The organism is Streptomyces antioxidans (assembly GCF_000968685.2).
GTDB lineage: Bacteria > Actinomycetota > Actinomycetes > Streptomycetales > Streptomycetaceae > Streptomyces > Streptomyces antioxidans.
In genome coordinates, this window is record NZ_LAKD02000040.1 from 115,344 (window position 1) to 170,812 (window position 55,469).

The window sequence follows — 55,469 nt, forward strand, 5'->3', positions numbered from 1 at the left end:
CGCGGGGGAGCCGGTGCCGCCGCCGGAGCCGTCCGCCCCGGGGGCGGACGGGGGGATGGCGGAAAGGCCGGGCGTGGTGCGCGGGGTGGCGCGGAACGGGTCCAGCGGTACGGCGTAGCTCGCGGCGAAGCCGAGCCGCGCGGCCACCTCGCGGTGGCGCGGGTCGAGGTCGGCCTCACCGGCGATATCGGGGTGGGTCACATCGGCGCGCCGCCCGCCCGCCGGCTCGGGCAGCCCGGCGCGCCCCTCGTCGTCCGGCTCGGGCAGCCCGTCCAGGAGGTGTCCCGCGGAGGCGGAGCCGCGCGGGATGGTCTCGATCTGGCCGAGGTCGGCGTGGCCGAGACCGAGCCCCACGGTGATGACCGGGCCGAGCCCGTCTGCCGGTTCGAGCGCCACCAGTCCGCGCCGGGCGCCGACCAGGGACGCGCCGGCGCGCAGCAGTTCGCGCAGCGCCTCGTCGAGGGTGTCGGTCCGGACCAGCCGTTCGGTCAGCTCATGAAGGGTGGTGAGGTCTGAGACCCAGCCCGCGAGCCGGTCCTGGACACCGGAGTTGGGCGCGGCCAGGGGCGGTGTGACGGGGTCGGAAGTGTGCGTGGGCGAGGGGAGGGAAGGATCGATTCCAGCCACTTTCGGCGCGTGGGGCGCGTTCATGGCCCACTGCCTTCACCCGCCGCGTCCGGCTCGCTCAATAGCATCGCAAACCCCCTGTCGTGCTGCGCCGCTACTGTGCCGCTACTGTCTCCAGATGTACACGGAGCGCAGATGCGATGTCCAGCATTGTCCCGGTGGTCTTGTTGGTGTCTGGGGGGAATTGAACTTGGCTGAAAAAAAGTCGTTAGGCTGTCCCTTCGAGGTCGACTGACGTCGTTCGACAGCGCGTCGTCTCCACCGCGGCGGGTACACATCGGAGGAGGGGCAGGGGCAGTTCGGATCGCCCCGGAACCCCGCGGCCGGTCCAGGCGTCATAGACCACAACGGCCGCGCCCATCCCCGTGTGGCGAGGAAGGCACCAACCGGACGGCAAGCGCCATGCGCGCGCCACCCCTCGCCACGTTCCACGCTCGGCCTGCGGCGTGATGCGCTGCCTTGTACGCGCAGTGACTTGTGATCCACCTGCTGTGACGGGCCGAACGATGCCGGACAGCGCCACGTAGTGCTAAGTGAAGTGCCATCTGAAGTGCGATGTAGTGCGACGGACAGCCCTCGGCGTTAACGGAAAGGAACGAGCGCTCATGCGCGAGATCCTCGGAAGGCGACGCAAGTTCTCGCTGCGGCGCGGCGCGCGGTCGCCGCTGCTGCGTGCGGCGCTCATCTGCGCCACCGAGTGGCAGTGGCCCGTGGTCCCTGGTGTCGGGCTCCGGTCCGGCGGCGGACGGCCGCGGGTATGTGGCTGCCCCGACCCGGAATGTGCAGTTCCGGGTGCACACCCGTTCGACCCTGTTCTCCTCGCCGCCACCACGGACGCGCGCATGGTGCGCTGGTGGTGGGGCAACCGGCCCTCCGCGCCCCTCCTGCTCGCCACCGGCGGCCACGCGCCCTGCGCGGTGAGCCTGCCCGCGGTCGCCGGGGCGCGGGCGCTGGCGGTCTTCGACCGGGCGGGTGTGAAGCTCGGCCCGGTGGTCGCCACGCCCACCCGCTGGTCGCTGTTGGTGGAGCCGTACTCCCTCGAAGACCTCGGCGAGCTGCTGAGCCAGCAGGACTGGGTGCCCAGCTCGCTGCGGTTCCACGGCGAGGGCGGCTATGTGGTGCTGCCGCCGTCGCAGACGGGCTCCGGGCGGGTGCGCTGGGAGCGGCCGCCGCCGCGGCGCTCCGGGCGGCCCTGGCTGCCCGAGGTGACCACCGTGGTGAACGCCTTGGTGGAGGCCAGCACCAGCGCTCCCGACGGAGGCAGTCGGCTCGCCTACTGAGGCGGGCCCCGGGTGCGGGGGTTCGGGGGCCGCTGAGCGCGGCGGACCGCTGGGCGTGACGCTCGCGGGTGTGTGAGGGCCCGGAGGCCGGGGAGGCGACTTCCTGGGCTCCGGGCCCGGCGCTTTTCGTGCGCGCGGGGCATTTCTCCGTGGGCACAGGGTTTCTCTGCGGGCACAGGCGCTTTTCGTGGGCGCAGGACGCCGAGGGGCTTCCTGCGCGGGTCAACTCCCCCGCTGCCGGGAGCAGTTGGTCCGTACCTGCCTCGCCGTCCCGCGCCGCTCCACGCCGCCGTCCGGACGCGGACATAGAAGCGCCCGGTCGCTGGCGACGGGGGATGCACCAGCGACCGGGCTTTTAGAACGGTAACAAGAGATCGGCCGATAGCAAATTCGATCGCGGATTTCCGGACGTCGATTTGCAGGGCGTAACGGTGAGTTGTGAGCGGCGTCACGTGTCCCCGCGACGCCCTCCGGCCGTCGGGGGGACGTCAGCTCAGCGTCACCTGACGGTTGGTGAGACCGCCCCGGGCGCGCCGCTGCTCGGGCGTCAGCGGGGCGTCGGACGCAAGCGCCTCCACAAGCCGTTCTGCGAGGTCCACGGCGGGCTTCTCGGTATCCTCGGCGCTCATCCCGCGTGGCAGATCCCACACCGGCACCGTGAGTCCATGGGCCCGGAAGGAACCCACCAGCCGGGTGTCCTCGCCGAGCGAGGAGGCACCCGCGGCGTGCAGCCGGGCGAGGGCGTCCAGCAGCTTCTCCTCGGGGTGGGACATCACCCAGCGCAGGTGGTTCTTCTCCGGCGTCTCGCACCAGTAAGCCGCCTCCACGCCGGTGAGCCGGGCGGTGGGGATCGCGGCCGCGTTGGCCCGTTCCAGGGACGCGGCGACCTCTCCCGTCGCGTTCGCGGCGTCCTCGAGCCAGAACTCGAACCCCTCGTGCAGGGTCGGCGAGAAAGTGCCCTTCGGGTCGAGCAGATCCTGCAGCCGCGGACCGTCGCCCGGAGCCCGTTCGGCGGTCACCGGGGTGCCCGGCTCGGCGGTCAGCGCGCGGCGCAGGGTGTCGGCCAGGTCGCGGCTGATGTCCCCGGAGGGCGTGTCGTTCTGGAGGCCGAGCAGCACGGTGCCGTTGTCGCGGCGCAGCGCGGGCCACGCCATGGGCAGCACGGTCGCCAGGGTGACCGAAGGGACCCCCTCGGGCAGCCCCTCGGCGAGGGTCAGTTCGACGGTCGCGGCGGGCACCAGCTCGCGCAGCGCCACCCAGTCGCATTCGCCGGGCAGTCCCTCGAAGGGGCGCTGCACCAGCTCGGTGACGGCGTGTGCGGCTTCCCTGCCGTGACAGGCTTTGTAGCGACGGCCCGAGCCGCACGGGCAGGGCTCACGGGCGCCCACCACAGGGATTTCGCCGTTGGCGACCCGTGGACCTGTGGCCTTCGTCTGGGGGCGGCGCTTCTTGGCCATGGTGAGGCTGTCTCCCGATCGTGCGGCTCAGGGCTTGCTCGTACGCCCGTGACGGTCTGCGTAAGGCCGCGGCGATGCTCTCCTTACGGCGCGTACGACACGGCGCGTACGACTGGTACGGGCGCGAGCCTAGCCCTTTGGCCGAACCGCGTCGGCTCCCTGCGCCGCGTCGGCTACGCGAGCTCGTCCAGATCGGCGAAGTCCAGCTCGCGATCGAAGTCGGGGTCGATGTTCGCCTCGACATTCGAGCCACGGCCGGGGCTCAAGTCGGCGTCGAGGCCCGAGCCGAGGCCGGGGACGGGGACGGGGACGGGGTCCTGGTCGGCGTCGAGATCCGAGCCGAGGTTCGCGTCGAGACCGGCCTCACGTCGCGTTTCAAGTCGCGCGTCGAGGCCCGGACGCGGCCCGGAGGCCAACTCCGCACCCACCAGGGCGGGACCCAGCTCGGAGCGGCCCAGCTCAGTGGGGCTCAGGTCCGTAGGGCCCAAGTCGGTGGGACCCAGCTCGGAGGGGCCTGGGCCGGCGGGACCCGGCTCGGTGGGGCCCAGGTCAGGAGAGAGAGCCGAGGGAATCGTGACGCGGCGGGCGAATTCATCGTCGGGTGGGAGAAGGGCCCATACGGTGACTTCACCGATGCCGTCCCGCACGCCCCATTCCTCGGCCAGCGATCTGATGATGTTCAGCCCGCGGCCGCCGCGTGCGGTCACTGACGGTTTGGCTGGAAGTGGCCTTGTGGGTCCGCCGCCATCCGTTACCTCGACCGTCAGCCGGTCGTCCTCGTCGATGGTCCATGCAGCCCGGACCGTGCCACCACCATGGTCGGAACGCCAAGGGCGGCCATGTCGCCATGCGTTGCTGAGCAGTTCTGAAAGGATCAATACAGCGTCGTCTATGACCGAATCCGATACCCCAGTCCTGCCCAAATCGACACGCATCCGCTGTCGTGCCACGCGGACGCCCGCAGGACCATGGGGTACGGCCATGGTCGACGACGTCGGCACCTGCCGTGCCACCACCAACGCCACCCCCGAAACCTCCTTAGCCCCACGCCACGGGTTGAATGCCCCGCGGCACTGGAGCGGAAACCGGCCAAGTGGCATCGCGTGACGCACTCGTCACGAATGAATACGTACCGAACGCGCCGGTGTACGCCTTGTAATGCCCATTATGAGCGTCCGAGTTGGGACAGTACCTGTTTGGGGCGATTGGTGATCAGCGCGTCAACCCCCAGGCGGACGCACATGTCGACGTCCTCCGGTTCATCGACGGTCCAGACGTGCACTCGGTGCCCCTCGCGCTGCAGCCGCGCCACATAGCCGGGGTGGTTGCGTACGATCCGGATGCTCGGCCCCGCGATCCCCACCCCGGGCGGCAACTGCCCGTCCCGGTGGCGCGGCAGTATGAACTGCATCAGGTAGACGGTGGGGATGGCCGGGGCCCCGCTGCGGATCCGGTGCAGGGAGCGCGCTGAGAAGCTCATCACACGGATGGGTGAACGTTCGCCGGGCGGCGGCGTCTCCAGGCCGAAGCGGCGCAGCAGCCCGAGCAGCCGGTCCTCCACCTGGCCCGCCCACCGGGTGGGATGCTTGGTCTCGATCGCCAGTTCGATGCGGCGTCCGGCGTCCGCGACGAGCTCCAGGAGCCGTTCCAGGGTGAGGACGGAGATGCTGTCCCGGCTGTCGCGGTCCGGCTCCTCCCTGTCGTTGGCCCGGCCCCGCCAGGAGCCGAAGTCCAGGGCCGCCAGATCGGACAGCTCCAGCGCCGAGACCGCGCCCCGGCCGTTGGAGGTGCGGTCGATGCGGCGGTCGTGCACACAGACGAGATGGCCGTCGGCGGTCAACCGGACATCGCACTCCAGGGCGTCGGCACCGTCCTCGATTGCCTTACGGTAGGCGGCCAGGGTGTGCTCCGGGGCATCCTCGGAGGCCCCTCGGTGAGCGATGACGGAGACGGTGTGCGGCCCGGGGCGGCCGTCCCGGGCGGGGTGCGCATAGGTCACCGCGTTATGGTGCCACCGCCCGGTGTGAGCCGGTGGACGCGGCCTCTCCGTTCGTTCGCACGGAATGGCGAGAGGGCGAATTGTCCGGGATAAAGGGTGGTAGTCCGCGGGGCTGTCGCTCCTTACGGCGGTCTGACGCGCTGTGGGAAAAGCTGACGACGTAAGACGTAACGGTAAGACGTACACGTGGGCCGTCGAGGAAATCTGTCGTGCACCTGAGGAGAGAGCTGTGAGCACCGAGAACGAGGGCTCTGCCGTTCCGCCCGCGCCCGGGCCGCATCCGGCCCCTCCGGGGCCGCACCCGACCCCGGCGGTGCCGCCCGCGCCGGACTACGAGCCCACCGCGGGCGCGCGGCCGGACGGACCCATAGGCACGCCCGACGCCGCGCCGTCGGCCGCGCCCCCCGCCCAGCCCCCGTCGGCGCCCCCGCCCGCGTCACCGGCCGCTCCCCCGGCCGTCTCGGCGTCGGCCGGTGCGGGCGACGGGTCAGGCGGCGGTGCCCACGGCCCCGGGCAGGGCCCCGGCCCGAACGCCGGGCAGTCCAGCGCGTGGTGGCCGGCCGAGGGCGGACAGCCGCACGGCGGCCAAGGCGACGGACAGGGTGGGCAGGGCGGCCCAGGCGGACCGGGCGGGCCGTGGGGGACCGCTCCCGTGCCGTCCTCCGGCCCGTCCGAGCGCAAGCCCCGCGGGCTGGTCGCCGCCGTGCTGGCCGCCGTCCTGGTGGCGGGCGCCATCGGCGGCGGGGTCGGCTTCTGGGCCGCCGACCGGGAGGGCGACGGCGACACCACCACCGTCTCCGCCTACGGCAACCCCAAGACCGAGAGCCGCGCGCCCGGCTCGGTGTCGAGCATCGCCAACAAGACCCTGCCCAGCGTCGTCACCATCGAGGCCCAGGGCGGCAACGGCGAGAGCGGCACCGGCACCGGCTTCGTCTACGACAAGCAGGGCCACATCCTCACCAACAACCACGTCGTCGCCTCGGCCGCCGACAACGGCAAGCTGACCGCCACCTTCTCCAATGGCAAGCGGTACACCGCCCAGGTCGTCGGCCGCGCCCAGGGCTACGACGTCGCCGTGGTCAAGCTCAAGAACGCCGCGGGCGCCAAGCTCGACCCGCTGCCCCTCGGCAACTCCGACCGGGTCGCCGTGGGCGACGCCACCGTCGCCATCGGCGCCCCCTTCGGCCTCTCCGGCACCGTCACCACGGGCATCGTGAGCGCCAAGAACCGCCCGGTCGCCTCCAGTGACGGAGGCGGCGGCAACGCCTCGTACATGAGCGCCCTCCAGACCGACGCCTCCATCAACCCGGGCAACTCCGGCGGCCCGCTGCTCAACGCGGACGGCGGCGTCATCGGCATCAACTCCGCCATCCAGTCCGCCGGCAACGGCAGCGGCCTCGGCGAGTCCCAGCAGTCCGGCAGCATCGGCCTCGGCTTCGCGATCCCGATCAACCAGGCCAAGAACGTCGCCGAACAGCTGATCAAGACGGGCCAGCCCATCTACCCGGTGATCGAGGCCACGGTCAGCACGAAGGACTCCACCAACGGCGCCACCATCGCCTCCAACGGCACCGGCGGCAGCCCCGCCGTCGTCCCCGGCGGCCCGGCCGACAAGGCCGGCCTCAAGTCCGGCGACGTGATCACCAAGCTGGACGACATGGCCATCGACAGCGGCCCCACCCTCATCAGCGAGATCTGGACCCACCAGCCGGGCGACAAGGTCACCCTCACCTACAAGCGCGGCGGCAAGGTATCCACGACGGAGGTCACCTTGGGCAAGCGCAAGGGCGACAGCTAACGCGCTAGGCTGATCCCCGCGCCATCACGAATGGCGCGGGGAGGCTTGCCCGAGCGGCCTAAGGGAACGGTCTTGAAAACCGTCGTGGCAGCGATGTCACCGAGGGTTCAAATCCCTCAGCCTCCGCAAGTGAACGGCCCCTGACCTGGCAAGACGGTCGGGGGCCGTCGCCATGCGCGCTACCCGCCGGAGACCGCCGTTCCCCATGATTCCCCGACCGATCGGGCACGGAAGGGGCACGGCTGGACACCGGCTGAGGGGCCCGCCGACTACCGATCCCGATTGATCGGAATCTCGTACACGATCTCGCAGTGAGCGGCGGGTACGACGATGTCCGCCGTCTCCACGGGCCGCCCCTGGTCGCTGTAGTACGTCCGGCGGATGTGTGTGACGAGGGCGGCCTTCTGGATGCCGAGAAGCGACGCCTCTTCGGCGGTCGCCTGCCGCGGCTCCGGCTGCTCCACGGCATGGCTGACGGTGATTCCGATGACGGCCATGCGATTGACGACGCCCGCCCCGGCGTGCGGCCCTCCCTCGGGGAGGACGACCAGCGTGCCAGCGGTGAGGTCGTACGGTTCCCAACTCGTCGAGAGCTGCACGGGCCTGCCATCGGCCAGGAACTCGTATGACGTCCGGACGCACAACTCGCCCTCGGCGATACCGAGTCGCGCTGCGATGTCCGCCGGGGACGGCACCTTGGCATCGGTCCGGCTCTCCCAGTCGCCGTGCTTGCCGACAGCCCTCATGTCGGCGCGGAACGGCGACCCTTCAGGCTGCTCGCGCGCCGATGACCGGACGACCCGCACCCGTTGCCGGGGTTCGGCAACGTACGTCCCCGAACCGGCTCGCCCCTCCAGCACACCCTGGGAGATCAGCAACTCCTGCGCCCGGCGGACCACGTTCTCGCCCACCCCGCACTCCTGGCCGATCTGGGCGCGGGACGGCAGGCGGTCCCCTGGCTCCCATACGTGCTCCGCGATCCGCCGCCGGAGCTCATCGGCGATGCGGAGATAGGGCGGCTGCTCAGGCATATGGAAAATCTAGTCCACTAGCTCTAATCTAGTTAACTAGCTTCACTGAAAGTGATCGCCAGTTGACGGAGGCTGCCCTGTGCCCGCTTCGGGAGTTAGCGCGGCGGCCATCGCCGCCCGGCTGTCCGCCGTCGGGCTCCCCACGCGCGTGGAGGAGCACGCCCGATTCACATCGGTCGAGGCGGAGGTGCCGGAAGCGCTCTCCGCTGAGTCATGGAAGGAGGTCCTGGCGGCGGTGGCCGAGGCCGATCGGTTCGGGCTCCTCGTCACCTGCCGGAACGGCCGCACTCTCCGGGCGGTCGTAGAAAAACCGGTCCCCACGACGGGCGATGTCAGGGGACCGGGCCATCAGCGATAGGAGCTGATTCAGCGTGCTCAACCGTATCCGCCGCGCCGTCTCCCTCACCAGGGCGCGGCACTTCTCCAAGGGCAGGCACCGCCGCCCCTTAACACCCTCCCGACCGCCGGTCGCTCCCGCCTTCTCCGCGCGCGCTGACGAACCGACGCTCATCCTGGAGCGGGCCGCCGACTGGGCGTGGCACCGCTACTCGCTCGCGGGCGAGGAAACCGCGCTCGTCCGCCCGTACGTGCTGGCCTGGGAAAGGCGCGCACGACAGCACCCAACGGTTGTTGTCGCTCCCCATCTGCCGACCGAGGCCCGGTCAGCTCTCCTGGAGGCCCGCTGATGCCCTCTCAACAGCAGCCCGACAGCCCGGACGCTTCGGTTGCCCCCTATCAATCAACCGCCTGCCGGATCGGCACACACCACGCTTGCGCGGAGTCCTCCCCAGCTCTGGCACCGGTCGACGTGCCGTTGATCTACGAGGCGTGCGACTGCCTGTGTCACCCGGTCTCCGGCGAGACCCGGCCAGCAGACGCGAAGCAATGAGCAACACCCACCGAGAGGCAGACGCAGGGATGACGGCACAGAGCCAACTGAGGCTTCTCCCGTGGACGGGGCCCGAGGGCAAGCCGTGCTTCCTGGACACCGACGACCGGGAGGGCTTCATGTCCCGCTTGGCGGACCACATCGAGGCGGAGCAACTCGGGATGGCATCCGAACTGCTGGGGCAGGCGCTTCCAATACTCGACGACGAGACCGCAGACCTGGAGAAACTGAAACTCATCGCCGCGCAGTTGGCGGGCGCGCTGCGGGACGTGCTGCGCGTGGCGACCAGCCGCGGGCACCGTCTGCCAACGCCTGAGTAGCCCCTCAGGGGAACGCTCGGTCGACATGTCACGGCGGTACTGGCTGGCAGTCATGTGCAGTACAGCTAGGGAGACCTCGGATACGTTCCTAGGTCTCCCTGCTTTTTCCTGATGACGCACGGTCGGCTGAGCGCTCTCACCCTCGCCCGGCTCCCCTGTCCACCTCGACATGCTGGTGTCGCGCCCTCTCTGGACAAGAAGGGGCCCTGAGCTTCGGAATCACGGGGCCTGGCATGCATGACACTCACCCTGACCTGCCGGAACGGACGATCCTGCGTGCCACGCGGGGCCTCTCCGTAGACCCTGATTGACCGTGGTTCACCGCTCAATCGGGCACGCATCGGGCACGGCCTAGCCTGCGGATGGCCCTGGTACGTCCTGTCCCCTGTGAGTCGTGGCTCTTGATGACTGTCCGGCGACACCACGCAGGGATCATCAGCAACCGCTGACTCAGAGCTGCGCGCTTGGTGTGAGTTGGGTATGGCCGTGTGCGACCGTCTCAGAGTCGGTCTGGGAGGGAGCGAGATAACGGAGTTGCACATTCCGTAACCACTCAGTCACGGACCTCTACCACGAACAGATCAAGGTCTGTATGCTCCCCACATGCCAGGGGAGGCTTTGCATCAGCTTGGAGACGATGGCGCGAGGCGGGCTAAGCGGTGGCTTGAGTCCACGACACGCGTCAAAGCGGCATGGCTCAATACGGACCCGCACTCTGCGGGCAGGCTCGAATTTCCTTGGCCGCATAGCGAGTGGAGCTTCTCGTACGATATTGGAGGAATTCTCCACGGCGACGAATTCGCCGGTCAGATGTTCTTGGCCGAGTGTAAGAAGTACTCGTCTGCAGGAGACCAAGGTACTCACTATCAGTCATATCTTGCTAAATGTTACGTGACGCGCAGAGATCACTCTCGGCTTGCCGATCATTTCATGTGGATGACATGGCACCCATTTCTCGTGGGAACGTGGAACCAGCTTTGTGAGGCCGACAAAGTACGCGAGGGCGTATTGTCGGAGCATAAGCGGGTCTTCGGGGTGGATTCCGAGGAAGAAGCCAAGGATCTGATTGATGATGCCATTGTCGAAGAAGTTGCTTCCCGTCTCTGGTTATTGGTTCTTTCAGACAAGCAAGAGAAGCTAGTTATCACGCCCCAGCATAGAGGCTTAATAATTAAGCACGAGATCGAGGCGGGGACTTGGTGATGGGTGCGTCTTATGCGCAATCAGTGCGCAATGCCATTGACCCGATGGATCCGCTCAGGAGCGTCCATGCCCTCAAGCAAACGGTCATCAACGAGTTAAAAGAAACAGATTCTCGTGTTTCCATTAAGTCGACGGACTACTTTAACCACACGTTTGCTCCTGATCTCGTTCTCAGGTGGCCTCATGACAGTAACGTGCGTCGCTTATTCTTACGTACTGACCCTGACCCGATCTACTTGGCCCAAGATATGGGGATCGCTGGGGCCCCAGATTCGATCTTTTTCTCGCTTTCGTCGGGTGAGCGACCAGGGGAAGTTGGCTCCGATGAGTCTCTACACGCTGCGGCTCTTGAGGCAGGGGCCTTATTAACGGATGCGGATGGACTGCAAGAATTTATTGAATCTCGCCGAGAAACGCCCGTTGTTAGCCTTGCCTCTAGCGCGATCCTGCAAGGTGGTCGTGGACTGATTAAGCGTCCTGAAGCTGTAGCAGTTTCCCGGGGCGTATCAGATGGATTCTCGGCTGCTCAGGAACTCGATGTATCGCGGACGCGTTCGGCAACGAGGGTCATCAACGAAGTCTTTGATGGCGTGCGATCTTCTAGGCTTACGCGTTTTTTGCAAGCTGTCTGGGTTGGCTCTGGCGGAGATGCTGCCACCTTTCCGGCTCCCGCTGATGTGGCAGGCCCTCTTGACGATGAGGCACTATCTTTTCTTCTAGATCTCGAAGAGATCACCGATGACAGCTTTTGGCGCAGGATCGGTAGAGGCATTACGTTGGATCGACTGGCAGGTCTAACGATAAACCAACCTTCCCGTAACCTGCAGAGGCTAGTGACAAATAATCTGGACGTTCTGCAGGCGAAGATTTGTCGCATTGCCTTGCTGCAGCCGCAACTGTGGAGAGACGAATCACCTCTACAGTGGGCTGTCGATCGTGAAATGCTTGCTTTGCAGTCTGATAGATTTGCGGCATTCTTGGCCGGCCGACGTGAGGATCTCAATGCCAGGCCGGAGGACTTGGATGGCATCAGTGTCAATGACGTGGTGAAGCGTGCTGTGCGGCATCGAATTGCTGTTTCTGAGTTGGAGCTCTCTACTGTAAGGAGAACTCTCACTTACGGTTCCGATCGAGTCGAAGATGTTACCCGGGACGAGGAGCTAGCGGATTTCGCAGAGGTGCTTGGTCCGTCAGTGAGGGTCAACGCGGCCATTGCGTCCATAGCGCGTGGGAGAAACCTACGATGTGACTTCACGTCACTGACGGGGCAAGGGCGAACCGCTGCAAAGTTTCCGATTTCGGAGCTCCTCTATGCGGCTTTAGGACTCATGATGGAACTCACCGAAGAAGAAGAGAGACAGCTTTCGGTGCTTCTTTCCGGTGGGGCCACGACCGATTCAGATGACGAATATTCTCTCTTCGGACCAGATGACATCCCCTAGCGGGCGTGCATGACTTGTTCAACAGCCTGCTTTGGGCATTGGAATTCGTCGAGAAGCGGCCTGTCCTAGTGAGTTTCCGGCGCCCCCTCTCAGCCTGGACAGAGCGCGCCGCTTTCCAGTCGGCAGCGGTCGGCTTGTTGCTGTACTCCGTTGTTGAGCCCCCGACTCTCCGCTTTTCAGGCCGAGTAAGGCTGCTGCCGGTGGTCGGTTCGCTGACGTCCGCTGCTGGCGTCGGCGTACGCGGCCGTTGGCGTCACGGCTGGCGTCAGATGACCTCTTCGTCCCGAACTGACGGCGAGCGGTTGCTGGGGTCTGCTCGGCTGATCGTCGGTGGTCCAGCAATCGGTGAAGGTTAGTCGTGGTCACGGCGCTGCTGTACCCCCTGCTGTACTCCGCTTGGCCAACCGGACGTGGGCTCAACTGACACGCCGGGAGGCCTTGGCCCAGCTCAGACCCGAGCCACCACTCCAACGAACTCTGCTCCCTTGTGGTTTCCGATGATGAAGGCGAAGCCGTGCCCCTCTCCACAAGTGAGATCGACGCGGACGTACCCACCTCGCGTTCCCAACGGGCTGTCGTAGTCGTCCCTGTCGGGGTGCACGGTTGCCACCTCGTGGTCAGGGGAGAAGTCCTTGTTCTCAACGGAGTCAGTGCCGCAAGCGGGGCACATGAGCTGCCACTGCATGCTCCACTCCTGCGTGTCCTTCTGTACCGGCACCAGGGCTTCCGAATGGGGCACAGGCATATGACTACCTCCTCAACTCGAACCGTTACCTCAATCACACCGCATCTGGAGCTTTCTCGACGGGTGGTTACCCAATCTCGCACTCGCAGACTCAACTGTTCACGGAGCAGTCGTGGTTAAGTGCAGGGCCCGCACGGTGTAGCGGAGGGGGCTGAGAGGCTTTGGGATGGGGCTGCCCCGGTGTGAGATCGGCGCCCCGTGTAGCTGATGTTGCCTCCTCAGGCCTCTACCACGTCAAGCAGAGGGCAGGCCTGACCACCGGAGCGCTACAGGCTACATCTGGCGCAGTCGAGATGATGCGCGGAGGAGAGGCAGGTCGACCGTTGGCTGCCAGGGTCTGTGCGGTCGACGTTGCGACGGATGTTCTCGTGAGCGATCGGAACCAAGACGCTAAGCTAGCTGACACCAGGGTTTTGGAGAATCGAAAATATGTTCGGCGCGATCGGCGGTCCTGAATCCTGTCAATGGGGTATTTGAGAGCCTGATAGTGGACTCAATATGAACGGTCGTCGGGGGATAAATGGCGCGGTGCAAGAATGCGGCAAGAGCGATAGGGCAAAACGACACAAGGAACCTGTACGCAGACGCTGCAGGGCGTTGCCAAAACCCGAGCTGCTTGAACCCTGTCCTGGTGAGGGCAGAGAATAGCGTCCGCGTTAATGTTGGCGAGTTGGCTCACATAATTGCCGCCTCCCCCAAGGGGCCCCGAGGTGACTCCGTAATTGATCCCAGTGCGTTGGCACTCGAACAAAACCTGATACTGCTTTGTTTGGTCTGTCACAAGATTGTGGACTCAGAGGAATCGGCGTATCCCGTCGAGTTGCTCCAGACCTGGAAAAGTTCGCACGAGGCTCGAATTTCCAGTGCCTTCGGTGCGCGTGCATTTGATCGATGCGAAGAGGCCCGATATACGCTTGAGTCTTACCTCCGCTCGAATCGATCCACGTTCGATGCCTTCGGTCCCAACTCAGAATCTTCGTGGAACCCCCTTTCGGATGCTGTCGACATTTGGAGGGTGCGAGTGCGCGAGGTGATCATCCCTAACAATCGAATGATTCTAAGGCTTCTAGACTTCAATACGCATCTCCTGTCATCCGCTGAGCTAACGGTGTTGGAGAAATTTCGGGTCCATGTGGAAGAGTTTGAGCGGAAACATGTTTTCGGCGCTATGTCTTCCTCGGTTCCGCGGTTCCCAGAAGAAATGAATGAGATGCTTTGCCGAGAAGGGGTGTGACATGCCAGATGGCGGTTACTACGCAAAGGTTCCCCGTTCGGAGTCAATTGAGGCTGTAAGGAGGGCCCTGTATCGGCACAGCGCTGTTTCCGACTATAAAGAAATCACTCCTCAGCTGTACGAGATCTCCCGAATTGGAAGGTCGGCTGTGAAGTTGTATGTAACCAACGTGTACACGGTGGGCATGGCTGACGTTCAAGAAATTCTCGAAGAGAATCCTTCTGTTACGTGTATTCTCACTGTCAGTGCTTGGAACAGCTATACGGGGCGAGCTAAGGAGTATGCGAAGTCAATCAACGTCGGGCTCTTCAGATTTTATGAATGGCTGGGGGCGTTAAACTATGACGGAGATAAGCTCCTTGATTACATTGCTCCGTCAGAGCGTGACGATTGAGTGTTTGTGTCCGCCTTGGGATGTCTACTTGTTTGGATCTTCGCTAAGCGGGCTGCGCGTGGGGTCCGATGTTGACCTAGTTCTCGTTTACAAGTGTGGCGATGAAGCGATGGCTCGAAGGTTTCGAGTAATCGCCACTCGAAGGGCTTGGGATATTCTCAACCTGCAACTTGATGTCACCCTCTTGAGTGAAAATGAAGAGGAATCTGTGAGCTTTGTTTCAAGAGAGGGTGCCGCGCGAATTCTGGGCAGTAGTGAGTAGTAGTCGAGGTGACGGACTGGGGGAAACGAGTCGGTGGAGCGGGTTTGGGCGGTGGCCTGCCCGGTTTGGGGTCGGGCATGGTCAGGGGGCCGTACGCTGGTTGGCAACTCGGGCAGGCTTTGGACCTGCCCGGAATTTGAACGAGTGGCCCCCTGGCCTTGCCCGACGCGGGACCCGGACCGGGGAGGTGCCTAAAGCCGTGGAGCCGACCCCCAGCCACGACGGCGCTTTTCTCCCCAGCCAAGGTGCCCGCTGCTGGCGCGCGGCTCGGTGGTCGGGCCGGAGCGGGGCGGAGACAGGAGCGGCGGCCCGCGCCGCCGGGCCGCGCGCCGCGCCGCGCTTGCGCGGCGCCTTGATCGAGTAGGGAAAGTTCTACCGCGCTCTGGTTGATCGTTTGGGTCGGTCGGTGCCTACTCACGTGAGTAGGCACGCGGATACCCTGGTTCTAGTTACGCACGTAACTAGAACCAACGACGGCAGGAGCGTGCTCACCGGATGGGACCGAAGTCGGAGCGGGTCTACCGCACGATTCGCGAGTGGATCGCTACGGGCAAGTACTCGCCAGGTTCCAAGCTCCCGTCCGAGCGGACCCTGTCGGAGGATCTGGAGATCGGTCGTACGGCCCTGCGACAGGTGCTGGCCAGGCTCGTTGCTGAGGGCGTCGTCGAAGTTCATGGCCGTAGCTCCTACCGGGTGCCGGATCGGTCAGTGACTACCGAAGCGCCAGCAGATGTCGAGCCCTGGCAGATCCATGGTGAGCGGGCGCTGTATGACAACCCGTGGGTGAAGCTGAGCCTCGTTGACGTGGAACCGCCCGGCGTGAAGCGCTTCGAGCACCATGTCGTCAAGCTCCACCATGTGGCCATCGCCGCTGTGATCGATGACCAGGACCGAGTGCTCATGATGTGGCGGTACCGCTTCGTCCCCGATGCCTTCGGCTGGGAGCTGCCGGGCGGCATCGTCGATCCGGGGGAGGAACCCCTTCAGACCGCCTTGCGTGAAGTCGAGGAAGAGACCGGCTGGCGGCCGGACGCCTTGCAGCATGTGGTCACGTACCAGCCCATGGTCGGCATGGTCGACTCGCCGCACGAGATCTTCGTCGGTCATGGGGCGAGGCTCGTCGGTGAGCCGACAGATCTGGAAGAGGCCGGTCACATCGCCTGGGTGCCTCTGTCCGACATTCCCGGGCTGATGGCTCGTGGTGAGCTGATGGGGTCCGGCACCTTGGTCGCCCTCCTTCATGTGCTTGCATCGCGGGGTGCCGGCGCGTCGCCTACAAACGCTGCGTGAGCTGCTCTATCCGGCGCCTGTGACGTACTGACCTGGTGCGACTTGCCACCAGCTGGGCTTGCCGCAAGTGCTTCTGCGCCTGGTCGTGCTCGCCGCGGGCCAGGTGGGCTTGGGCCAAGTCGCAGTGGAGCCCCGCCGAGGACCTGATGAACGTGGGGTCGGTCGTCTCCAGCGCGGCGTACAGGCTGTCCACTGCTTCGGCGTCGCCGATCAGGGCGAGGGCGTTCCCGCGCCACCTGGTGAGGTGCCCTTCGTTCAGGAAGATGCTCAGCATGTCCGGATCGCGGGCGTCTTCTCCTGCGGGCAGGTGTCGCATCGCAAGCTCAAGGGCCTGTCGACACTCGTTCTGAAGCCCAGATCGGGCGCAGATTTCCGCCTCGGCTGCGTACAGCCAAGCCCTGAGGCGCGGAGACATGCCCTTTCCACCGAGCCGCTGTGCGTCTCGGACCAGCTGCACCGCCAGCTCAGGACGTCCGGCGTCGCAGAGCACGTATGCCTGTTCGGCGGTGGCGTGCGCGAGGTACATGGGCTCCTCGGCCTCTTGGGCGGCGCGCTTCCCCAGCTCGTAGTGACGCCAGGCTCGGTCCGCGGCTCCGACGTCGAGGGCCTGCCAGGCCGCCAAGGTGGCTGCTCCGGCCAGAGCCAGAGCGACTGGGCGTCGGGTCTCCGGGAGTACCGCGAAGGTGAGGGCGTCCTCCAGCCGCGTCAGGTGGGCGGTCATCTGGTCGACCAGGCTGGCGGCGCCCATCTGCCGGTCAATGGTCCGGAGCAGTTCGGTCTGTTCCATGAACGTCTTGACCATCGTCAGGCTGACGTTCTCGGCCTCATCGATCCGGGCAATCAGCTCGTCGTACCCGTCGGCCGTGGCGAGTGCCAGCGGCGGCTGTGATCCGCCCGCCAGTTCATCGTCGGTGATCCCGAGCAGCGCGCGGAGGATCTTGGCGTAGTGGCTGGAGATCGTCCGTCGGCCGTTCTCCCACTCCGAGACGTACACTCGCAAACTCGCGGTTGAGGCGACGGTGAGCATGTGCTGGCGCGCATGGCGTTCGATCTCCCGCACAAGACGCTCTTGTGACCATGCCCGTGCTGTCCTCGCTGCTTTGAGTCCACTCATCGCGTACTGCCGCTCCGCGTTGGGGTGTTGAGCCGTAACAGCAGCATGCCTTACATCCGCCCAGGTCGGCAGGGGTTAACCGTTTCGCTGTTAACCCCTGTTGGCTACCGGATCGTTGCTCGGCGCGCTTACCTGGAACTGTCGCAGTCAGGCGAGTTGAGATGCCGGGCCAGCGACGGCGCTTGACATCTGGTGCGCACCAGATGCAACCTTCTGGTGCGCACCAGAAGGAAGCGCAAACGCTCCGCAGGTTTGCTGCGGCATTTCATCAACGTTCAGGAGCGGCGACCCACCGCCAAGCAAGTACGCCGCTCCCGCCCCTGAAGGGACCTCCATCATGCGTCAGATTCCCGTCGACACGTCCGCCGCGACCGTGATGGTCGCCAAGCCCGCCCAGCCGAAGATCCGTGACCGCCGTACCGGTGAGATCGCCTTGGACGCGGACGGTGTGAAGCTGATGACCGTGGACGTGATGTTCGCGGCCAACGACGACGTCGAGATCCTGTCCATCGCCGTCCCGGAGACCGGCATTTCCGGTGACCTGGCCATGGGCACCCCGGTCGCGCTCACGGGCCTGATCGCCCGGCCGTGGGAGAACGAGTTCAACGGTCAGAAGCGGCACGGGATCGCTTTCCGAGCCGTCGCGGTCACCTCGCTCGCCGCCTCGGGCGCGAAGGCGGCCTGATCATGACCTGGCTCATGGTCGCTGTGGTGGTCGTCGCTGCTGCGGGTCTCCTGCGGTGGCGGCGCCCCGCCTGGTACTGGCTTTCCCTCGGCGTCACCTTCGCCACCGTGCGGGTCCTGGTCCGCTACGCCTCGGTCATGGACGCCTGCGGGCTGACCGTCCCGCCCGCCCGCTGGCGCCTGGCTCTGGCCCGGATGACTCGCCGGGAGGTGCCGGGCCCCCGCTCGCCGCGCATCTTGCGTCTGCGCCCGACCCGCACCGGCCTGGTGCTGCGGCTCAAGCTCAGGCCCGGACAGGACGCTTTCGACGTCGCCGCCACCACCGACCGGCTCCGCCACTCCTTCGGCCTGTACGGGGTCACCTCCTGTGAGATCCGCTCGGGTGTGGTGGAGGTGCGGATGACTGGCTACGACGTGCTCAAGCGGGTACAGATGCCCGCCCGGCTCGACACCCGGCCGATGCGCATCCCGGTCGCCCTGCGCGAGGACGGCTCGGTGCACTACCGCGACTACCGCGCCGTCCCGCACGGGCTGACCCTCGGCGCCACGGAGTCCGGCAAGTCCGTCTACCAGCGCAACCTGGTCGCCGGGCTCGCTCCGCATCATGTCGCTCTGGTCGGCATCGACTGCAAGCAGGGCGTGGAGCTGTTCCCGCTGGCCCGCCGGTTCTCCGCGCTCGCCGACAACCCCGACACCGCCCTGGAGCTGCTGGAAGCGCTGGTGACGCACATGGAGGAGGTGTACCAGCTCATCCGAGCCGAGCAACGGATCAGCGTCGCCGTGCCGGATGCGGAGATCGCCGCCGACGTCTGGGACCTGCCCGAGGACATCCGGCCGGTACCGGTCGTGGTCCTGGTCGATGAGGTCGCCGAACTCGCCCTGTACGCCACCAAGGATGAGGAGAAGCGCCGGGACCGGATCATCACCGCTCTCGTCCGCCTCGCTCAGCTCGGCCGCGCGGCCGGCATCTACCTGGAGATCTGCGGGCAGCGCTTCGGCTCCGAACTCGGCAAGGGCATCACCATGCTCCGTGCCCAGCTCACCGGCCGCACCGCCCACCGCGTCAACGACGAGACGTCCGCCAACATGGCCTTCGGCGACATCGCCCCCGACGCAGTGCTGGCCGCGATTCAGATCCCGGCCGAGACCCGCGGCCTGGCCATCGCGGGCGATTCGACCGGCGGCTGGCACCGCATCCGCGCCCCGCACACCTCGCTGCGCGAGGCTGTGAACATCTGCAACAAGCACGCCCACCTCACCCCTGACCTGCCTGCCTTGGCGGCGTTCCGCCCCGCCACCGCAGCGGTGTCCTCGGCCCGGGACCGGCTGTCCAAGACAGCCCCCGCCACCGCCTGACCCTCACCCTCTCTTCCGGTCGGCGTGACGTCTTCGCGCCAGGTCCCTACCCCTCCCATGCCTGACGACAGGAAGGAATCCGTGATGGCCCGCCCGCGTGTCGACGCCGTTCTGGTCCAGGCCGTCATTGCCGGGGCGCTGTCCTTCGCCCACCTGCACGATCTGGCCGCCGCTGCCGGACAGGACGGCTGGAAAGCCTGGGCCTACCCGATCAGCGTCGACCTGCTCCTGGTCGCCGCCTGGCGTCGACTGCGCACCGGCGGACCTACCCGGCTGGCCTGGTGCTGGTTCCTCATCGCCCTGGCCGCCTCCCTCGGTGCCAACGTCGCCACCGCCGGACTCCTCGACATGCGCCATGTCCCGGCCTGGCTGCGCATCCTCGTCGCCGCCTGGCCCGCGCTGGCCTTCATGGGCGGGACCCTCCTCGCCCACACCATCGCCCACCCGGAGCGGCAACCGTCGGCGCACCCCGACCCGACACCCCAGCCCCCGGCCGTCGAGGACGAGCAACAGCCCGAATCCGCACTCGCGCCGGTGGCTGACGTCGACGAGCGCGCCGCGCCTCTCGCCGCCGAGCCTCAGCCCGCCCCGGCCCCGCCCGTTGCTCCCGCTGTGCCGGTCCCGGCCGCGTTGGTCGACCACGCCCGCAAGGTCGCCGACGACCACCACGCCCGCACTGGGGCCCCGATCGACACCGACACCCTCCGCGCCCGCCTCGGCGTCCCGCCCCAGCTCGCCGACGCCATCGCCGCCCAGCTCGCCTGACCCCGGAAGGAAGCGACGTCCCATGACCCGTGATCCGGCTGACCTGACCGCTGTCGACTACCTCGACGGCGCCCGCGAGATGGCCGCCGCCGACCGGCCCTTCCTCGCCCACCTGCTCGCAGAGGAAGCCGCTCAGCGCACCACCGACCTGGCCACTGCCGCCGGTATCCGCGCCAGTTTCCCCGACCCGACGACCACACGAACGGAGACCGACTGAGATGCCCGCCCGTGACCACTTCCACTCCGTGATGCGGATCGGCCCGGTGCAGATCGGCACCCACCGTGGCCGGAACGGTCGCACCGTGCACGCCGCCGTGTGCACCGTCGACCGGTGCGGCTGGTCCGCCGACTACTCCAGCCGGTCCGCCGCCCAGCTCGCCGCCCGCACCCATCGCTGCCGCATCAACTGACCGGAGGTTCCGCCATGGACGTCCCGCTCTGGCTCGCCCTGATCGTCGTCGGCTGGCTCGGCATCAAGCTCATCCGTCCGCCCTGGTGGCTCATCGCCGTACTCCTCTTCGGCGGCTACCTCCTCGCCGAGAGCGGCTTGGCCTCCGTCGTCGACACCACCGTCAAGTAACCCAAGAAGGGGAATCACCCATGCTCCGGCCCAAATACCCGACCATGCCCCAGCCGACCGGCCTGGTCACCCCGACCCCGCAGACGCCGACCGTCATCCAGCCGACCACCGTCACCCCCGGCACTCCAACCCCGCCGCCGACACCCAACGCCCCGGCCTCTACCCGGCCGGTCGTGCAGCTCACGCCCGGCACCGCGATAGCCCTCGTTGGCGGCGGCACGGCTGTGGTCCTGGTCGTCGGCGCCGTGCTGGTCTCCATGCTTCTGGCCGTTGCCATCACTGGCGTTTCGGTCGCCGTCTGCGCCGTCGTCCTGCGCTCCCTTCTCGCCTCCACCACCAAGCGCCGCTGAACCGGCCCCCGGGCGGCTCCGATACCGCCAAGCATCCGCCGCCCGGGCGCCGTCCCTGTCCGATCCACTGAACCGGAAGGAAGTCCCAGCATGACGCAGCGCACCAGCCCGCTGCCCCGCAATTGCCCGAACTGCGACGGCTTCGCCTCCGCCGCCGTCACCACCGGCGGACGTGACCAGAGCGGCCACCTCCACACCATCACCGCCGACTGCCCGGCCTGCCACGGCACCGGCGCCCGCACCACCCGCCGCAACCGGGAGGGCGCCCGTGTCTGACCTGCTCGACCCGACCACCCTCGGCGACCTGCTGAGGGTGGCTTCGGCCACCGACTACACCCGCTGGGAAGACCAGATACGCCGCACCGGCGGCTGCGCCGACCCCATCCACCTACGCGGCTGGGTGATCCAAAAGGACAAGACCACCGGCGCCACGCTGCACCACTACACCACCGCTGACGAGCCGGGCGGACGGCTCCGCGTCGCCTGCGGCAACCGCCGTGCCTCCCGCTGCCCGGCCTGCGCCTGGACCTACGCGGGCGACACCTACCACCTCATCCGCGCTGGCCTGGCTGGGGACGACCTCCGAGACATCCGCGCCACCGTGCGCGACCACCCCCGCGTCTTCGCCACCCTCACCGCCCCCTCCTTCGGCCCGGTCCACAACCGCCCGGACCATGGCGCCTGCAGCTGCGGCACCCACCACGCTCCAGACGCACCGGAGCTGGGCACCGCCCTCGACCCCGCCACCTACGACTACGCGGGCGCCGTGCTCTTCAACAACCACGCCGGACAGCTCTGGCAGCGCTTCACCAACCGCCTCCGCCGCGAGATCGCCGCCCGTGCCGGCATCACCCAGCGAGAGCTGAAGGAGCGCGCCCGCCTCTCGTACGGCAAGGTCGCCGAGTTCCAGAAGCGCGGTGCCATCCACTTCCACGCCGTCATCCGGCTCGACGGCCCCGATGGACCCAACACCCCGCCGCCGTCCTGGGCCAGCGTGCAGCTCCTCACCGATGCCATCCACGCCGCCGCCATACACACGTACACGTCTGTCTCAGTTCCGGCCGCCGAGGACCAGCCCGCCCGTACCTTCCGCTGGGGCAACCAGCTCGACGTACGGCCCGTGAAGGCGTTCGGAGACGGCTCGGACATCACCGAACAGGCCGTCGCCTCCTACGTCGCCAAGTACGCCACCAAAGCCGCCGAGACCACCGGCACCCTCGACCGCCGCATCGGCGAACTCTCCGAACTCGACCGCCACCACGTCCCCGACCACACCTGTCGCCTGATCGAAGCCTGCAAGCGGCTCGATCCGCTCTACCCCGACCGGCGCCTGTGGGCCTGGGCGCACATGCTCGGTTTCCGGGGCCATTTCTCCTCCAAGTCCCGCCGCTACTCCACCACCCTGGGCGCCCTGCGCCAGGCACGCGCCGACTACCGGGCCGCCCAGGAGACCGCCGCCCTCGGCCTGGAGGACGTTGAGCCGGACACCGTTCTCGTCCTGGTCGACTGGCAGTACGCCGGACACGGCCACACCCCCGGCGAATCGGCCCTCGCCGCCACCATCCGCCGCGGCCTGCAACTCAACCGCGAGACAGCCCGTGACGCACTGGCGAACGAGGGGGAGTGGTGACCATGGACCGACTCCTCACCGTGTACGAGGTCGCGGAACGGCTTGGTACGGGCGTCCGTTTCCCCCGCCGACTCATCGAGGAACGCCGCATCACCTTCGTCAAGGTCGGTCGGCACGTCCGCATCCCGGAGAGTGCCGTAGAAGCGTTTGTCGGCGCCAACACCGTGGAGCCGATCGCCCTTCGGCCTACCGGGCTCAGGAGGGCTGCCTGATGGCTGGCAAGCGCAAGTCCCGCCGGGACTTTGGCCGCGTCCGCAAGCTGCCCTCCGGCCGGTTCCAGGCTCGATATCCGGGACCTGACGGTGTCCTGCGTCCGGCGGATCGAACCTTCGCGACATCGACGGACGCTGATCGCTGGCTGATACGGAAGCGCATTGAGATCGAAGAGGGGCGCTGGCTCGATCCGGTCGAGGGGCAGACGACCGTACGCGACTGGGCTGCACGCTGGCTCGATGCCGTTTCGCCACAGCTCAAGCACAAGACCCAAGCGTCGTACCGGTCGTTGATCAACTCGCTGATCAATCCGGCGCTCGGCGACCGCGAGCTGTCGACTCTCCGGCCGATCACGATCGCTGAGTGGGTCGGCGCGATGAAGACCAAGGGGCTCAGCGCTTCACGTATCCGGCAGGCGTACCGGGTCCTGTCGCAGATCATGCGGGCGGCCGTCGACAACGACATGATCCCGCAGACGCCGTGCCGGGGCGTGAAGCTGCCTCGGATGCCGCAGACCGAGCCGCATATCCTCACGCCGCTCGAAGCCTCGCGGATCGTACGGAGTGCCGCCAAGCCGCATAACTTGTTGATCGCGCTCCTCGCGTATGCGGGACTGCGCGTCGGCGAGGCATTCGCCCTTCGTCGCGTGGACATCGATGTGCCCGGCGGCTTTGTCCTGGTCGATGAGAACCTGGCGGAGGCCAACGGCACCTTGGTCTTCGACACACCGAAGTCCCACCAGAAGCGGCTCCTGCGAGTCGGCCCGTCGCTCGCGAAGCGGCTCGGTCGGTACCTGGAGGCCCTGCCCGGCGGAGATGACGCGCTCCTGTTCACGACACCCGGCGGCAAGCCGCTCCGCTACAACCAGTGGCGTAAGGCGTACTTCGACCCTGCCGTGTCGGCGGCCGGGCTGACCGATGTGACACCACACGATCTGCGCGCCTCACACGGAACGTGGGTCGCCGATCAGTACGGCGTGATGACCGCCGCGCACCGGCTCGGCCACTCGAACGCGAGCGTCACCACCCGGCACTACGCCCGGCCGGTCGCCGGTCGTGATGACCAGGTTGCCGAAGCGGCGGACTCCTGGCTCAGCGGGCACGACCACGTCCCTGGGGCACGTAGCGGGCACGACGACGATGACGACGGCTCCGCTGGGACGCCTGCACCCCTCTGACCTGCGGCAGAGCGATCAGCCTGCATGATCGCCGAGAGATCTTGAAAACCGTCGTGGCAGCGATGTCACCGAGGGTTCAAATCCCTCAGCCTCCGCAGAGGTCAGCGAACTAGCTGGTCAGAAGGGGTGCCCCCGGTTTGGGGGCACCCCTTCTGCGTGTACCGTGTCTCACCCTGTCTCGCCTGTGTCCCAGCCTTGACCAGTACGTGTGGGCCAGGAGTGGGCCGGATCGCCCGGGGTCTGGCTGGTTTGGACCGGCCGGGTGCCGCAAGTCCCGTCCATGGGCAAAGAAGACCGATCAGCACTCTCGGAGTGTCCGGCTGAAGTACTTCGTGCTCTGGTCAACAGGCCCGCTCGTATTCGATCTGGTTGAGGGGATTGCCGTCGCCGTAGTCGTAGGCGCGGGCGGCGCCGGACTCGGTGAAGCCGCACTTGGTGTAGAAGCGGCGGGGCTGTGGGGTGTCGCGCAACGTCCAGAGGTGTACCCGAGTGAACCCGTCGTCGAGCAGGTGGGACAGCGTCTCGGTCATCAGCGCGGCGGCGACGCCGCTGCCCCAGCCGTCGGGGTGGCAGTAGAAGCTGAAGATCTCTGCGAGACCCGGCCGAGTCGGGGACGGGAGTAGGAAGGACAGCGCCGTGGGGCGGCCGTCCAGCTTGGCGAGGAGGATTGTCCCCGTCCCTTCTGTGATCCGCTCGTGCCACCTTGTACGCCTGCTCCGGACGGCATCCGCCGCGAACTCCGGCCGGAAGAAGGGGGCATGGGACGCTTCCCAGGCTGCGGCGTGTATCTCGCCGAGCGCGTCGCCGTCCTCCGGGCGGGCACAACGAACCTCGATCATGCGATCACCCTTGGAGCGTGTCCGCCAGAAGGGCACGCCCCGGACACGGGTGCCTCGGAGGAGGCCGCGCCGACGCAGAACTCGTTGCCCTCTGGGTCAGCCATCAGAATGTGGTGCCTGTCGAACTCCTCCAGGACCTTCCCTCCCGCTCGCATCAGCCGCTCGGACTCTGCTCTTATCCGCGCCCACCGTTCGTCAGGGCTGCCGTGTCCTGGCACCCGGATGTCGAGGTGAAGCCGGTTCTTCGCCGTCTTGCGTTCGGGGACCTTGAGGATGGAGAGCCTGGGGCCGACGCCGTCGGGATCGCAGAGCCACGCGCCGTCGTCCGCGGAATCGTCCTCCGGGGGATCGAACTGTGCGAGCCACTCCTCGCGGGTTCTAAAGGGAGCGGGTGGCGGCTCGTCGATATACCCCAGGGCCGTCTTCCAGAACTCGGCGAGGAGCCTCGCGTCCGTGCAATCAAAGGTCAGATCGATTCTGGCTGCCATGTCCGGACCGTACTGCGCGCCACTGACACCGAGGGTTCAGATCCCTCAGCCTCCGCCGAGGTCAACGGCGTAGCCGGTCAGGGAGGGGCCCTGGTTCTGGGCGCCCCTTTCGCGTGTTGGACTCCGGGCGTCAAGAGAGGGAGGGCGCTGGTGCCGAACTCGAAGACGGACTTCAGGTCTGGGCTGGCTTTTCGTCGGGCCTGTTCCTGCTCTGGTGTGGCACGACGACGATCTGGTACTCGTCCTCGTAGACGATCCTCCCCGGGTTGGACGAACGGACCATCCGGCACTCGATGCCGTGAGCGGCAAGGATCTCCAGGTAGCCGTCCACCCGCCTGATCAGTTCCCGGGACGTGGATTTGAACCAGGCCGCCGCGCCGGGGTGGAGCTCGTGGTCGTAGACCGTCGGATCCACGGTCGAGGGGTCTGGATAGGCCGCGTTGTACCAGTCGTTGGTGGTCCGTCGGAAGCGTTCCTGGTCCGCGCTTAGCTTCCCGCTTCGGGCCAGGCCGTTGACCAGGCCGAACACACCGGAGAAGTGGCCGCGCTCGTTTCGGGTCGGGCTCTGGAAGCGGACGTAGGGGGTTTCGTCGACGGGTTCGCTCGCTTCGCCGGTTGTCACGGTGTGGATGTTACGGACGGGGGCGAGGGGTGTCGTTCGCTTGGTGGGGGTGGTTGGTGGGTGGATCTGGCTGAAAAGGTATGGGTGGAGTGTTCGTGCAGGTCAGGGGCGCGGGGTCGGGTGGTTGGAGGGTTGGTGGGGGGTGGGAAGGCGGGAAGTGGGCTTTTAGTTGTAGCTAAAGGTGGGAAGCTTCTAATGAGGGCGTTCGAAGCCCGAGGTCGGCACCATGCGCTGGGAGGTTGATGAAGCGTGCCGTGGAAGAGCAAGGGCGCGAGGACGGAGGCCGCCGACCACTCGGGGGCACGGTTGGCGCGTCAGGCCACTGTGGAGGTCGCCGGGTTGCTGGGCAAGCGTGGCATGAGCCGCACTGACCTCGCCCGGCTCATGGACGTCAGCCCGGGGCGAGTGAGCCAAATCCTCTCCGGGGACGAGAATCTGACGCTGCGCAGCCTCGCTGCCGTGGCCGATGCGCTGGAGCTGGACATCAAGATCAGTTTTGTGCAGCCCAAGGACGACGGGGCTCAGCGGCCGCATGGGCTGGGCGATGGGTCCGATGCCTTTGTCTACGCTCCGTGAAGGCATCTGGGTGTGCGGGGTGCGTCCCTGACGGGCGTCGTGGTGGGTGGTGTGCCGCGCCACGTCAGGGGTGCGAGGTGCCCGTCGTGGCGAGGGGGCGTACCGCCAGCGCCTCGTCCCGCAGCCGCATGAGCTCGCGGTCGCCGCTCCGCTTCCCGGTGCGGTAGCCGAACTCCAGCATGCGTACGCAGGCGTCCATGGCCATCGCCAGGGTCTGGCGGCGGTCCTCCGCCTCCTCCCGGGTCGGGGCGTGCAGCTCCGGCGGGAACTCCTGGACCTCTCGCTGTCGGCACTTCGCCTCGATGTCGGCCTCGACCTTGGCCGCGTCGTCCAGGAGCTGGTCCACCTCCTCGTACAGGGTGTTGATCGTCGTCCTGTCCTTGGCCGCGGGGGCGCAGCCACGCAGGTGGAGGCGGGCCTCGAAGGCGAACATGCGCAATTGGGCCACGTTCTCGAAGTCCCTGACCAGGCGGTGGCAGTGGAGGTACATGTCATGGACCAGCCGCCGTTCCAGCTCGCTCAGCAGCACCGCGATGCCCAGCGTGATCACGGCCACAAAGGGCGGCGTGGACTGCTGGTTCTGCTGCTGACGGACGCGAGGTGCCAGGGCCCCGCCCGCCGCCGCAGCGGCCACGGCGGGAGGCACATCGGCGGCGTGCGGCAGCAGCAGGGCGATGGTGAGCAGCGCCGCCGCGCAGGTGCAGACGATGATTCCGCAGCACAGTGACGCCGACCTTACGGTTCCCAGCAGGCGCCCCTTGTCGGCGAAACGGTGGACCAGCGAGATCCAGGTGACCAGGGCGCAGACCCCTATGGGTAACGCGATGTCCGCGAACCACCCCTGTGCATAGAGCTCGTGCAATGCTCCCCCCTGGTCGCGCCTTGGTGCCGGTGCGCCGGAGGCGGTCGGCCGGTCACCGGGCCCTGGTTACGGGGGTCCGGTCACACCCGGTACCGGGCCGCGGCCATGGAGCACCCGGTTACGGAGCACTGGTCACGGGCACCGACCGCGGGGAGGCGGGTATCCCTTCACTGTCGGCCCCGTGGGCGGGAGCACCGGCGCGTGGGCGCGTGGTTCCCGCGCCGTTCGGTCGGTCCCCGCGCCGCCTGGTCCCTACGCGTTTCGGTCCCCGCGCCTTCGGGTTGCCGTGTCTTCCGCTTGCCGTGCCTTCCGGCTGCCGTGTCTTCCGGTTCCTGTACGGAGCGCCTCGTCGCGTGGTCACGATAGTGCTCCTCGTTCCCCTAGCGCACGGCCCCCCGTCCGCGTACCGCTGGATCGCGCCGCCTCTGGCACTCCCGCGATACGTCTGTCGCCGCCGCTCCGTTCATCCGGCCCGGGGGTCCCGCCTGGCGTCAGGCCGGGCGTCAGGCACACGCGTCCGGGGGCTGGAGGTGGCGGGCGGCGCTGCGGGCCGCGGAGGCCACCGTGGCGCGGGCCTCGCGCGCGGGCAGGCCGGTGTCCAGCGCGGCCTCGATCAGCGCGGGGGCCAACTCCGGCCCCGCGCCCGTCTCGTAGGCGCGGCAGGCGGCCCAGAACAGCCGGTCGTTGCGCTGGCCCTCCCGTGAGGCGCGGACGAACCGTACGAGCCCTTCCAGGGCCGCGGGATGCGGCTCGGGGAACGACGGGCCGGGGCGGTACGAGCGGTCCTGCGCCGGGCGCGACGGCGTGAGCAGGCGCAACAGGGCGGACGGGACCGGGGCCGGGGCCCACGCGGGGGAGCCGGGCGCGAGGCGATAGCTGCCGTGCGAGGCGTACGAGCCCGGGCCGACGAGATAGCCGCCCAGCCCACGGATGTCGATGCCGGGGGCCAGCCGTCCGGCGGAGTTGGGGACGGCGAGGCCCGGTGGGCCGCACAGCCACAGATGGCGCCCGCCGCTCGGGGTGAGCACGGTGACCGTACGGGGGATGGCGAAGCCATGCTCGCGGGCCAGCCCGGCGAGGGCGGCCAGACCGTCCGTGTGGTCCTTACGGTTGGCATCGGGACTCCCGGCCGTCCTGCCCGGCTTGGCCGTTCCGTCTGCCTTGGCTGTCCTGACTGCCTTGGCCGTTCCGGCCCGCTCGGTCACCCCGACCGCCCGGGCCGCCCCGGCCCTCTCGGGCCCCTCGACCCCGGCGTCCTTGTCGCTCGTTCCCCCGGATCCCTGGGGACTGCCGGGCGCTCCCGGCATACCGGGCCGCACTCTCCTGAGATCGAGGTCGAGGCCGATGAGGTGGTACGGAGCGCATCCGCAGGCGATGCCATAGCCGGTGGCCCAGGGGGCGGCCGCGAACAGGGCGCGGATCCCGTCCGGGTCTGCCGAGGCGTCATGGACTCCGTGGCCCAGGCGGCCGCATTCGCCACGGCATGGCAACGGCGCCGGGTCGTGGTGGTGAGGGGAGCGCACGGCGGGCAGCTTCGCGCGGGTCAGCGGGATCACGCGGAAACCGTGGGCCGCGGCGGTCAGGGCGTGGGCGAGGGCATGGGCGAGTGCGGGATTCGCCATGTCACCCATTTTCGGACAAGTGTTCGGTAATGGGAAGAGGGCTCGGCAAGTCGCCGAGGATGGCCGAAATGATGTGGAACGGAGCCTCTCGTGAGGCTCGCCCCACGGCCGGGTGAGGCGGTGCGCCGGGCGCACCGGCGCGATGCGGGGAGTGGGGGTGCATGGGGTGTTTAAAACAGGTTCATCATGCTTGCGTGGTAATTCCAGTGGTCCGCACGCATCGTCCGGGAATCGGTGGGCAACTCTGCTTCCGCGACCTTCCGCGACCCTCCGCGCTCCTTCGGGGCCTCGGGGAGGTCATCGCGGGAGTCGGAGGATCGGAGGAATCGAGATGGCGGGCATCCGCACGGGCCCCGGCCGCACCTTCGCCGTGCCACCGTTCGCCGCGTCCAGGGCGGGGCGCGGTTCCCGGTATCCGTCCCGCTCGCACGGCGGTCCCCGGAATCTGCCCCGCTCGCATGGGGGCAGGTCGCCACCATCGCGAGCGCGCGTAAGGGAAACGCCGAAGCGGTGCGATGTCCGATCGATCTGAGTGAGCCGTGGTGATTCATTGAGCGAAACGGGACGGGTGAGGTCGTACGGTCGCGCGATGGCGTAGCAACGCCATCGCGCGACCGTGCGTGGTGCCCCCGTGCTTCGGCGTACGTTCTTGACAGCGTCGATTTATCTGACGGATAGTCAGATTGCTTTCTACGGCAGACATGCGGCAGGGGAAGCGATGACACGTGATGACCTGGACGTTGATCCGGACGAGCTGTACGGACGGCTGAAGGCGTACGAGGGGCGGACGGCCGCGAGCGGCGGCACGGGCAGGGACCCCGTCAACGAGCCCATGATCAGGCACTGGTGCGAGGCGATGGGCGACACCAACCCCGCCTATCCGGCCGTCGCGCCGCCCACGATGCTCCAGGCGTGGACGATGGGCGGGCTGGCCGGGCACCCCGGCGGTTCGGCCCGCTCTGAGGCGTACGACGAGCTGCTGGCGCTGCTCGACGACGTGGGCTGCACCTCGGTGGTGGCCACCGACTGCGAGCAGGAGTACCCGCGACCGCTGCGCCCCGGCGACCGGGTCACCTTCGACGCGGTCATCGAGTCGGTGTCACCGCGCAAGACCACCAGGCTGGGCACCGGGTACTTCGTCACCACCCGCATGAACGTCCGCGCCGGGGACGGGGAGCTGGTCGGCACCCACCGCTTCCGCATCCTCAAGTACGCACCCGCCCGACCCAAGAACGCGCCAAAGCCGGAACCGGCGCCAAAGCCGGGGCTTACGGCTGACCCTGCCCGCCGCCCCCGCCCCGTCATCAACCGCGACAACGCCGGTTTCTGGGAAGGCGTCGCCCGGCACCAGCTGCTCATCCAGCGCTGCCTGGACTGCGCCACTCCGCGTTTCCCCTGGCTGCCGGGGTGCGGCGCGTGCGGCTCCCTGCGGTGGGAGGCGTTCGAGGCGTCCGGCACCGGCACGGTGTTCAGCTATGTGGTCATGCACCATCCGCCCTTCCCCGCCTTCGACCCGCCCTACGCGGTCGCCCTGATCGAGCTCGCGGAGGGCGTGCGGATGGTCAGCGGCATCACCGGGGTGCCGTACGACAAGGTGCGCATCGGCATGCCCGTCGAGCTGGAGTTCCTGCGTGTGGACGAGGAGCTGGAGCTGCCGGTGTTCCGGGGTGCGGAGGCGTGACCGATGACGCGAGGAGGCGGTCGTATGACGGCGCGTACGGGCGATGAGCTGCCCCCGTTGCGCATCCCGATCACCCGGACCCTGATCGTCGCGGGCGCCCTCGCGTCCCGGGACTACCAGGATGTGCACCACGACGCCGAGGCGGCCAGGGAGAAGGGCTCCCCGGACATCTTCATGAACATCCTCACCACCAATGGGCTGGTCGGCCGGTACATCACCGATCACTTCGGGCCGCGGGCCCGGCTCCGTAAGGTCGCCATCCGGCTCGGAGCGCCCAACTACCCGGGCGATGAGATGGTGCTGACCGGCCAGATCACCTCGGTCGCGGAGGGCACGGCGGAGGTCGCCGTCATCGGTAAGAACGGCATCGGCCACCATGTGACCGGCACGGTCACGGTGCAGCTCCCCAGCGACGCCCCGGGAACCACCGACGCCTCACGGACCGACGCCCCGGGAGCCATCGACGCCCCACGGACCGACGCCCCAAGGACCGCCACCACCCCGGACACCCCCCGATGAGCGCCCGCAAGCCGGACACCCTGGGCGGCCGGGCCGCCATCGTCGGCATCGGCGCCACCGAGTTCTCCAAGGACTCGGGCCGCAGCGAGCTGAAGCTGGCCGTCGAGGCCGTCCAGGCGGCCCTGGACGACGCCGGACTCGCCCCGGCCGACGTGGACGGCCTGGTCACCTTCACCATGGACACCAGCCCCGAGATCACCGTGGCGCAGGCATGTGGCATCGGCGATCTCACCTTCTTCTCGCGCGTCCACTACGGCGGCGGCGCGGCCTGCGCCACCGTGCAGCAGGCAGCGCTCGCCGTCGCGACCGGCGTCGCCGAGGTCGTCGTCTGCTACCGCGCGTTCAACGAGCGCTCCGGGCGCCGCTTCGGCTCCGGCGTAGAGCACCGCGAGCCGTCCGCCGAGGGCGCCGCGCTCGGCTGGTCGCTGCCGTTCGGGCTGCTGACCCCGGCCTCGTGGGTCGCCATGGCCGCCCAGCGCTATCTGTATGCCTATGGGCTGAAACCCGAGGTTTTCGGCCATGTCGCCGTCACCGACCGCCGCCACGCCGCCACCAACCCGGCCGCGTACTTCCACGGCAAGCCGATCACCCTCGCCGAGCACGCCGCCTCCCGCTGGATCGTCGAGCCGCTGCGGCTGCTCGACTGCTGTCAGGAGACGGACGGCGGCCAGGCGATCGTGGTGACCAGCGTGGAGCGCGCGCGTGACCTGCCGCGCCCGCCCGCGGTGATCACGGCGGCGGCGCAGGGCGCGGGCCGTGGCCAGGAGCAGATGACGAGCTTCTACCGCGACGATCTGACCGGACTCCCCGAGATGGGGGTGGTCGCCGGTCAGCTGTGGCGCGCCAGCGGGCTGACCCCGGCCGACATCGACGTGGCCATCCTCTACGACCACTTCACGCCATTCGTACTGATGCAGCTGGAGGAGTTCGGCTTCTGCGGGCGCGGTGAGGCGGCCGGATTCGTGGCCGGGGACGCGCTGCCGCTCAATACCCACGGCGGTCAGCTCGGTGAGGCCTATCTGCACGGGATGAACGGGATCGCCGAGGCCGTCCGCCAGATCCGCGGCAGCTCCGTCAACCAGGTGCCGGGGGCCGCCCGCGCCCTGGTCACCGCGGGCACCGGGGTACCGACATCCGGGCTTCTCCTCGGCGCAGACGGCTGCCACGCGCGCGTGTCGGCGGTATCGGGCCGCCGAGGTGCACCTTCACTTGTCATATGACCCGACGTAAGTACGGCAGAGGTAGCAGAGATAGGCGTCAGCACAGCGGAGGCGGCTGGCAGGTCACGCGCTGGGCCGCCGGACTGGCCGCGGCCCTGGCCACCGCGGTCGCCGGTGCCACCCCCGCCACCTCGGCGGAGGCCCTGCCCGACCCCCGCCCCCTGGGCGCCAAGGTCTTCAAGGGCTGGGCCCTCGACACCTGCCATGCGCCGTCCCTCGCCACCCTGCGCGCGTGGAACAGCTCCCGATACCGCGCCGTCGGCGTCTACTACGCGGGCCGCGGCCGGGCCTGCGCCAGCCAGCCCAACCTCACCGTCTCCTGGATGCGCGGCGTCAAGAAGATGAAGTGGCACGTGCTGCCCATCTTCGTCGGATCCCAGTCGCCCTGCGTCCGCAGCGCCAACAAGAAGCACGTGCCCATCGGCGGCAAGCCGTTCGCCCAGGGGCAGACGGAGGGCAAGGACGCGGTGGCGCGCGCCAAGGCGCTGTCCCTGAAGAAGCGCAGCGCGCTCTACCTCGACATGGAGGCGTACGACCTGAAGCGCACGAGCTGCGCCGCCAAGACGCTCTCGTTCATCCGTGGCTGGAACCGCGAGGTCCGCTCGCGCGGCTTCTTCCCCGGCTTCTACAGCAGCGCCGAGTCCGGGGTGCGCCATATGGAGCAGGTCCGCCGGGCCGGGGTCCATGACCTGCCCTCCGTGATGTGGTTCGCGCGCTGGAGCGGGAAGCCGTCGCTGTCCGGGGAGAAGCGGCTGGCCAAGAGCGCGTGGAATCCGCACCGCCGCATCCACCAGTACCGGGGCAACGTCGATGTGACCCACGGCGGCCGGACGCTGCGCATCGACCGCAACAAGGTGGACGCGCCGGTCGCGATCATCAACTGAGCACCGGCGGATCGCCCTCGGGAAGCCCGTAGGCCGCCCTCGGGAAGCCCGTGGGACGCCCTCGGGAAGAACCCTGACCCGCTGACCGCCCCCTCCCCCCGCAGGAGGTGGTGCCAGCACCACCCGTACAACCTGAGGCTGATTGCCCTTCGGCACTTATGGCCGATCCGCTCCGACCTGCTCGCTCCTAGCGTTGAGCCATGACCACGACCGTGTGCACAGGCGTATCCGCCGCCGCGTTCCCGTCGTTCACTTCGTACGTACGGGCGCGGGGGCCCGTGCTGCTGCGCACCGCCCGCTCGCTGACCTCCAACGCGTGCGACGCCGAGGATCTGCTGCAGACCGCGCTGGCCAAGACCTATCTGGCGTGGGAGCGCATCGAGGACCACAACGCGCTGGACGGCTATGTGCGGCGCGCCCTGGTCAACACCAGGACCTCGCAGTGGCGCAAGCGCAAGATCGACGAATTCGTCTGCGAGGAGCTGCCCGAGCGCGAGACGGTGCCCGCGCCGGACCCCGCAGAACGGCAGGTGCTCCGCGACGCGCTGTGGCGGGCCGTACTGCGGCTGCCTGACCGTCAGCGGGCGATGGTCGTCCTCAGGTATTACGAGGACCTGAGCGAGGCGCAGACGGCGGAGGTGCTCGGGGTGTCCGTCGGCACCGTCAAGAGCGCGGTCTCGCGCGCCCTCGGCAAGCTCCGCGAGGATCCGGAGCTCGGCCACGCGGCATGATCGCCCGACCGGCACGCGATGGCGGCCTATGGCGGCCGACCGGCGAAGCGCCAGGGGAACCGAGGGAGACCGAGGGGGACCGACAGGAACCGACAGGGACCGACGGGGTCCGGGGGTAGTGACATACCAGCTGGTCGGCTGCAGAATCGGCGGCACCTCAAACCCGCGCGTAACCGGAACCTGGAGGCGCCCCGGTGCTCAGCACGATGCAGGACGTACCGCTGACCGTGACCCGCATCCTCGTCCACGGCACCCTCGTGCACGGCCGCACGGCCCAGGTGACCACCTGGACCGGAGAGGGCGAGCCCCAGCGGCGCAGCTTCCACGAGGTGGGGGTGCGGTCGACCCAGTTGGCGAACGCGCTGCGCGACGAGCTCGGGGTCGAGCCGGGGCAGGCCGTGGCCACCCTGATGTGGAACAACTGCGAGCACCTTGAGGCGTATCTCGCGGTGCCCTCCATGGGCGCCGTACTGCACACCCTCAACCTCCGGCTGCCATCCGATCAGCTCGGCTGGATCGTGAACCACGCCGCCGACCGCGTGATCATCGTCAACGGCTCCGTGCTGCCGCTGCTCGCCCCGCTCCTCCCCGCCCTGACCACCGTGAAGCACATCGTGGTCGCGGGCCCCGGCGACCGCTCCGTCCTGGACGGCTGCGCCGCCCGGGTCCATGAGTACGAGGAGCTGATCGAGGGGCGCCCGCAGCGCTACGCCTGGCCGGAGATCGACGAGCGCCAGGCCGCGGCCCTCTGCTACACCTCGGGGACGACCGGGCACCCCAAGGGCGTCGCCTACAGCCACCGCTCCATCTATCTGCACTCGATGCAGGTCAACACCGCCGAGTCATTCGGCATGGCCGGGGGCGACATCCTGCTGCCGGTGGTGCCCATGTTCCACGCCAACGCGTGGGGCACCCCGCACGCCGCCTTCATGGCGGGCGCCTCGATACTCATGCCCGACCGCTTCCTCCAGCCCGAGCCGCTCGCCGAGATGATCGAACGCGAGCGTCCCACCCTCGCCGCCGCCGTCCCCACCGTCTGGCAGGGGCTGCTCGCCGAACTCGACGCGAGGCCGCGTGAGGTGAGCTGTCTGCGGAACGTCTTCATCGGCGGCGCGGCCTGCCCGCCCTCCCTGATGAAGGCGTACGGGGAGCGCCACGGCATCCACGTCGTCCTTGCCTGGGGCATGACCGAGACCTCGCCGCTCGGCTCCGTGGCCCATCCGCCGGGCGGTCTCCCGGCGGAGGACGCCTGGCCGTACCGGCTGTCGCAGGGCCGCTTCCCGTCGTCCGTCGAGTGCCGGTTGATCTCGGCGGACGGCGAACTCGTGCCGTGGGACGGGAAGACGCCGGGTGAGCTGGAGGTGCGCGGTCCGTGGATCGCGGGCGCGTACTACGGAGGGGCGGACGGCGAGCCGTTCCGCCCCGAGGACAAGTTCACCGAGGACGGCTGGCTGAAGACCGGCGACATCGGCACCATCAGCCCCGACTGCTATCTGACGCTGACGGACCGCGCCAAGGACGTCATCAAGTCCGGCGGCGAGTGGATCTCCTCGGTCGAGCTGGAGAACCAGCTGATGGGCCATCCGGAGGTCGCCGAGGCGGCGGTGGTGGCCGTGCCGGACGAGAAGTGGGGCGAGCGACCGCTGGCCACGGTGGTCCTGACGGACGGTGCCACGGTCGGCTACGAGGAACTGCGGGCCTATCTCGCCGAACGGGTCGCGCGCTGGCAGCTGCCCGAGCACTGGGCGCTGATTCCGGCGGTGCCGAAGACGAGCGTGGGGAAGTTCGACAAGAAGGTCATCCGGAAGCAGTACGCGGACGGGGACCTGGATGTGACCACGCTGGGCTGAGGAATGGCGGGGGCGTCCGGGGGCGCGTGGGCAACGCGGCGGGGCGTGTTGGCAACGCCGCGGGGGCGTGTTGGCAAACGCGGCCGGGCGCTTCGGCAACGCGGCCACCGTAAGGAGGCGGGTGTGTCCTTACGGCTGCCGCGGTCTCCTTACGACGGCCGTGGTTTCCGTACGGCGGCTACGGTCTCCGTACGGCGGCCCCGTGGTTTCCGTACGGCGGCTGCGGTCTCCGTACGCGCGGCGAGCGTCCCCTTAAGGGCCACAGGCGCCTTTACGGGCCGCAGGCGTCAGTTCGTGCCGATCTTGGCCAGCAGGTCCACGATGCGCGCCTGCACCTCCGCGCTCGTCGAGCGCTCCGCGAGGAACAGCACCGTCTCGCCCGAGGCCAGCCGGGACAGGTTCGCCGGGTCGATGTCCGCGGAGGTGTAGACGACCAGTGGGGTGCGGTTGAGCAGTCCGTTGCCGCGCAGCCAGTCGACGATCCCGGCCCGGCGGCGGCGTACCTGCATCAGGTCCATCACCACCAGGTTCGGCCGCATCTGGGCCGCCAGTGAGACCGCGTCCGCGTCCGTCGCCGCGCGGGCGACCTGCATCCCGCGCCGCTCGAGCGTCGCCGTCAGCGCCATGGCGATCGGCTCGTGCTCCTCGATCAGCAGCACGCGCGACGGATGCTGCTCGCTGTCGCGCGGCGCGAGCGCCTTGAGCAGGACGGCCGGGTCGGCGCCGTACGCCGCCTCGCGCGTCGCCTGGCCGAGCCCAGCGGTCACCAGGACCGGCACCTCGGCGGCGACCGCCGCCGTACGCAGCGACTGCAGCGCGGTCCGGGTGATCGGCCCGGTCAGCGGGTCGACGAACAGCGCCGCCGGGTACGCGGCGATCTGCGCGTCCACCTCCTCACGGGAGTTCACGATCACCGGCCGGTAGCCGCGGTCGCTCAGCGCCTGCTGGGTGGACATGTCCGGCGCGGGCCACACCAGGAGGCGGCGCGGGTTGTCCAGCGGCTCAGGCGGCAGCTCGTCGTCGGGCGGTGGGGTGCGGTCGTCGACGATCTCGACGGCGCCGTTCGGCCCGTCCAGCGGCTCAGGCCCCTCGGCGCCCTCGTCCGGCGCGCCGATGGCGAACGTACGGCCGGAGCCCTGCGACGGACCCACCGCACGCTGCGGCTGCGCCCCCGGCATGGGCTGGGGGCGGGGCTGCGCGCCGGTCTGCGGACCGGGCCGCGGCTGCTGCGGTCCGGTGTGCGGATGCGCCCGGTTGCCCGCCGGTTGGAGTTCGGCCGGGGCGCCCTGGTCCGTCATCTCGGGCCGGGCGGCCAGCTTGCGCCGCCTGCCGCCCCCTGTGCTGGTGCCTCCGGAGGGCGTCTGCTGCTGACCCTGCGGCGGGCGTCCTTGCGGCTGGCCTTGAGCGGGCTGGCCCTGGGGCTGCTCCCCCACCTGCTGGGCGAACGGCACCCCTTGGCCCAGGGTGCGCACGCTGATCGCGCGCCCCTGGGTGGTGTCGGCGCTCGGCGGGGCCTCGGCGGGCAGCGGCTGCGGGCGGGGCTGCGCGGGGGCGTCGGGCCACTGTGACGGTTGCTGCGCCAGTTGCTGGGCGGGTGGGTGCCCACTGGTCTCCGCGGGCCGCGGACCGGCCTGGGCTTGGGCCTGGTCGGGTGTTGGCTGTTCCGGGGCCTCGCCCAGTGCGCGGCGGGCGCGGCGGCGTCCGGTGGGTGGGGCTTCTTGTGGTTGGTCGCCGTTGGGGTCCTGGCCCCAGTTGGGCTGTTGCTCGGGGGTGCGCGCGGGGGGCAGCGCGGGCATGCCCGAAGCGGCGGGCTGGGGGCCCTGGGCCTGTGGCTGGGGCCGACGCGGGTCCTGGGCCTGCCCCTGACCAGGGTCGGACGGCCAGCCGCCGGGCGCCGCGCCGTTGGGCGGTACGGGCTCGCCCCGTACGGCCAGGCCCCCGCCCTGCTGCTGGGGCGCGGCGCCCCGCGCGTCGCGGGGGCCGTGCTGCGCGGGGACGAGCCCGGCCGGGCCGAGCTCGGGCGGCAGGGCGCCGGGCTGCGCCCGGTCGGCGGCGGCCGGGGGCAGCGCGAAGGGGGAGCGTACGAGGCCGGGATCCCCCGCGGGCTGCGGTTGGGGCTGTTGAGGCTGCGGTTGCGGCTGGCCGGGGGCCTGGGCTTGGGCCTGGTCGGGTGTTGGCTGTTCTGGGGCCTCGCCCAGTGCGCGGCGGGCGCGGCGGCGTCCGGTGGGTGGGGCTTCTTGTGGTTGGTCGCCGTTGGGGTCCTGGCCCCAGTTGGGCTGTTGCTCGGGGGTGCGCGCGGCGGGCAGCGCGGGCATGCCCGAAGCGCCCGGCTGGGCGGGCTGCTGCGGCGAGTCGGAGGGGGCGGCGGGCAGGGCGAGGGCAGGTCGGCCGCCCGCGCCCTGCGCGGGGGCGGGGGCGCCGGCGGCCTGGGGGCCGCCCTGCTCCTGCGCCGGGGCGCCGCGCCGGGCGCGGCGGCCCTGGGGCTGCTGCTGGGCCGGAATGCCCTGAGGCGGCACAACGCCCATGGCGGCGGGGCCCGTCGGCTGCGGACCGGCCGTCGGTTGCGGACCGGCCGCTTCCGGTGCGCCGCCGCGGGCGTGGCGATGGCTGCCGGTCGCGGCTCCCTCGGCGTTCTGGCCGGGGTTCGCGGCGGCAGCCGCCGGGTCCTCGTCCGGGTGGGGGCGCGCCCTGCGCCGCCCGGTGGGGCGCGGCGGGTTCGCGGGCCCGGCCGCGTTCTGCTGCTGGGCCGCGGCGTTCTCGCCGATGACCGCGGGCAGCGCGGCGGGCGCGGGGGCGCCGGGTACCGTCCCTGGGGCGCCCGGCTGAGCGGCGGTGCGCGGGTCGACCGTACGGGGATCAGCCGTACGCGGGTCGGCGGTATGCGGGTCGGCCTTACGGAGGTCGGGCGGAGGCGCACCGCCCTGTGTGCCGCCGCCCTGAGCGCCGTTGCCGTGGGTGCCGTTGCCCTGTGTGCCGCCGCCGCTGGTGTCGCCCGGCGCATCGCTGGGGGCCGCCCCGTGCCGGGCGCGGCGTCCGGTCGGGGTCTGCTGGCCGGAGGCGTCGCCGCCCGCCGTGCCCGTCCCCGCACCGGCACCCGTACCCGTACCCGCGCCAGTACCCGCACCCGAGGTGCCCTGCCCCCGCGTACCGCCGCCCTGTCCGGCGGCGGCGCCGTTCATGCGCTCCTGCTCGGCGGCCGCCGCCGCCGAGATCGGCACCTCCAGGACGTACGCGTGCCCGCCCATGCCCGGCATCTCGTGGGTCTGGAGCACGCCCCCGTGCAGGCGCACGATCCCGCGCACGATCGGCTCGTGCACCGGGTCGCCGCCCGCGTACGGCCCGCGGACCTCGATCCGTACGACATCGCCGCGCTGCGCCGCCGCGACCACGATCGTCGAGTCGCCCGCGGCGGCGCCCGAGGCGGCGTTGCCGGTGGAGTCGACCCCGGCGACGTCTGCGATCAGATGGGCGAGCGCCTGGGCGAGCCGTTCCGCGTCCACTTCGGCGTCGATCGGCGGGGCGTGCACGGCGAACTGCGCGCGCCCCGGCCCGATCAGCTCGACCGCGCCCTCGACACCGGCCGATACGACCTCGTCCATGGAGACCGTACGGCGGGCCAGTTCCTCGCCGCTGGAGTCGAGCCGCTGATAGCTCAGGACGTTGTCGACGAGCGTGGTCATCCGGGTGTAACCGGCGGCGAGGTGGTGCAGGATCTGGTTGGCCTCGGGCCACAGCTGCCCGGCCGGGTCGTCGGCGAGCACGCCGAGCTCACTGCGCAGCTGTAGCAGCGGTCCGCGCAGCGACTGGTCCAGCACGGCGAGCAGCTGGCCGTTCCGGGCGGTGACGGACTCCAGTTGTGCCGCGTACCGCGCGCGCTCCTCGGTGAGCCGCGTCCGCAGCTCCTCCAGCGCCTTCGTGTGCTGGGTGGTCAGCCCCTCCAGCTCCTCGGTGCGCTGGGCGGTGAGCCTCTCGACCTCCTCCGTGTGCTGGGTGGTGAGCCTCTCGACCTCCTCGGCGTGCCGGTTGGTGAGGCTCTCGACCTCCTCGGCGTGCTTGGCCGCCATGGTCTTCTCGGTGCGCCGGTCGGTGAAGGTCAGCACGGCGCCCACGAATTGGTCGCCGTCGCGGACGGGCGCGGTGGTCAGATCGACCGGGACCTGGCTTCCGTCCTTCGCCCACAGCACCTGGCCGCGCACCCGGTGCTTGCGGCCGGAACGCAGGGTGTCGGCGAGCGGTGATTCCTCGTACGGGAAGGGGGAACCGTCCGGGCGCGAGTGGTGTACAAGAGAGTGAAGCTCCTGACCGCCCATGTCGCTGGCCCGGTAGCCGAGGATCTGCGCGGCGGACGGGTTGACGAGGACCACCTTGCCCTCGGTGTCCACGCCGACCACGCCCTCCGCCGCCGCGCGCAGGATCATCTCGGTCTGGCGCTGCTGACGGGCGAGTTCGGCCTCGGTGTCGAGCGTCCCGGTCAGGTCGCGCACGATGAGCATCAGCAGCTCATCGCCGGTGTAGCTGTACTGATCGGCGTAAGGAGTCCGCCCGTCCTCCAGATTCGCGCTGGTCACCTCGACGGGGAACTGCGTCCCGTCGGTGCGCCGGGCCATCATCCGGGTCGGCTTGCTGCCGTCCCCCTGTGCCGCGTCGGGGCGTCGCATCGACCCGGGAATGCGATTGGGATCGAAGGAGGGGAGCAGATCGAGCAGACCACGGCCGACCAGGGCGGTGCCCGGAGTCTCGAAGGACTCCAGCGCGTGGTGGTTGGCGTTGACGATCGTGCCGTTGCAGTTGACCAGCAACAGCGCGTCCGGGAGGGCGTCGAGTATCGCCGCGAGGCGAGCAGCGCCTCGGGATGGCCTGCTGCTCACGACGACGCTTCCTCCCTGACTACCGCACCTTGCTGACACCCGCGGTCATTTTGCCGTCCCATCTGCGGAGTGTCTCTAGGGGAGTCTACGGGCACCAGCGCCGGACGCGACGGCGGATGAGAGGGAGGTCGCAGCGCGACGTACGCGTCTCGACGCACGCCCGGACAAACTTCACCGGCCCGTCTCCTCCCACTCCCTGCCAATCCCCAGGTCAGCTCCCAGGCGTGCGCAAAACGACGGAGAACCGATTCCACCGGGCGATTTCACACCCGTCGGTGCGGTTGAACCGGGCGTTGACGGGACGCCCCGCCCAGTGCCCGGTCACCCGAGCCGTGGCCGGCCCGCCGTACTGCCTGGTGCACATCGCGTCGGGCGCCACCGGCGCGAACGGATCCCGGCCCCACGCGGTCTGCGAGTCCAGCTGCGCACACGCGGCCCGCGCCCGGGGATGCGTGCCGCCGGTCGGGTGGCAGCTCAGCAGAAAGGTCGCGGCGTCGTTGGCCTCACCGGTCTCACTCACGGTGATCATCAGCCGGTCGGCGCTCTCCCCGTCGAACGGCAGGGGCAGCGGCAGCGGCGTGGCCGCGGCGGGGGCCAGCGCACCCGCGGTGGCGGCGGTCGTCAGCGCGGCGGTGACGGCGAGGCGGTGCAGCAGGGGCATGGGGGCACTCCTGGTGTGATCAGTAGGGGGCGCGCTGCCCCCGCCCCGTCTAACGCGCCGCCGCCGAGCACGTTGCTCCGCCGTAAGGGGCTGTGCTCGCGGTAAGGGCTCCCCGCCGGTAAGGGCTCCCCTTTCCCGTACGGCGCGCGCTCCGCCGTACGGGCCGTGCGCCCCCACCCCTCCTATGAGGGCTTTGCGATGGGCCCCGCCCGCCGAGTACCGTAGTCCGCGATTGGTGACATCCCACTGGGCTGTGACATCATCTGCACACACCACCTCGCGCTCGCGCGAGCGACCAGTGTGTTGGAGGCTTCGCCTAGTCTGGTCTATGGCGCCGCACTGCTAATGCGGTTTGGGTCTTAAAGCCCATCGAGGGTTCAAATCCCTCAGCCTCCGCTCTCCGGCCAGGGGCTCGTGTCTACGACGCGAGCCCCTGTGTCGTTTCCAGGCCCACCGAGGATGATCGTGCAGCGGCACGACTGGGCGGGAACAACGCAAGGCGATCGCCATGTAACTCTCCGTAGTATCGCCCCTCCCCCTGACAAGCACCTCGCGATGCGAAGGCGAGCTTGCGGGGGCTTCACGAGGACGACTCCACGAGCCCCTGAAAATCGAGTTTTCGCAGGTCGGTGGGGGTGGAGGAAACGGATTTCGCCTGACGGCGCAGGTCATGTAATGTTGTTCCCGCAACGCCGACCGGCCAGAAAAACCGCCGGGAAGCCAAGCGCTCGTAGCTTAACGGATAGAGCACTTGACTACGGATCAAGAGGTTGCAGGTTCGAATCCTGCCGAGCGCGCAGCAGCTCAGAGGCCCCTTCCGGTCATCGGAAGGGGCCTCTTGCGTATGTGGTGACATCAGCACTTGGAACGATCACTCTGCGGGGAGGGTGGTCCGGCTTCAGGTCTGAAGTTGTTGAGGGCGGGGGCCGCCGGTCCCTCCACGACTGCGACCCCCGCCCAGCCTTGAGGGGCTACGCGTCAGGCGTCGCCGTTCGGCCTCGCGCAGCCGTCGCGGAAGAGCCCACGTTCGCCGTGGACGCGCGGAAGAAGCTCGTGATGATCATCCGGAATCCCGTGTGGCCTGTCTGGTTCGCGTGACGCAGGCACCACACCTCCGACTGCTTGGCCTCTTCAGTCGCCCCGGATGAGTTGTCACACGTCGTGCATTCGGCCTCCAAGATCGGAGGACTCCCGGTGACGTCTGTGCTCAGGGTCCACAGGGTCCAATCGCCCTGCCGTATAACGGAGTTTCCGGCGGTCGTCACGACTGCCCCTCTCTACGCTCTCCACTGGCCAGTGAGGCCCGTTCGTCGGCAGGAAGTGCGAGGACCGCCCAGACCGCCTTGCCCACCGCTGGCCGTGGGGTGACGCCCCACTGATCAGCGAGCGTCTCCACCAGGACCAGCCCTCGGCCGCGTACCGATTCGGGGGTCGGAGTCCTCAGCTTGGGCAACTGGTCGGCCGCGTCGTGAACCTCGAGCCGCACCTTGTCGCCCTGGTGCAGATAGCGCGTCTCGATCTGGCGCCCCGGCACCCGTGCATGGCGCACGACGTTCGTTATCAGTTCAGACAGCACCAACAGCGCGACCTCTTCGACCGCGACCAGCCCCCAACCAGCCAGAGCCTTGCGCAAGTCGGCTCGGGCCAGGGCGACACAGCGGGGGTGGCGGGTCCAACGCCTCACCACCACGCGTCCATCCGGGCCTGTCAGCTCTGGCTTCATGGCCATAAGACTGCAGGTGAGGTGACTCGATTGGGATCGGCAACGGGGTACCCCGTGCGGTGAAATGGGGTACCTCAATAGTCGGCGCGATCTACTTTGGACGTTACGCACGTCCCTACACCTCGTGAGCGGCCGATGAGTGAACGTGAAGGCAGGCGCAGCGGATACCCCCTCACCATCCCGGACCGGTTGCTCCACAGCGAGGACATGAAACGGGCGTGTAGGCGAAGGGACTTCGGGGAGATCTTCCGTCTCGTCAACCGCCGAGCCCCAGCGAGCTACGCGGCGATCGCCGCCGCCGTCACCAAGATGACCAGCGCGCGTGTCGGCGACGTCATCCGAGGTGATCGGGGTATTCGCAGCGTCGCCGTCATGGAACGCATCGCTGATGGACTGGGCATTCCCGGCCACATGCTCGACCTGCCCGAGCGGCCGTGGGAGGGTACCCCGTCACCGGCCGCCACTGCCCAGAACCAGGCTTACGCTCGCAGTAGCCCAGAGGGCCCGAACGAACCCCCGTCCGTACCCACAACGGGGGCGATTCCTGGTCTGCCGATTGTGCACGTGGACCCCTCGAATTCGGCGGACGCGGCTGCGCTACCCGAAATCGTTCTGGTTTCGGTGTACGTCGATGGAAGGGAGCAGATCGTGCCGATAAACCGCCGAGCCCTTCTGGGGCACGCAATTGGTGTCGCCCTGCAAGGAAGCGGACCCCTCCGTGCCGTCAACGCTTCCGCTGAAATCGTGAGCCCCAAGCCCACCAGACCACACCGACTCCCCGCCGGACGAGGCGAAGCAGCGATCGAGCACTTCCGCGACATGTGGCACACCCTGGTCAGGGCCGACAACCTCTTCGGCCCGCGTCACGCCCTCGCGGGAGTCCATCAGCAGCTCGACATGTTGCAAGGTCTTCTGGAGGACAGCAGGGGCGAGCACCGTCAGGAACTGCTGAAGCTCTCGGCCCAGTACGCCGAGTCCGCCGCATGGCTCCACGAGGACTCCATGGACGTGTCCAGCGCGGAGACATGGACGAGCCGTGCCATGGAATGGGCCATGGAGGCCGGAGACGAAGCCATGCTCTCGTGGACCCTGTTCCGTCGCAGCCAGCTTGCGGCGGGGAAGAAGAACGCAGGCCAGGCAATCGGACTCGCCCAGGCCGTGCAGCGCCACGAACGAGCGCTCTCCCGGCCGATGAAGGCTGCCGCCATCCAGCAGGAGGCGCAGGGACTTGCGCTCGACGGGGACGAGGTCGCCTGTCACCGGAAGCTGGACGAGGCCCATGAGTTCGCCGCCCTCGCCGAATCCTCCGGTGACGCCCGATCCGGGCACGGAGATTTCTGCAACTCCAGCTATATCGAAATCCAGCGCGCGAATTGCTGGCTCAACCTCTCCCGGCCGGACCGGGCGGTCTCCACCTTCCAAACCGCATTGACGGATCTCCCGGACGTCTATCAGCGCGACCGTGGATTCGCCCAGGCACGGCTTGCCATGGCCTACGTGGGAATCCATGAGTACGAGCAGGCCGCCGCCGAGGCCGCAGCGGTTCTCGACATGGCCCGCGGCTCAGGTTCCGGCCGCACTCTGCAAGAGGCGGTCGCGGCGGTCAACGCTCTCGCGGCGGCGAGTAATGTTCCCGCTGTGCGGGACCTACTCGACGCAGTCAAGGAGAATGCGGGGTTCTGATGGCCACGCCGAACGAACTGACAGCCATGCGGCGAGCAATCGCGATCTCTGCCCAGGGCCTCGGAACGACGAGCCCCAACCCACCCGTCGGATGCGTCATCCTCGACCGCGACGGCATACCGGTCGGCGAGGGATACCACCTCCGCAAGGGCGACCACCACGCCGAGGTGAACGCCCTCACCGCAGCGGGGGAGCGGGCCGAGGGCGGCACGGCGGTCGTGACCCTGGAGCCCTGCAACCACCACGGCCGGACCCCGCCCTGCCGACAGGCACTGATCGACGCAAAGGTGTCCCGCGTCCTGATAGCCGTCATGGACCCGACCTCACGAGGAGAGGGCGGCGCGGCGGTGCTGGAGCAGGCCGGCATTGAGGTAGAGCGCGGCGTCCTGGAGCAGGAAGCGCTACTCGTCCTCGGCCCGTGGCTCCACTCACTGCGTACCGGAAGGCCGCACATCACCTGGGCGTACAGCGTTGGCATCAACGAGGGCCACAGCGACCAGGTCTTGACCGAGCTCCGCCGCACGCACGATCTGGTGATACGGCGGTACGGGGCGATTGAGGAAGGCGTGCTAGGCGGCCACGGCGAAGACGCGTTCCGTGTGCCAACTGGACCGCTTGGTGACGAGCCAGCCAAGGTCGTACGCGACTTCACCGAGTCCGGCGCACGCTCGGTGCTCATCGAGGGCAGCGATAACGAGGTAGCACGTTTGCTTGCTGACCTGGTGGACCGCATAGTCATCGATGTGCCCAGCACTCCTCCGTCCTCAGTACCAACACCAGCAAGCAAGTTGGTCCCGAGCGAATTCCGGCTGGTAGATGCAGGGTGCCCTGGCCCGCAGGTGCGTCTGATAGCGATACGAGAGTCAGCCGGAACCATTAGCTGATGGCTGATGTTGGTGGGAACGTGCCCGCTGACGCGCGAGAGCGGTGCTTGGCAGCAGACGTTTGGGGTGGCTGGGCCCTCGACGCGGGCCCAATGTTCTAAGCCTCCATCGCTTGGGTAGTACTGCTGCGGCGACGTTTAGACGAAGGCTAATCAGCACGACCTACGCCGAGTAGGCGGTCACAAAAATGCAGATCAGGGGGAAGACGTATGGATCTGACCACGTTAGCTGATGCAGGAGCCACAGCGTACGTATCGGGTGTGGCAAGTCATGCTGCGACTGCCACAGACTCCGCGATCCGAACTTACTTTCTGCGACTTCGTTCGTTCCTAACTTCTCGTGCTGTAAGTGAGGAAGAACTCCAGGTCATCGATGAACCTGCCCTGTCGAGTAGAATCCTGACGTTGTTGGAGGAAGATCCCAGCAGCGTTGCAGCGCTGAAGGAAATCCTTGGCGGTATTTCCAAACAAACAAATATTGAAGGTGCTGGAACGGTCTATGGCGACGTTAACCTGCGCGGCAAGTATGTGGCCGGTCGCGACATTAGGTTTGATGGGCGTTGACACCCATAAGTTTTTTAAGCAGCTTGCGACGCCGCCTGAACTCCAGGTCACCTCAGACCACATTTGGTGACGTTGATATATCTGGCTACTTTGCGGCCGGTCGCGATATCAACGTACGCAATGTGGCCGTTGTGGATTCGCTTCTAGAGAAGCGGGATGCGCGTATTCGTAGGAAGCTCATTACTAAAGTGCTGCCCGCGTGGGTGAGAGGGGAGGAGTATTGGCGCGGCGGGGAAAGTATGGATCTTCCTGCATCGATGGAGTTTGGGATCTCCTATGTGGCTCGACAGCAGCTGCATCGGGATCCGATGAACCAACTTTTCGCGGCTGAAAGATGGGAGTCCATGGATGTCAATCAGGCGCTAGAAGTATCGTCTGGCAAGCTGCTCATACTGGGTAACTCTGGCACCGGTAAGACCCGTGCCTTACATAAAATTATGCACACGGCGATTAATCAGGCTACGTTGGGCGATCACAGCCCTGTACCCTTCTACCTGCATTTGTCCGAGTGGTCTGGACCTCGCAAGGAGATGTGGCGCTGGTTCGTTCAGTCCATTCACGAAACATATGGAGTTCCCCAGAGAATTTTAGTTCAATGGCTCACGGACTCCGAGTTAATGCTGATCCTTGACGGTCTCGATGAACTGAGGTTCCGAGAGCGGCGCGAGTGTATATCTGCTCTAAATAAATTCGTGTCCAGTAACCCCGGTACGCAAGTTGTGGTTGCTAGTCGACTGAATGAATACCGTGACACGGGGAGGAAGCTTAATCTTAAAGCCTCTTTGGTGATCAATGAAATCGACGAGCGTCAAGTATCCGATTTTGTCGGTAGCTTCGGGGATTCTCTTTCTAACCTCAATCACGCTCTGGGTCGGGATGGCCAACTCAGGCAACTCCTGTGCAACCCGCTGATGCTCCGCTTAGCGATTTCTGTGTACTCAGCAGGCGATTCGCCGGATTTTGCTGCATCTGGTGACAGGCGAAGGAGTATCCTGGCGGCCTATGTTAATTCCGCCGAGCGTAGCATGAAGAGGGGGGCTGACGCGGGAATGTGGCTCGCTTTCACGGCCCTTGGGTTGAGAGAGCAGCGTAGGTCGCTCTTTTGCCCGGATCGCGCCCCGGTGGAATTTCTCCCCAATAAGTTTAAGAAATTGGCGGAGACGCGTACGCTGCTGATGGCGTTTCTGTTTGTTGCGGTCCCCTCGTTTATTCTGCGGCTTGTGATGGCTCTATTCGCCCCGGAATCGCCGTCTAAAAGCGTTCATCTCAGTTTGGCTTTTGCTGTGCCGATTACTTATGGATCCCTTGCTTGGATGGTAGCTAGAGGTGACATATGGGCGCCTGCGGTTGCTAGAAGGACATCGGTGGCGCGCAGCCTGTTTAAATTCGCCAAGCGGCTTCTCGGGGTGCTCCTTGTGGAGGGAGTGATGGGGATTTCGCTTGTTCTGTCTGGCGCGGCAGATGATTTTCTGGGCGGTATATGTTTGGCTTTTCTAACCGTGCTTGCAATCTTTCCTGCGCTTAAGATGGCTCGTGAATCTCAGACGTTAGACCCGAGCGAGATGCCTGATCGTGTAGGTGGAGAGATTTCTAATCTGGTTCGCTCCACTGTGACAGTCGCCATCCTCGTATCTGCGGCAACTTATGTAACCTTGTCTGCGGCATTCTATTTTTTTCGTTCCGCCTCTGTCGTCAGTCAAGGAATGCTCTACTCTCCGCTTCTTAATTCCTTCTTCTACGTAGTTCCGACCGCCTTCATTGCCGCTCTAAGGAATGGGGGATTGGATTTGATCCGGAGAGGCCAATGTAGGCGAATAATGACAAAGGCGGGTTATTTTCCTCGGCGTCATAAGACTTCGCTTGAGGAAGCCAGGCGGGTTTCGCTACTGGTTCCGCGCCGAGGGGCTTTGGAGTTTAGGCACCCACTGATCAGAGATTATCTTTCTGAGTGTATTTCCGGGGATGGCTTGCACCCATTCGTGTCCCTTCGGAGCACGCAAAAAGCCGAATGATCGTGGCCGAAGGTTGCTAGAGCGGGTTCGGGCAGTGGTGTACCTAGTCTGACTACCCTCTCTTTAAAGCTGTTGCGACTGTGCACCATGTGCGGGGCTGCTGACATCAGTGTTGACATCAACGACGGCACACGACGTCCGCCATCGGCCCGCTATGGACACCAGGCCGGACCACCACCGAGACCCGAACCAGCACCCCGCCCGAACCTACGGATCAAGAGGTTGCAGGTTCGAATCCTGCCGAGCGCGCACCAGCTCAGAGGCCCCTTCCAGAGATGGAAGGGGCCTTTTGTGTTGGCTATTGACGGCGGTCGTTGACGGCAACCGCCGCAGGCCTTGATCAAACGGCGATCAGAGCGCCACCCGCGCTGCCGTCATCGTCCGGGCCGTCGCCGTCACACAAGGCATCGCCGATACGGTCGAAGGTGGGGGATGCGGGTCCAGCCGGACGCAGGTGTAGATGTCCATGATCACGCGGATCAAGGTGGCCCGTGGCCGCCGCCCGCTCCTGCCTGCTGCCCCTCAGCGGGGCCCCACGCCACTCAGCGCGCCCCCCACCAGCAGCCCAGAGGCAGTCAGCACCCGGAACAGCTCCCACGGGGCGCCTGGCGATCACCGCGAACACGCCGACGCAGCGGCACGGCCAGGACCAGGGCCTAACCTGCCAGCCGTCGAGGGGTGGCTACGCAGAGCGGTTTACATGACCGGCCGTCCGTCGACTGCGGCCATAGCCGTCGTGCGCGTAGCAACGGCCAGCGTGTCGTAAGCGCTGCGACTCCGGTGCCCACAACCATCGGGCCCACCACGCCGTAACTCCCTCGTACTCGTCACTCTCCCTTTCCCTGAACTCATCTGGGAACGGGCGGTGTCGAAGCGAACACGACAACCACCCCGGTACCACCGGCACCAGGGTCCTGATCACGGACTTCCCACCGAACTATCCCTTGGCCTGCCGGGGTGTAGCCCGGTTTTGCGTATGCGGTTGTTGTGCTGTGCGGTCCGGCTCCCAGCCTCGCGGGTCATCTGTTGGGCACGGGCATGGGGAGCCGGACCACTGTCGGCGGATGTGCAGATCCGCCGATCCTGGACGTGGTGGGTGACATCCGCGGGGCGATGTCCGCCGCGCAGTCCCCGCGCCCAGGAGGTAGGAGGGCGGGAGCTGCGGGTCCTTCCCATGGGCAGCAGCTCCCGCCCGGTCTTTAGGTCACCGGTCGTGCTCCTGGTCAAGGCCGGAGTTGTTGAGTAGGAATTGGCATGTGTAGCCCAGACTCCGAACGTGCCACTCAGCCGACCGCAAGCCGGGGCCGAGCCCTTGGGCCATCTCATGCGGGATGGTGTTCAACCTGCTGCGCTTCGAATACCAGGCCAAGGTGCCCCGGTTCAGGCGGTCGATTCGCTTCTCTGCCAGCGGCATCATCGTCTGGATATGCCCCAGCAATGCCTTGTGTAGGTTGCTCAGTTCTTCGTACGGCGGCAGCACTGTCCGCGTCACCAGGGCGCGGGTGATGGCCGTCTTGATCTCCTCGACGTTCACGGCTGCTTCAAGAGTCTTGTCGGTGCCCATGGGAGGCATCCTCTGGCGGCTCCCCAGGACGTAGGAACCACCGCCAAACCCCACTTGGGGACGTCCCGCATCATGTAAAACGTCCCTAGTGCCGTCCCCAGATGCAGGGAGAGACTCGGGATGCCGAACGAAAAGCTACGCGCTGCCATGGCGGCTGGCTGCTGGACGTACGCCAGCCTCGCGGAGAAGGCTGAAGTCGATCCCAAGTCCGTTGAGCGTTGGGTGAATCGCGGTCGTACGCCGCGCCGTGCCACGGCCATGCGGGCAGCCGAATTCCTGGGAGAAGACGTGCACGCCATATGGCCATCGCTCCGACAGCCACGTCCCGCGCGCGCGGTCAGTCCGGAGCTTGTCGCGCTCTACGAGCAGCGGGCCGACATCCCGGTATCCGCGTTCGTCGATCTGCTCTCCGAGGCCCGCGAGCAGATCGACGTCCTGGTCTATGCCGCCGTCTTCCTGCACGAGGCGTACCCCCGGCTCAACGACCTCTTGCAGGAACGAGCGGCCGAAGGCTGCGCGGTCCGTATCGCCATTGGTGACCCCGACAGTGAGAACGTCCGACTGCGCGGCGAAGAAGAGAAGTTCGGGCATGGGATCGAATCCCGCTGCCGACTCGCCCTCATGCACTACCGCTCGCTCATCGGGACACAGGGCATCGAGGTGCGGACCCACGCCACGACGCTCTACAACTCGATCTACCGCGCCGACGACCAAGCGATGGTCAATGCTCACGTCTGGGGCGTGAATGCCTTTGCCGCCCCGGTGTGGCATCTGCGGCGAAGTGGGGTAGGCGGGATGTTCGACACGTACGCCGCCAGCTTCGATGCGGTGTGGGCGACCGCGACACTGGTAGGGGAAGACTGACCATGGCACGGACCGAGTACTACGACGACCCGGACGCACCAGAGCCGAACAGCATGGTGGTCGCCGCGTCCGCCGTCGTCACCGACGAGGAAGGCCGCATTCTCCTCCAGCGCCGCCGGGATAACGATCTTTGGGCACTCCCCGGCGGCGGTATGGAGATGTCCGACTCTCTGCCAGGGACGGCGGTCCGTGAGGCCAAGGAAGAGACCGGGCTGGACGTCGAGATCACGGGTCTCGTCGGCACGTACACCGACCCGCGCCACGTCATCGCGTACACGGACGGCGAGGTGCGTCGTCAGTTCAACGTCTGCTTCACAGCCCGGGTGGTTGGTGGGCAACTTGCGATCTCTGACGAGTCCACGGAACTGCGATTCGTCTCGCCGGAGGATCTGGACGAGCTGCCCATGCACCACACACAGCGACTCCGGATCCGTCACTTCCTGGAGCACCATGGTCGTCCTTATTTGGGATGACCTGTGGGACAAGACGGCCAGCACGTACCAGACAGAACTACGGACAACAAGACGTTGCCATCCTCTACGGAGCCCCTATGAGTCCCAAAGAATTGGATCCTAAATGCGAGATATGGGCTTGCGCGGTAATCCCTTGGTCGGCAACAAGCGAAGCTAGTCGAACTTATTCAGTCATTGCTGGTACTCACTATGGAGACGATCCTATTTGGGCTGAAGTCGTTTTTCTTGCTATGAATAGCGGGCTGGCGTATGCAGGCATCAATCCGCATAGCTATGAGGGAACTGTCGAGGCTCACGAGGAAGAACGTCCAGACTGGACCCATCACGCGCGCTTTCTGGATCTCGAATCAGGTCCGCCCATGTCGCGTGTATATGTTAAGACCGTGTTGCCCGACTGGACCGATCTATTTGTTGCCGATGACGACGGCGCACCTACACGCAATGAGCCGCGGTTTGGCGATTTGTACGACTGCATTCTCTATGCGATAAGTGAAGCTATGAATATCGCCTCTGGGGCCCAAGGTGACCCGGCAGGGCCGGTATGTCATGGAGATTTGATAGGTGACGGCCTGATAAGGCTTAATCCGAGACTCAGTAATGAGCCATTCTATGTCCTCCTTCCCTCCTCCGCGCAGCTAGGTTCGCTGACATCTGGGCAAAGCGGGCAAGAAATAAGGGAGGGTATGAGTTTTGAAGCCGTGCAAGGTGAAGCAAACGGGACTTTGGCTAAAAGGCGTCTGTTTTCGTGGATGCGCAGATCCGCGCTCAGGGCCTCACGGGGAGAGTGGGCTGAGGCTATCGTTGGCGATGAAGCGACATTGGAATCATTTTTCCACCACATAGCCACAGGAATCCTGGTGGATCACGGCTGGAAGCGAGGCGACTTCGAGAACCATAATATCGAAAATGATCAAGTTCGGAACACTATCAATGTATTGACTCATCACTTGAAAGGAGATGCCGATAAACTGAAAGAGTTGCATAGGACGGTATGGCTTGCCAGAAATAAGGTTGTCCATCGAGGAGATCGAGCTACTCGGAGTCTGTGCTACCAGGTGCATAATACTGCCAGTGATGCAATGTCTTGGGTTCAACAGCGCCTGCGAGACCCTCAAATCGCTAGGCAGCACCCATTGGCCGCATAGCTTGCTAATTACGATGCGGCGCCTCTGGCGGGTAACGCTAAAGATCGGATGCATGTGTTCGCTAACGGGTCGCCCCATGCGGATTTGACCCTAGCCAATGATGTTTGGCACAGGGTAGTTGCAGGGTGTGACAATTCAAGCTCATTGAAATGTTGGCCTAAAGGTGTCGGTCGGCCAGCTTTCGAGGATTTGTATCCGGGCAGTCTTTTCGACTAACCCGGTTCGGTGCAGGGAATGGCCTTATCCGCCGGTTTGTTTCGTGTGAACCCAACCGGTCCTGAGACAATTAGTCAAACGGTAGGGGGTCTTGACGGCAACGCTGACGGCAACGGCGGCACGCGACATCAGCCAATGGCACACCCGAAACACCAGGCTGTGCCGCTGCTTAGACCCGCACCGGCCGCCTGCCCGAACCTACGGATCAAGAGGTTGCAGGTTCGAATCCTGTCGAGCGCGCACCAGCTCAGAGGTCCCTTCCGATCATCGGAAGGGACCTCTTGCGTGACACCAGTCTTGACTCATCCGTCGGGGGACGCGATCACGACGGTTGGAGGCCGCTGCCGTTCCTGTTTGCCGCCCAGCTCAGCGGCGGTGCCGCGTGACTCTGCACAAGCACGCCACTAGACGCAGCAAGCCCTATGAGCAGGCGCACGGGCGCAGCGGCGGATCCACACCAACGCGGCGGCACGATCAGGACCAGGCGCCGGAGCGTCCGGTTGCTGGTGGAATCCGCGGTGAACTCGCGACGCCTTTGCCGCACGGGTGTGGCATCTGCGGCGAAGTGGGGTGGGCGGAATGGGCGATACCTGCGCTGTCAGCTTTGACGCGGTGTGGGCCGCGACACCGGTGGGGGAAGACTGACCATGGCACGGACCGAGTACTACGACGACCCGGACGCACCAGAGCCCAACAGCTTGGTCGTTGCCGCGTCCGCCGTCGTCACCGACGAGGAGGGCCGCATCCTCCTCCAGCGCCACCGGGACAGCGGCCTCTGGGCGCTCCCCGGCGGCGGCATGGAGATGTCCGACTCCCTGCCGGGGGCGGCGGTCCGTGAGGTCAAAGAGGAGACCGGGCTGGATGTCGAGATCACGGGTCTTGTCGGAACGTACACAGACCCGCGCAACGTCATCGTGTACTCGGGCGGTGAGGTCCGCCGACAGTTCAACGTCTGCTTCACTGCCCGGGTTGTCAGTGGCCGACTCGCGATCTCGGACGGGTCCGCGGAACTGCGGTGCGTGTTGGAAAGAGACTTGGATGCTCTATCCACGCACCACACCCAGCGCCTCCGACTCCGCTACTACCAGGAGAATCGGGCCCACCCCTACCTGGGGTGATCGCGAGCGTTTCCACTGGGACCCGCCGTCGGTCGCGTACCGATTCGGGGGTCGGAGTATCTGCCGTCCCGGTAATCGTGCATGGCGCACGGCGTTCGTTATCCATTCGGACAGCGGCAATAGGGCGACCTCTCGTCCCACCGACCCTTCCCAGGACGCGACCCTGAGGAAACGGCAGAACGGATTGGAGCCGGTCGTGGTGCGTGGTCAGCTCTTCCTCTCGATGATGTCGGCAACGGCGTGGGCGGTAGCTCGTACGTCATCTTGCGGATCACTGGCGGCCAGCTTGCGCAGATCGGGGACGAACTCGCGCCAAGACGAATACGAAGTCGCCCATACCGCGCCTGTCCGCACCATGGGATCCTCGTGGTCAAAGTCGCGCAAGATGAGGGAGAAGTACTCATCGTCGAACGTATCGGGAGAGCCCAGGCCGACGAGCAGGAGAAGTTGCGTCCGCGTCACCGGGTCTGAGGACTCCTTGAGGGAAGCGGTCAGCTCTTTCTCAGTCCAGGCGCCGATGTAGGTCGCGGCCATGTTCGCCCATTGTGCGACCTCGTCCCCGTCATCACCCGCAGCGACTATGCAACTTGCCTTGGAGGCCGCGTCCTCCAGGTAATGGAGCTCCAGGCCCTCCTTGACCTGCCAGACCATCTCATGGGTGATGCGTGAGGATGTCGGTTCGTCGAGCTGCCGGATCTCACGAAGCCCAAGACGTCGCGACAGGAGCTCGATCGTCGCATCCCGCGGATTGCTGGTTCGCAGCACAATGCGGGAGCTGCGAAAGTGGGAGCACCCTCTCTGGCCGTGGTCATTTGCTTCGTCTGGCACTGCCGTGTCATCCCATCTTCGACGAACTGAGCCACCGTGGCGGCGAAGTGTTCGCGTTGGTCCACTTTGCTGGCTTCCTGGGCGAATGAGACGTCCAGCATGCCGGGCGAAGTCCGCATCGCGGTAACGAGCGTAGAACAGCGTCTGAGGCGTCAGGTTGATGCGGCATGGGGACCTCGGCGGATGGTGACGGCAACGTCGGCACACAGCGGCCGCCCTCGCGGGAGTGCATCAGCAGCTCGACATGTTGCAAGGTCTCCTTGAGGACAGCAGGGGCGGGCATGGGCAAGAAGTTGCTGAAGCTCTCGGCCCAGTACGCCGAGTCCGCCGCGTGGCTCCACGAGGACTCCATGGACGGGTCCAGAGCGGAGACATGGACGAGCCGGGCCATGGAATGGGAGCAGAGTCGTAGTAGGAGCGGTTGCTAACCCCTACCAGGCGGCTCGGTATCTTCCCGAGGCATCAGTCCGGTATGGGCGTCCGCGCTGAACGCCGCCGCGCCGACGGTGCCTAGTTGACGGCAACGCTGACGGCGACGACGGCACATGGCGCCCGTCAGTGGTCGCCCCGGGACACCAGGCCGGACCGCCACCGAGACCCGCGCCAGCTGCCAAGCAGAGGGAACGCGTAACCGTCGTACCCCTGGCCGCAGGAGCATGGGCACCAGTGTCAACCGGGCGAGTGAGGGCAGTGTCCCTTGAGCCCAGCGTCGGTCCCCGCGGCCTGTTGCGCTTTCGGCTGGCCGTGGGGTTCGGTCAGGCGACGCGCTGGGCGGCGTACGGCGCATTCGGACGCCTGGCGCCGACGCGCGGGGTTGCCAGTCCACGTGACGGACGACCCCAAGTGGGGCGGCGGGTCAGAAGTCTCGGCCGTCCGCGACGAAGTTGTGGACTTCTTCCTCGAAGGGGCCGTGGTATTCGCCGTTCCCCTGGCTGAGGTCGACCTCGGTATGCGGGTGTGCGGTCCGCAGACGCTCCATCATGTGATCGGACAGGTAGTGGTGGTGCAGGTCCAGACGGTTGAGGTGGGTCAACGGCTGGCCGTGGAGCAGGCTTTCGGCGCCCTGGTCGGTGAGGGTTCCCAGGGCCAGGCTCAATGACCGCAGGTCGGCCACGACGGGAGCGGAGGCCACC

At 67.3% G+C, this 55,469-nt stretch carries 55 protein-coding genes and 3 tRNA genes (2 of these 58 cut by a window edge); 39 read left to right on the forward strand and 19 right to left on the reverse strand.

All coding sequences use genetic code 11. The features are described 5' to 3' along the window. Nucleotides 1-651, reverse strand: the 5' portion of a protein-coding gene (locus tag VT50_RS16605) for a PP2C family protein-serine/threonine phosphatase (protein WP_053048509.1). 1,032 nt of this gene lie to the left of the window's left edge; the window shows 651 of its 1,683 coding nt (coding positions 1-651); it begins with the start codon at nt 649-651; the stop codon falls past the left edge of the window. A 581-nt stretch (nt 652-1,232) separates the two neighbouring features. Here VT50_RS16605 and VT50_RS16610 point away from each other — a divergent pair. Continuing rightward, a complete protein-coding gene (locus tag VT50_RS16610; RefSeq protein WP_046085494.1) occupies nt 1,233-1,907 on the forward strand; it encodes a bifunctional DNA primase/polymerase in 675 nt (224 codons plus the stop codon). Between the two features lie 488 nt (nt 1,908-2,395). Here the strand turns inward: VT50_RS16610 and VT50_RS16615 are convergent, their stop codons facing one another. The 3 genes from VT50_RS16615 to VT50_RS16625 all read right to left on the reverse strand — a co-directional run bounded on the left by VT50_RS16615 (nt 2,396) and on the right by VT50_RS16625 (nt 5,363). Further along, nucleotides 2,396-3,364 (reverse strand): DUF5926 family protein, encoded by a 969-nt coding sequence (locus tag VT50_RS16615; protein ID WP_046085495.1) that lies wholly within the window; start codon nt 3,362-3,364, stop codon nt 2,396-2,398. A gap of 173 nt (nt 3,365-3,537) precedes the next feature. After that, nucleotides 3,538-4,389: an ATP-binding protein gene (locus tag VT50_RS16620; protein ID WP_240529189.1), complete on the reverse strand. Its 852-nt coding sequence runs from the start codon at nt 4,387-4,389 to the stop codon at nt 3,538-3,540. Between the two features lie 140 nt (nt 4,390-4,529). Beyond that, nucleotides 4,530-5,363, reverse strand: a complete 834-nt coding sequence (locus VT50_RS16625) for a glycerophosphodiester phosphodiesterase (RefSeq protein ID WP_046085496.1) — start codon at nt 5,361-5,363, stop codon at nt 4,530-4,532. Between the two features lie 229 nt (nt 5,364-5,592). Here VT50_RS16625 and VT50_RS16630 point away from each other — a divergent pair, with 229 nt between their 5' ends. Both VT50_RS16630 and VT50_RS16635 read left to right on the forward strand, forming a co-directional pair. Next, complete coding sequence (locus VT50_RS16630; RefSeq protein WP_079343843.1) at nt 5,593-7,161, forward strand: S1C family serine protease; 1,569 nt, start codon at nt 5,593-5,595, stop codon at nt 7,159-7,161. A gap of 39 nt (nt 7,162-7,200) precedes the next feature. Then, nucleotides 7,201-7,287: transfer RNA gene (locus tag VT50_RS16635), tRNA-Ser, on the forward strand. Between the two features lie 143 nt (nt 7,288-7,430). Here the strand turns inward: VT50_RS16635 and VT50_RS16640 are convergent. Next, nucleotides 7,431-8,192 (reverse strand): GntR family transcriptional regulator, encoded by a 762-nt coding sequence (locus VT50_RS16640; protein ID WP_046085254.1) that lies wholly within the window; start codon nt 8,190-8,192, stop codon nt 7,431-7,433. A gap of 79 nt (nt 8,193-8,271) precedes the next feature. Between VT50_RS16640 and VT50_RS40450 the strand changes: the two genes are divergently transcribed. The 5 genes from VT50_RS40450 (at nt 8,272) to VT50_RS39020 (ending at nt 12,046) form a co-directional block, all read left to right on the forward strand. Further along, nucleotides 8,272-8,550, forward strand: a complete 279-nt coding sequence (locus tag VT50_RS40450; RefSeq protein WP_046085253.1) for a hypothetical protein — start codon at nt 8,272-8,274, stop codon at nt 8,548-8,550. Nucleotides 8,551-8,563: 13 nt separating this feature from the next. Next, the gene (locus VT50_RS16650; RefSeq protein ID WP_046085252.1) at nt 8,564-8,878 is read left to right on the forward strand and encodes a hypothetical protein; all 315 of its coding nucleotides are present in this window, start codon (nt 8,564-8,566) and stop codon (nt 8,876-8,878) included. A gap of 232 nt (nt 8,879-9,110) precedes the next feature. Further along, nucleotides 9,111-9,401 (forward strand): hypothetical protein, encoded by a 291-nt coding sequence (locus VT50_RS16660; RefSeq protein ID WP_046085251.1) that lies wholly within the window; start codon nt 9,111-9,113, stop codon nt 9,399-9,401. A 603-nt stretch (nt 9,402-10,004) separates the two neighbouring features. Then, a complete protein-coding gene (locus tag VT50_RS39015; RefSeq protein ID WP_143645226.1) occupies nt 10,005-10,604 on the forward strand; it encodes a hypothetical protein in 600 nt (199 codons plus the stop codon). A gap of 23 nt (nt 10,605-10,627) precedes the next feature. Next, complete coding sequence (locus tag VT50_RS39020; protein ID WP_143645227.1) at nt 10,628-12,046, forward strand: hypothetical protein; 1,419 nt, start codon at nt 10,628-10,630, stop codon at nt 12,044-12,046. Nucleotides 12,047-12,494: 448 nt separating this feature from the next. Here the strand turns inward: VT50_RS39020 and VT50_RS16665 are convergent, their stop codons facing one another. Continuing rightward, nucleotides 12,495-12,731 carry a hypothetical protein gene (locus tag VT50_RS16665; protein ID WP_158083209.1) on the reverse strand — a complete coding sequence of 79 codons (237 nt, stop codon included), beginning with the start codon at nt 12,729-12,731 and terminating at the stop codon, nt 12,495-12,497. A 1,295-nt stretch (nt 12,732-14,026) separates the two neighbouring features. On the opposite strand from VT50_RS16665, the gene VT50_RS39310 reads away from it, so the two are divergent. From VT50_RS39310 to VT50_RS16670, 3 genes are all read left to right on the forward strand, one after another. Continuing rightward, nucleotides 14,027-14,419, forward strand: a complete 393-nt coding sequence (locus VT50_RS39310; protein WP_158083210.1) for a hypothetical protein — start codon at nt 14,027-14,029, stop codon at nt 14,417-14,419. Further along, the gene (locus VT50_RS41370) at nt 14,367-14,681 is read left to right on the forward strand and encodes a nucleotidyltransferase domain-containing protein (protein WP_107424817.1); all 315 of its coding nucleotides are present in this window, start codon (nt 14,367-14,369) and stop codon (nt 14,679-14,681) included. Before VT50_RS39310 ends, VT50_RS41370 begins: the two co-directional genes overlap by 53 nt. Before the next feature lie 495 nt (nt 14,682-15,176). Then, a complete protein-coding gene (locus tag VT50_RS16670) occupies nt 15,177-15,971 on the forward strand; it encodes an NUDIX domain-containing protein (RefSeq protein ID WP_075200301.1) in 795 nt (264 codons plus the stop codon). On the opposite strand, the gene VT50_RS16675 is transcribed toward VT50_RS16670, so the two are convergent. After that, a complete protein-coding gene (locus VT50_RS16675) occupies nt 15,955-16,998 on the reverse strand; it encodes an NsdA family TPR-like regulatory protein (protein ID WP_206269422.1) in 1,044 nt (347 codons plus the stop codon). The two genes, VT50_RS16670 and VT50_RS16675, sit on opposite strands and share 17 nt — an antisense overlap. A 424-nt stretch (nt 16,999-17,422) precedes the next feature. Between VT50_RS16675 and VT50_RS16680 the strand changes: the two genes are divergently transcribed. The 11 genes from VT50_RS16680 to VT50_RS16725 all read left to right on the forward strand — a co-directional run bounded on the left by VT50_RS16680 (nt 17,423) and on the right by VT50_RS16725 (nt 23,840). Then, the gene (locus VT50_RS16680) at nt 17,423-17,770 is read left to right on the forward strand and encodes an SCO3933 family regulatory protein (protein ID WP_046085249.1); all 348 of its coding nucleotides are present in this window, start codon (nt 17,423-17,425) and stop codon (nt 17,768-17,770) included. A 2-nt stretch (nt 17,771-17,772) separates the two neighbouring features. Next, the gene (locus VT50_RS16685; RefSeq protein ID WP_046085248.1) at nt 17,773-19,125 is read left to right on the forward strand and encodes an FtsK/SpoIIIE domain-containing protein; all 1,353 of its coding nucleotides are present in this window, start codon (nt 17,773-17,775) and stop codon (nt 19,123-19,125) included. Between the two features lie 84 nt (nt 19,126-19,209). Continuing rightward, the gene (locus VT50_RS16690) at nt 19,210-19,890 is read left to right on the forward strand and encodes a DUF2637 domain-containing protein (protein WP_046085247.1); all 681 of its coding nucleotides are present in this window, start codon (nt 19,210-19,212) and stop codon (nt 19,888-19,890) included. A 22-nt stretch (nt 19,891-19,912) separates the two neighbouring features. Then, a complete protein-coding gene (locus VT50_RS16695) occupies nt 19,913-20,107 on the forward strand; it encodes a hypothetical protein (protein WP_046085246.1) in 195 nt (64 codons plus the stop codon). Nucleotide 20,108: 1 nt separating this feature from the next. After that, nucleotides 20,109-20,300, forward strand: a complete 192-nt coding sequence (locus VT50_RS16700; protein WP_046085245.1) for a mobile element transfer protein — start codon at nt 20,109-20,111, stop codon at nt 20,298-20,300. Nucleotides 20,301-20,314: 14 nt separating this feature from the next. Further along, on the forward strand, nt 20,315-20,470 hold the full coding sequence (locus VT50_RS38470) for a hypothetical protein (RefSeq protein WP_107424818.1): 156 nt from the start codon (nt 20,315-20,317) through the stop codon (nt 20,468-20,470). 20 nt (nt 20,471-20,490) lie between these two features. Beyond that, entirely contained in the window at nt 20,491-20,820 is a 330-nt protein-coding gene (locus VT50_RS16705; RefSeq protein WP_046085244.1) for a hypothetical protein, read from the forward strand. Nucleotides 20,821-20,910: 90 nt separating this feature from the next. Further along, on the forward strand, nt 20,911-21,096 hold the full coding sequence (locus VT50_RS16710; protein WP_046085243.1) for a hypothetical protein: 186 nt from the start codon (nt 20,911-20,913) through the stop codon (nt 21,094-21,096). Next, nucleotides 21,089-22,450: a replication initiator protein RepSA gene (gene repSA / locus VT50_RS16715; RefSeq protein WP_046085242.1), complete on the forward strand. Its 1,362-nt coding sequence runs from the start codon at nt 21,089-21,091 to the stop codon at nt 22,448-22,450. The genes VT50_RS16710 and repSA overlap by 8 nt, the downstream gene beginning before the upstream one ends. Nucleotides 22,451-22,452: 2 nt before the next feature. After that, nucleotides 22,453-22,662, forward strand: coding sequence for a helix-turn-helix domain-containing protein (locus VT50_RS16720; protein WP_046085260.1), 210 nt, complete (start codon nt 22,453-22,455; stop codon nt 22,660-22,662). Next, complete coding sequence (locus tag VT50_RS16725; protein ID WP_046085241.1) at nt 22,662-23,840, forward strand: tyrosine-type recombinase/integrase; 1,179 nt, start codon at nt 22,662-22,664, stop codon at nt 23,838-23,840. The genes VT50_RS16720 and VT50_RS16725 overlap by 1 nt, the downstream gene beginning before the upstream one ends. A gap of 341 nt (nt 23,841-24,181) precedes the next feature. Here the strand turns inward: VT50_RS16725 and VT50_RS16730 are convergent, their stop codons facing one another. The 3 genes from VT50_RS16730 to VT50_RS16740 form a co-directional block, all read right to left on the reverse strand. After that, a complete protein-coding gene (locus tag VT50_RS16730; protein ID WP_046085240.1) occupies nt 24,182-24,679 on the reverse strand; it encodes a GNAT family N-acetyltransferase in 498 nt (165 codons plus the stop codon). After that, nucleotides 24,676-25,167 carry a VOC family protein gene (locus tag VT50_RS16735; protein ID WP_046085239.1) on the reverse strand — a complete coding sequence of 164 codons (492 nt, stop codon included), beginning with the start codon at nt 25,165-25,167 and terminating at the stop codon, nt 24,676-24,678. Before VT50_RS16735 ends, VT50_RS16730 begins: the two co-directional genes overlap by 4 nt. Nucleotides 25,168-25,339: 172 nt before the next feature. Continuing rightward, the gene (locus tag VT50_RS16740) at nt 25,340-25,789 is read right to left on the reverse strand and encodes a hypothetical protein (protein ID WP_046085238.1); all 450 of its coding nucleotides are present in this window, start codon (nt 25,787-25,789) and stop codon (nt 25,340-25,342) included. A 249-nt stretch (nt 25,790-26,038) separates the two neighbouring features. On the opposite strand from VT50_RS16740, the gene VT50_RS16745 reads away from it, so the two are divergent. Then, a complete protein-coding gene (locus VT50_RS16745) occupies nt 26,039-26,365 on the forward strand; it encodes a helix-turn-helix domain-containing protein (protein WP_046085237.1) in 327 nt (108 codons plus the stop codon). Nucleotides 26,366-26,429: 64 nt separating this feature from the next. Here VT50_RS16745 and VT50_RS16750 read toward each other — a convergent pair whose 3' ends face one another. Together VT50_RS16750 and VT50_RS16755 are read right to left on the reverse strand one after the other, a co-directional pair. Then, nucleotides 26,430-27,227, reverse strand: a complete 798-nt coding sequence (locus tag VT50_RS16750) for a hypothetical protein (protein ID WP_046085236.1) — start codon at nt 27,225-27,227, stop codon at nt 26,430-26,432. A 503-nt stretch (nt 27,228-27,730) separates the two neighbouring features. After that, a complete protein-coding gene (locus VT50_RS16755) occupies nt 27,731-28,849 on the reverse strand; it encodes a bifunctional DNA primase/polymerase (protein WP_063893205.1) in 1,119 nt (372 codons plus the stop codon). Between the two features lie 718 nt (nt 28,850-29,567). Between VT50_RS16755 and VT50_RS16760 the strand changes: the two genes are divergently transcribed. The 6 genes from VT50_RS16760 (at nt 29,568) to VT50_RS16785 (ending at nt 35,734) form a co-directional block, all read left to right on the forward strand. Continuing rightward, nucleotides 29,568-30,530: a bifunctional MaoC family dehydratase N-terminal/OB-fold nucleic acid binding domain-containing protein gene (locus tag VT50_RS16760; RefSeq protein WP_046085234.1), complete on the forward strand. Its 963-nt coding sequence runs from the start codon at nt 29,568-29,570 to the stop codon at nt 30,528-30,530. A gap of 24 nt (nt 30,531-30,554) precedes the next feature. Next, nucleotides 30,555-31,049, forward strand: a complete 495-nt coding sequence (locus tag VT50_RS16765; RefSeq protein WP_046085233.1) for a MaoC family dehydratase — start codon at nt 30,555-30,557, stop codon at nt 31,047-31,049. Further along, a complete protein-coding gene (locus VT50_RS16770; RefSeq protein WP_046085232.1) occupies nt 31,046-32,269 on the forward strand; it encodes a lipid-transfer protein in 1,224 nt (407 codons plus the stop codon). Before VT50_RS16765 ends, VT50_RS16770 begins: the two co-directional genes overlap by 4 nt. Next, nucleotides 32,266-33,153 carry a DUF1906 domain-containing protein gene (locus tag VT50_RS16775; RefSeq protein WP_046085231.1) on the forward strand — a complete coding sequence of 296 codons (888 nt, stop codon included), beginning with the start codon at nt 32,266-32,268 and terminating at the stop codon, nt 33,151-33,153. The genes VT50_RS16770 and VT50_RS16775 overlap by 4 nt, the downstream gene beginning before the upstream one ends. Nucleotides 33,154-33,353: 200 nt before the next feature. After that, a complete protein-coding gene (locus VT50_RS16780) occupies nt 33,354-33,884 on the forward strand; it encodes a SigE family RNA polymerase sigma factor (protein ID WP_046085230.1) in 531 nt (176 codons plus the stop codon). Between the two features lie 194 nt (nt 33,885-34,078). Further along, nucleotides 34,079-35,734 carry a long-chain fatty acid--CoA ligase gene (locus VT50_RS16785; RefSeq protein ID WP_046085229.1) on the forward strand — a complete coding sequence of 552 codons (1,656 nt, stop codon included), beginning with the start codon at nt 34,079-34,081 and terminating at the stop codon, nt 35,732-35,734. Between the two features lie 287 nt (nt 35,735-36,021). On the opposite strand, the gene VT50_RS16790 is transcribed toward VT50_RS16785, so the two are convergent. Together VT50_RS16790 and VT50_RS16795 are read right to left on the reverse strand one after the other, a co-directional pair. Continuing rightward, nucleotides 36,022-40,602: a hybrid sensor histidine kinase/response regulator gene (locus VT50_RS16790; RefSeq protein ID WP_046085228.1), complete on the reverse strand. Its 4,581-nt coding sequence runs from the start codon at nt 40,600-40,602 to the stop codon at nt 36,022-36,024. Nucleotides 40,603-40,813: 211 nt separating this feature from the next. After that, entirely contained in the window at nt 40,814-41,263 is a 450-nt protein-coding gene (locus VT50_RS16795) for an SSI family serine proteinase inhibitor (RefSeq protein WP_046085227.1), read from the reverse strand. Nucleotides 41,264-41,568: 305 nt separating this feature from the next. Here VT50_RS16795 and VT50_RS16800 point away from each other — a divergent pair. Both VT50_RS16800 and VT50_RS16805 read left to right on the forward strand, forming a co-directional pair. Beyond that, nucleotides 41,569-41,659: transfer RNA gene (locus VT50_RS16800), tRNA-Ser, on the forward strand. A 328-nt stretch (nt 41,660-41,987) separates the two neighbouring features. After that, nucleotides 41,988-42,060: transfer RNA gene (locus VT50_RS16805), tRNA-Arg, on the forward strand. A gap of 174 nt (nt 42,061-42,234) precedes the next feature. Here the strand turns inward: VT50_RS16805 and VT50_RS41560 are convergent. Then, nucleotides 42,235-42,528, reverse strand: coding sequence for a DUF7848 domain-containing protein (locus tag VT50_RS41560; protein WP_476714161.1), 294 nt, complete (start codon nt 42,526-42,528; stop codon nt 42,235-42,237). Continuing rightward, nucleotides 42,525-42,986, reverse strand: coding sequence for an ATP-binding protein (locus VT50_RS16815; protein WP_063893203.1), 462 nt, complete (start codon nt 42,984-42,986; stop codon nt 42,525-42,527). Before VT50_RS16815 ends, VT50_RS41560 begins: the two co-directional genes overlap by 4 nt. 135 nt (nt 42,987-43,121) lie before the next feature. Here VT50_RS16815 and VT50_RS39985 point away from each other — a divergent pair, with 135 nt between their 5' ends. The 4 genes from VT50_RS39985 (at nt 43,122) to VT50_RS16830 (ending at nt 48,128) form a co-directional block, all read left to right on the forward strand. Continuing rightward, nucleotides 43,122-44,669 carry an NsdA family TPR-like regulatory protein gene (locus VT50_RS39985; RefSeq protein WP_206269420.1) on the forward strand — a complete coding sequence of 516 codons (1,548 nt, stop codon included), beginning with the start codon at nt 43,122-43,124 and terminating at the stop codon, nt 44,667-44,669. Next, a complete protein-coding gene (gene ribD / locus VT50_RS16825) occupies nt 44,669-45,553 on the forward strand; it encodes a bifunctional diaminohydroxyphosphoribosylaminopyrimidine deaminase/5-amino-6-(5-phosphoribosylamino)uracil reductase RibD (RefSeq protein ID WP_053048475.1) in 885 nt (294 codons plus the stop codon). Before VT50_RS39985 ends, ribD begins: the two co-directional genes overlap by 1 nt. A gap of 209 nt (nt 45,554-45,762) precedes the next feature. After that, nucleotides 45,763-46,116: a hypothetical protein gene (locus VT50_RS39025; protein ID WP_143645228.1), complete on the forward strand. Its 354-nt coding sequence runs from the start codon at nt 45,763-45,765 to the stop codon at nt 46,114-46,116. Then, nucleotides 46,113-48,128, forward strand: a complete 2,016-nt coding sequence (locus VT50_RS16830) for an NACHT domain-containing protein (RefSeq protein ID WP_143645229.1) — start codon at nt 46,113-46,115, stop codon at nt 48,126-48,128. Before VT50_RS39025 ends, VT50_RS16830 begins: the two co-directional genes overlap by 4 nt. A gap of 1,204 nt (nt 48,129-49,332) precedes the next feature. On the opposite strand, the gene VT50_RS16835 is transcribed toward VT50_RS16830, so the two are convergent. After that, a complete protein-coding gene (locus tag VT50_RS16835; protein ID WP_107424819.1) occupies nt 49,333-49,692 on the reverse strand; it encodes a DUF6415 family natural product biosynthesis protein in 360 nt (119 codons plus the stop codon). Nucleotides 49,693-49,812: 120 nt separating this feature from the next. Between VT50_RS16835 and VT50_RS16840 the strand changes: the two genes are divergently transcribed. The 4 genes from VT50_RS16840 to VT50_RS16850 all read left to right on the forward strand — a co-directional run bounded on the left by VT50_RS16840 (nt 49,813) and on the right by VT50_RS16850 (nt 53,508). Further along, a complete protein-coding gene (locus VT50_RS16840) occupies nt 49,813-50,556 on the forward strand; it encodes a helix-turn-helix transcriptional regulator (RefSeq protein ID WP_046085224.1) in 744 nt (247 codons plus the stop codon). Between the two features lie 2 nt (nt 50,557-50,558). Next, on the forward strand, nt 50,559-51,029 hold the full coding sequence (locus tag VT50_RS16845) for an NUDIX domain-containing protein (protein ID WP_046085223.1): 471 nt from the start codon (nt 50,559-50,561) through the stop codon (nt 51,027-51,029). Nucleotides 51,030-51,106: 77 nt separating this feature from the next. Beyond that, nucleotides 51,107-52,174 carry a hypothetical protein gene (locus VT50_RS39030; RefSeq protein WP_143645230.1) on the forward strand — a complete coding sequence of 356 codons (1,068 nt, stop codon included), beginning with the start codon at nt 51,107-51,109 and terminating at the stop codon, nt 52,172-52,174. 863 nt (nt 52,175-53,037) lie between these two features. Beyond that, on the forward strand, nt 53,038-53,508 hold the full coding sequence (locus VT50_RS16850; protein WP_046085222.1) for an NUDIX hydrolase: 471 nt from the start codon (nt 53,038-53,040) through the stop codon (nt 53,506-53,508). A gap of 207 nt (nt 53,509-53,715) precedes the next feature. Here VT50_RS16850 and VT50_RS16855 read toward each other — a convergent pair whose 3' ends face one another. Together VT50_RS16855 and VT50_RS16860 are read right to left on the reverse strand one after the other, a co-directional pair. Beyond that, nucleotides 53,716-54,273 (reverse strand): HEAT repeat domain-containing protein, encoded by a 558-nt coding sequence (locus VT50_RS16855; protein ID WP_143645231.1) that lies wholly within the window; start codon nt 54,271-54,273, stop codon nt 53,716-53,718. 919 nt (nt 54,274-55,192) lie between these two features. Further along, nucleotides 55,193-55,469, reverse strand: partial view of an STM4015 family protein gene (locus VT50_RS16860; protein ID WP_046085220.1) — the final stretch only. 653 nt of this gene lie beyond the right edge of the window; 277 of the gene's 930 nt are visible here — the last part of the coding sequence; its start codon lies off the right edge, out of view; it ends in the stop codon at nt 55,193-55,195.

Excerpts from the sequence above, each read along its gene's own strand:
- VT50_RS16610 (WP_046085494.1), top strand. The coding sequence starts at position 1,233 with ATGCGCGAGATCCTCGGAAGGCGACGCAAGTTCTCGCTGCGGCGCGGC.
- VT50_RS16615 (WP_046085495.1), bottom strand. The coding sequence starts at position 3,364 with ATGGCCAAGAAGCGCCGCCCCCAGACGAAGGCCACAGGTCCACGGGTC.
- VT50_RS16640 (WP_046085254.1), bottom strand. The coding sequence starts at position 8,192 with ATGCCTGAGCAGCCGCCCTATCTCCGCATCGCCGATGAGCTCCGGCGG.
- VT50_RS16660 (WP_046085251.1), top strand. The coding sequence starts at position 9,111 with ATGACGGCACAGAGCCAACTGAGGCTTCTCCCGTGGACGGGGCCCGAG.
- VT50_RS39015 (WP_143645226.1), top strand. The coding sequence starts at position 10,005 with ATGCCAGGGGAGGCTTTGCATCAGCTTGGAGACGATGGCGCGAGGCGG.
- VT50_RS16665 (WP_158083209.1), bottom strand. The coding sequence starts at position 12,731 with ATGCAGTGGCAGCTCATGTGCCCCGCTTGCGGCACTGACTCCGTTGAG.
- VT50_RS39310 (WP_158083210.1), top strand. The coding sequence starts at position 14,027 with ATGCCAGATGGCGGTTACTACGCAAAGGTTCCCCGTTCGGAGTCAATT.
- VT50_RS41370 (WP_107424817.1), top strand. The coding sequence starts at position 14,367 with ATGACGGAGATAAGCTCCTTGATTACATTGCTCCGTCAGAGCGTGACG.
- VT50_RS16670 (WP_075200301.1), top strand. The coding sequence starts at position 15,177 with ATGGGACCGAAGTCGGAGCGGGTCTACCGCACGATTCGCGAGTGGATC.
- VT50_RS16675 (WP_206269422.1), bottom strand. The coding sequence starts at position 16,998 with ATGCTCACCGTCGCCTCAACCGCGAGTTTGCGAGTGTACGTCTCGGAG.
- VT50_RS16680 (WP_046085249.1), top strand. The coding sequence starts at position 17,423 with ATGCGTCAGATTCCCGTCGACACGTCCGCCGCGACCGTGATGGTCGCC.
- VT50_RS16685 (WP_046085248.1), top strand. The coding sequence starts at position 17,773 with ATGACCTGGCTCATGGTCGCTGTGGTGGTCGTCGCTGCTGCGGGTCTC.
- VT50_RS16690 (WP_046085247.1), top strand. The coding sequence starts at position 19,210 with ATGGCCCGCCCGCGTGTCGACGCCGTTCTGGTCCAGGCCGTCATTGCC.
- VT50_RS16695 (WP_046085246.1), top strand. The coding sequence starts at position 19,913 with ATGACCCGTGATCCGGCTGACCTGACCGCTGTCGACTACCTCGACGGC.
- VT50_RS16700 (WP_046085245.1), top strand. The coding sequence starts at position 20,109 with ATGCCCGCCCGTGACCACTTCCACTCCGTGATGCGGATCGGCCCGGTG.
- VT50_RS38470 (WP_107424818.1), top strand. The coding sequence starts at position 20,315 with ATGGACGTCCCGCTCTGGCTCGCCCTGATCGTCGTCGGCTGGCTCGGC.
- VT50_RS16705 (WP_046085244.1), top strand. The coding sequence starts at position 20,491 with ATGCTCCGGCCCAAATACCCGACCATGCCCCAGCCGACCGGCCTGGTC.
- VT50_RS16710 (WP_046085243.1), top strand. The coding sequence starts at position 20,911 with ATGACGCAGCGCACCAGCCCGCTGCCCCGCAATTGCCCGAACTGCGAC.
- VT50_RS16720 (WP_046085260.1), top strand. The coding sequence starts at position 22,453 with ATGGACCGACTCCTCACCGTGTACGAGGTCGCGGAACGGCTTGGTACG.
- VT50_RS16725 (WP_046085241.1), top strand. The coding sequence starts at position 22,662 with ATGGCTGGCAAGCGCAAGTCCCGCCGGGACTTTGGCCGCGTCCGCAAG.
- VT50_RS16730 (WP_046085240.1), bottom strand. The coding sequence starts at position 24,679 with ATGATCGAGGTTCGTTGTGCCCGCCCGGAGGACGGCGACGCGCTCGGC.
- VT50_RS16735 (WP_046085239.1), bottom strand. The coding sequence starts at position 25,167 with ATGGCAGCCAGAATCGATCTGACCTTTGATTGCACGGACGCGAGGCTC.
- VT50_RS16755 (WP_063893205.1), bottom strand. The coding sequence starts at position 28,849 with ATGGCGAATCCCGCACTCGCCCATGCCCTCGCCCACGCCCTGACCGCC.
- VT50_RS16760 (WP_046085234.1), top strand. The coding sequence starts at position 29,568 with ATGACACGTGATGACCTGGACGTTGATCCGGACGAGCTGTACGGACGG.
- VT50_RS16765 (WP_046085233.1), top strand. The coding sequence starts at position 30,555 with ATGACGGCGCGTACGGGCGATGAGCTGCCCCCGTTGCGCATCCCGATC.
- VT50_RS16770 (WP_046085232.1), top strand. The coding sequence starts at position 31,046 with ATGAGCGCCCGCAAGCCGGACACCCTGGGCGGCCGGGCCGCCATCGTC.
- VT50_RS16775 (WP_046085231.1), top strand. The coding sequence starts at position 32,266 with ATGACCCGACGTAAGTACGGCAGAGGTAGCAGAGATAGGCGTCAGCAC.
- VT50_RS16780 (WP_046085230.1), top strand. The coding sequence starts at position 33,354 with ATGACCACGACCGTGTGCACAGGCGTATCCGCCGCCGCGTTCCCGTCG.
- VT50_RS16795 (WP_046085227.1), bottom strand. The coding sequence starts at position 41,263 with ATGCCCCTGCTGCACCGCCTCGCCGTCACCGCCGCGCTGACGACCGCC.
- VT50_RS16815 (WP_063893203.1), bottom strand. The coding sequence starts at position 42,986 with ATGAAGCCAGAGCTGACAGGCCCGGATGGACGCGTGGTGGTGAGGCGT.
- VT50_RS39985 (WP_206269420.1), top strand. The coding sequence starts at position 43,122 with ATGAGTGAACGTGAAGGCAGGCGCAGCGGATACCCCCTCACCATCCCG.
- ribD (WP_053048475.1), top strand. The coding sequence starts at position 44,669 with ATGGCCACGCCGAACGAACTGACAGCCATGCGGCGAGCAATCGCGATC.
- VT50_RS39025 (WP_143645228.1), top strand. The coding sequence starts at position 45,763 with ATGGATCTGACCACGTTAGCTGATGCAGGAGCCACAGCGTACGTATCG.
- VT50_RS16835 (WP_107424819.1), bottom strand. The coding sequence starts at position 49,692 with ATGGGCACCGACAAGACTCTTGAAGCAGCCGTGAACGTCGAGGAGATC.
- VT50_RS16840 (WP_046085224.1), top strand. The coding sequence starts at position 49,813 with ATGCCGAACGAAAAGCTACGCGCTGCCATGGCGGCTGGCTGCTGGACG.
- VT50_RS16845 (WP_046085223.1), top strand. The coding sequence starts at position 50,559 with ATGGCACGGACCGAGTACTACGACGACCCGGACGCACCAGAGCCGAAC.
- VT50_RS39030 (WP_143645230.1), top strand. The coding sequence starts at position 51,107 with ATGAGTCCCAAAGAATTGGATCCTAAATGCGAGATATGGGCTTGCGCG.
- VT50_RS16850 (WP_046085222.1), top strand. The coding sequence starts at position 53,038 with ATGGCACGGACCGAGTACTACGACGACCCGGACGCACCAGAGCCCAAC.